The 57,671-nt window shown below is 73.8% G+C and carries 44 protein-coding genes and 2 pseudogenes (2 of these 46 cut by a window edge); 14 read left to right on the forward strand and 32 right to left on the reverse strand.

The annotated features are described in order from the left end of the window. Nucleotides 1-1,026: the 3' portion of an alpha/beta fold hydrolase gene (locus IF30_RS0118460; RefSeq protein ID WP_030239311.1), read on the forward strand. 288 nt of this gene lie to the left of the window's left edge; 1,026 of the gene's 1,314 nt are visible here — the last part of the coding sequence; its start codon lies beyond the left edge, outside the window; it ends in the stop codon at nucleotides 1,024-1,026. A 28-nt stretch (nucleotides 1,027-1,054) separates the two neighbouring features. Here IF30_RS0118460 and IF30_RS41650 read toward each other — a convergent pair whose 3' ends face one another. Next, nucleotides 1,055-2,608 (reverse strand): DUF4192 domain-containing protein, encoded by a 1,554-nt coding sequence (locus tag IF30_RS41650; RefSeq protein ID WP_051710557.1) that lies wholly within the window; start codon nucleotides 2,606-2,608, stop codon nucleotides 1,055-1,057. 229 nt (nucleotides 2,609-2,837) lie between these two features. Here IF30_RS41650 and IF30_RS0118470 point away from each other — a divergent pair, with 229 nt between their 5' ends. Next, complete coding sequence (locus IF30_RS0118470) at nucleotides 2,838-5,033, forward strand: RecQ family ATP-dependent DNA helicase (RefSeq protein WP_030239318.1); 2,196 nt, start codon at nucleotides 2,838-2,840, stop codon at nucleotides 5,031-5,033. Nucleotides 5,034-5,397: 364 nt separating this feature from the next. Next, on the forward strand, nucleotides 5,398-6,159 hold the full coding sequence (locus IF30_RS0118475; RefSeq protein WP_420791147.1) for a hypothetical protein: 762 nt from the start codon (nucleotides 5,398-5,400) through the stop codon (nucleotides 6,157-6,159). A gap of 157 nt (nucleotides 6,160-6,316) precedes the next feature. Here the strand turns inward: IF30_RS0118475 and IF30_RS0118480 are convergent, their stop codons facing one another. The 3 genes from IF30_RS0118480 to IF30_RS48690 all read right to left on the reverse strand — a co-directional run bounded on the left by IF30_RS0118480 (nucleotide 6,317) and on the right by IF30_RS48690 (nucleotide 8,689). After that, a complete protein-coding gene (locus IF30_RS0118480; RefSeq protein ID WP_051710561.1) occupies nucleotides 6,317-7,027 on the reverse strand; it encodes a hypothetical protein in 711 nt (236 codons plus the stop codon). 111 nt (nucleotides 7,028-7,138) lie between these two features. Next, nucleotides 7,139-7,837 (reverse strand): ribonuclease HII, encoded by a 699-nt coding sequence (locus IF30_RS0118485; protein ID WP_030239327.1) that lies wholly within the window; start codon nucleotides 7,835-7,837, stop codon nucleotides 7,139-7,141. A gap of 246 nt (nucleotides 7,838-8,083) precedes the next feature. Next, nucleotides 8,084-8,689, reverse strand: a complete 606-nt coding sequence (locus tag IF30_RS48690; RefSeq protein ID WP_051710562.1) for a TetR/AcrR family transcriptional regulator — start codon at nucleotides 8,687-8,689, stop codon at nucleotides 8,084-8,086. Between the two features lie 508 nt (nucleotides 8,690-9,197). Here IF30_RS48690 and IF30_RS0118495 point away from each other — a divergent pair. Continuing rightward, nucleotides 9,198-10,748 (forward strand): DHA2 family efflux MFS transporter permease subunit, encoded by a 1,551-nt coding sequence (locus IF30_RS0118495; protein WP_051710563.1) that lies wholly within the window; start codon nucleotides 9,198-9,200, stop codon nucleotides 10,746-10,748. Nucleotides 10,749-10,826: 78 nt separating this feature from the next. Here IF30_RS0118495 and IF30_RS0118500 read toward each other — a convergent pair whose 3' ends face one another. The 12 genes from IF30_RS0118500 to nrdR form a co-directional block, all read right to left on the reverse strand. Next, nucleotides 10,827-11,843: a carbohydrate ABC transporter permease gene (locus IF30_RS0118500; protein WP_234322746.1), complete on the reverse strand. Its 1,017-nt coding sequence runs from the start codon at nucleotides 11,841-11,843 to the stop codon at nucleotides 10,827-10,829. Nucleotides 11,844-11,953: 110 nt separating this feature from the next. Continuing rightward, nucleotides 11,954-12,991, reverse strand: coding sequence for a carbohydrate ABC transporter permease (locus IF30_RS0118505; RefSeq protein ID WP_078891490.1), 1,038 nt, complete (start codon nucleotides 12,989-12,991; stop codon nucleotides 11,954-11,956). Between the two features lie 175 nt (nucleotides 12,992-13,166). After that, the gene (locus tag IF30_RS0118510) at nucleotides 13,167-14,555 is read right to left on the reverse strand and encodes an ABC transporter substrate-binding protein (RefSeq protein ID WP_078891491.1); all 1,389 of its coding nucleotides are present in this window, start codon (nucleotides 14,553-14,555) and stop codon (nucleotides 13,167-13,169) included. Between the two features lie 431 nt (nucleotides 14,556-14,986). Next, the gene (locus IF30_RS0118515) at nucleotides 14,987-16,201 is read right to left on the reverse strand and encodes a cytochrome P450 family protein (protein WP_030239339.1); all 1,215 of its coding nucleotides are present in this window, start codon (nucleotides 16,199-16,201) and stop codon (nucleotides 14,987-14,989) included. Between the two features lie 35 nt (nucleotides 16,202-16,236). After that, a complete protein-coding gene (locus tag IF30_RS0118520) occupies nucleotides 16,237-17,481 on the reverse strand; it encodes a cytochrome P450 (RefSeq protein ID WP_030239342.1) in 1,245 nt (414 codons plus the stop codon). Next, nucleotides 17,478-18,176, reverse strand: coding sequence for a GTP-binding protein (locus IF30_RS0118525; protein WP_234322750.1), 699 nt, complete (start codon nucleotides 18,174-18,176; stop codon nucleotides 17,478-17,480). Before IF30_RS0118525 ends, IF30_RS0118520 begins: the two co-directional genes overlap by 4 nt. Nucleotides 18,177-18,267: 91 nt before the next feature. After that, nucleotides 18,268-18,636, reverse strand: coding sequence for a DUF742 domain-containing protein (locus tag IF30_RS0118530; protein ID WP_030239348.1), 369 nt, complete (start codon nucleotides 18,634-18,636; stop codon nucleotides 18,268-18,270). After that, the gene (locus IF30_RS0118535) at nucleotides 18,633-19,085 is read right to left on the reverse strand and encodes a roadblock/LC7 domain-containing protein (RefSeq protein WP_051710565.1); all 453 of its coding nucleotides are present in this window, start codon (nucleotides 19,083-19,085) and stop codon (nucleotides 18,633-18,635) included. The genes IF30_RS0118530 and IF30_RS0118535 overlap by 4 nt, the downstream gene beginning before the upstream one ends. Next, a complete protein-coding gene (locus IF30_RS41655) occupies nucleotides 19,082-20,986 on the reverse strand; it encodes a sensor histidine kinase (protein ID WP_063752688.1) in 1,905 nt (634 codons plus the stop codon). The genes IF30_RS0118535 and IF30_RS41655 overlap by 4 nt, the downstream gene beginning before the upstream one ends. 316 nt (nucleotides 20,987-21,302) lie before the next feature. After that, a complete protein-coding gene (locus IF30_RS0118545; RefSeq protein ID WP_030239357.1) occupies nucleotides 21,303-22,067 on the reverse strand; it encodes an SDR family oxidoreductase in 765 nt (254 codons plus the stop codon). A gap of 155 nt (nucleotides 22,068-22,222) precedes the next feature. Beyond that, nucleotides 22,223-25,108 (reverse strand): vitamin B12-dependent ribonucleotide reductase, encoded by a 2,886-nt coding sequence (locus IF30_RS0118550; RefSeq protein ID WP_030239360.1) that lies wholly within the window; start codon nucleotides 25,106-25,108, stop codon nucleotides 22,223-22,225. Nucleotides 25,109-25,317: 209 nt separating this feature from the next. Next, on the reverse strand, nucleotides 25,318-25,818 hold the full coding sequence (gene nrdR / locus IF30_RS0118555) for a transcriptional regulator NrdR (protein ID WP_030239362.1): 501 nt from the start codon (nucleotides 25,816-25,818) through the stop codon (nucleotides 25,318-25,320). Between the two features lie 344 nt (nucleotides 25,819-26,162). On the opposite strand from nrdR, the gene lexA reads away from it, so the two are divergent. Further along, nucleotides 26,163-27,044: a transcriptional repressor LexA gene (gene lexA / locus IF30_RS0118560; RefSeq protein ID WP_324605640.1), complete on the forward strand. Its 882-nt coding sequence runs from the start codon at nucleotides 26,163-26,165 to the stop codon at nucleotides 27,042-27,044. Nucleotides 27,045-27,224: 180 nt separating this feature from the next. Here lexA and IF30_RS0118565 read toward each other — a convergent pair whose 3' ends face one another. The 5 genes and pseudogenes from IF30_RS0118565 to IF30_RS49390 all read right to left on the reverse strand — a co-directional run bounded on the left by IF30_RS0118565 (nucleotide 27,225) and on the right by IF30_RS49390 (nucleotide 35,112). After that, the gene (locus IF30_RS0118565) at nucleotides 27,225-29,348 is read right to left on the reverse strand and encodes an ATP-dependent DNA helicase (RefSeq protein WP_078891493.1); all 2,124 of its coding nucleotides are present in this window, start codon (nucleotides 29,346-29,348) and stop codon (nucleotides 27,225-27,227) included. A 12-nt stretch (nucleotides 29,349-29,360) separates the two neighbouring features. Then, on the reverse strand, nucleotides 29,361-31,184 hold the full coding sequence (locus tag IF30_RS0118570) for an IucA/IucC family protein (protein WP_030239371.1): 1,824 nt from the start codon (nucleotides 31,182-31,184) through the stop codon (nucleotides 29,361-29,363). Further along, nucleotides 31,162-32,577 (reverse strand): lysine N(6)-hydroxylase/L-ornithine N(5)-oxygenase family protein, encoded by a 1,416-nt coding sequence (locus IF30_RS0118575; protein ID WP_030239374.1) that lies wholly within the window; start codon nucleotides 32,575-32,577, stop codon nucleotides 31,162-31,164. Before IF30_RS0118575 ends, IF30_RS0118570 begins: the two co-directional genes overlap by 23 nt. 163 nt (nucleotides 32,578-32,740) lie before the next feature. Next, nucleotides 32,741-33,409: pseudogene (locus IF30_RS49385) on the reverse strand (GNAT family N-acetyltransferase); the annotation flags it as partial. Continuing rightward, complete coding sequence (locus IF30_RS49390) at nucleotides 33,301-35,112, reverse strand: IucA/IucC family protein (protein WP_030239377.1); 1,812 nt, start codon at nucleotides 35,110-35,112, stop codon at nucleotides 33,301-33,303. The gene IF30_RS49390 and the pseudogene IF30_RS49385, both read right to left, overlap by 109 nt. Before the next feature lie 410 nt (nucleotides 35,113-35,522). On the opposite strand from IF30_RS49390, the gene IF30_RS0118590 reads away from it, so the two are divergent. Beyond that, complete coding sequence (locus IF30_RS0118590; RefSeq protein ID WP_030239379.1) at nucleotides 35,523-36,734, forward strand: trypsin-like serine peptidase; 1,212 nt, start codon at nucleotides 35,523-35,525, stop codon at nucleotides 36,732-36,734. A 105-nt stretch (nucleotides 36,735-36,839) separates the two neighbouring features. Then, nucleotides 36,840-37,958, forward strand: coding sequence for a trypsin-like serine peptidase (locus IF30_RS0118595; protein ID WP_030239382.1), 1,119 nt, complete (start codon nucleotides 36,840-36,842; stop codon nucleotides 37,956-37,958). An 88-nt stretch (nucleotides 37,959-38,046) separates the two neighbouring features. Here IF30_RS0118595 and hflX read toward each other — a convergent pair whose 3' ends face one another. The 5 genes from hflX to miaA form a co-directional block, all read right to left on the reverse strand. Continuing rightward, a complete protein-coding gene (gene hflX, locus IF30_RS0118600; RefSeq protein ID WP_030239385.1) occupies nucleotides 38,047-39,549 on the reverse strand; it encodes a GTPase HflX in 1,503 nt (500 codons plus the stop codon). 316 nt (nucleotides 39,550-39,865) lie between these two features. Continuing rightward, entirely contained in the window at nucleotides 39,866-42,049 is a 2,184-nt protein-coding gene (locus IF30_RS0118605; protein WP_037900422.1) for a RelA/SpoT family protein, read from the reverse strand. A 165-nt stretch (nucleotides 42,050-42,214) separates the two neighbouring features. Continuing rightward, complete coding sequence (gene dapF / locus IF30_RS0118610; RefSeq protein WP_051710566.1) at nucleotides 42,215-43,135, reverse strand: diaminopimelate epimerase; 921 nt, start codon at nucleotides 43,133-43,135, stop codon at nucleotides 42,215-42,217. 21 nt (nucleotides 43,136-43,156) lie between these two features. Continuing rightward, complete coding sequence (locus tag IF30_RS0118615; RefSeq protein ID WP_030239393.1) at nucleotides 43,157-43,669, reverse strand: hypothetical protein; 513 nt, start codon at nucleotides 43,667-43,669, stop codon at nucleotides 43,157-43,159. A 227-nt stretch (nucleotides 43,670-43,896) separates the two neighbouring features. Beyond that, nucleotides 43,897-44,856 (reverse strand): tRNA (adenosine(37)-N6)-dimethylallyltransferase MiaA, encoded by a 960-nt coding sequence (gene miaA / locus IF30_RS0118620; protein WP_030239395.1) that lies wholly within the window; start codon nucleotides 44,854-44,856, stop codon nucleotides 43,897-43,899. 195 nt (nucleotides 44,857-45,051) lie between these two features. Between miaA and IF30_RS0118625 the strand changes: the two genes are divergently transcribed. Continuing rightward, nucleotides 45,052-45,315 carry an antitoxin gene (locus IF30_RS0118625; RefSeq protein WP_030239398.1) on the forward strand — a complete coding sequence of 88 codons (264 nt, stop codon included), beginning with the start codon at nucleotides 45,052-45,054 and terminating at the stop codon, nucleotides 45,313-45,315. Between the two features lie 63 nt (nucleotides 45,316-45,378). On the opposite strand, the gene IF30_RS0118630 is transcribed toward IF30_RS0118625, so the two are convergent. Both IF30_RS0118630 and miaB read right to left on the reverse strand, forming a co-directional pair. Further along, complete coding sequence (locus tag IF30_RS0118630) at nucleotides 45,379-46,077, reverse strand: hypothetical protein (RefSeq protein ID WP_030239401.1); 699 nt, start codon at nucleotides 46,075-46,077, stop codon at nucleotides 45,379-45,381. Between the two features lie 76 nt (nucleotides 46,078-46,153). After that, nucleotides 46,154-47,656, reverse strand: a complete 1,503-nt coding sequence (gene miaB, locus IF30_RS0118635) for a tRNA (N6-isopentenyl adenosine(37)-C2)-methylthiotransferase MiaB (RefSeq protein ID WP_030239404.1) — start codon at nucleotides 47,654-47,656, stop codon at nucleotides 46,154-46,156. 95 nt (nucleotides 47,657-47,751) lie between these two features. On the opposite strand from miaB, the gene IF30_RS0118640 reads away from it, so the two are divergent. Then, complete coding sequence (locus tag IF30_RS0118640; protein WP_078891495.1) at nucleotides 47,752-48,771, forward strand: TAXI family TRAP transporter solute-binding subunit; 1,020 nt, start codon at nucleotides 47,752-47,754, stop codon at nucleotides 48,769-48,771. Between the two features lie 139 nt (nucleotides 48,772-48,910). Here the strand turns inward: IF30_RS0118640 and IF30_RS0118645 are convergent, their stop codons facing one another. Beyond that, nucleotides 48,911-50,335 carry a sensor histidine kinase gene (locus IF30_RS0118645; protein ID WP_030239409.1) on the reverse strand — a complete coding sequence of 475 codons (1,425 nt, stop codon included), beginning with the start codon at nucleotides 50,333-50,335 and terminating at the stop codon, nucleotides 48,911-48,913. 6 nt (nucleotides 50,336-50,341) lie between these two features. Beyond that, complete coding sequence (locus IF30_RS0118650) at nucleotides 50,342-51,100, reverse strand: response regulator transcription factor (RefSeq protein ID WP_030239411.1); 759 nt, start codon at nucleotides 51,098-51,100, stop codon at nucleotides 50,342-50,344. Nucleotides 51,101-51,545: 445 nt separating this feature from the next. Between IF30_RS0118650 and IF30_RS0118655 the strand changes: the two genes are divergently transcribed. The 5 genes from IF30_RS0118655 to IF30_RS0118675 all read left to right on the forward strand — a co-directional run bounded on the left by IF30_RS0118655 (nucleotide 51,546) and on the right by IF30_RS0118675 (nucleotide 56,728). Continuing rightward, nucleotides 51,546-52,274, forward strand: coding sequence for an amino acid ABC transporter ATP-binding protein (locus IF30_RS0118655; RefSeq protein WP_234322751.1), 729 nt, complete (start codon nucleotides 51,546-51,548; stop codon nucleotides 52,272-52,274). A 118-nt stretch (nucleotides 52,275-52,392) separates the two neighbouring features. Beyond that, nucleotides 52,393-53,292: a glutamate ABC transporter substrate-binding protein gene (locus tag IF30_RS0118660; RefSeq protein WP_030239418.1), complete on the forward strand. Its 900-nt coding sequence runs from the start codon at nucleotides 52,393-52,395 to the stop codon at nucleotides 53,290-53,292. 48 nt (nucleotides 53,293-53,340) lie between these two features. Next, entirely contained in the window at nucleotides 53,341-53,991 is a 651-nt protein-coding gene (locus tag IF30_RS0118665) for an amino acid ABC transporter permease (protein ID WP_030239420.1), read from the forward strand. Nucleotides 53,992-54,014: 23 nt separating this feature from the next. Then, complete coding sequence (locus tag IF30_RS0118670) at nucleotides 54,015-54,875, forward strand: amino acid ABC transporter permease (RefSeq protein WP_051710568.1); 861 nt, start codon at nucleotides 54,015-54,017, stop codon at nucleotides 54,873-54,875. A 122-nt stretch (nucleotides 54,876-54,997) separates the two neighbouring features. Then, on the forward strand, nucleotides 54,998-56,728 hold the full coding sequence (locus IF30_RS0118675) for an FAD-dependent monooxygenase (RefSeq protein WP_051710570.1): 1,731 nt from the start codon (nucleotides 54,998-55,000) through the stop codon (nucleotides 56,726-56,728). A gap of 132 nt (nucleotides 56,729-56,860) precedes the next feature. Here IF30_RS0118675 and IF30_RS50800 read toward each other — a convergent pair. Both IF30_RS50800 and IF30_RS50805 read right to left on the reverse strand, forming a co-directional pair. After that, nucleotides 56,861-57,331 (reverse strand): annotated as a pseudogene (locus IF30_RS50800) (hypothetical protein); the annotation flags it as partial. Then, nucleotides 57,282-57,671, reverse strand: partial view of a RecX family transcriptional regulator gene (locus tag IF30_RS50805; RefSeq protein WP_420791148.1) — the end only. 741 nt of this gene lie beyond the right edge of the window; only the last 390 of its 1,131 coding nucleotides appear in the window; its start codon lies off the right edge, out of view; the stop codon is at nucleotides 57,282-57,284. The gene IF30_RS50805 and the pseudogene IF30_RS50800, both read right to left, overlap by 50 nt.

Here is a 57,671-nt window from a genome sequence, read left to right on the forward strand (position 1 = left end):
CGGCAGACCCTCGCCCGGCGCGGCGGCCCGCAGGAGCAGGCGGACTACCTGGCCCACTTCCGCGCGGACTCGATCGTCCGCGATGCCGAGCTGATCCGCACCCGGCTGCTCGGCGCCGACCGCCGCTGGAGCGTGCTCGGCCAGAGCTTCGGCGGCTTCTGCACCCTCACCTACCTCTCCATCGCCCCCGAAGGCCTGACCGAGGCCTTCATCACCGGTGGGCTGGCCGGCCTCGGCAGCTCGGCCGACGACGTCTACCGCGCCGCCTACCCGCGCGTGATCGGCAAGAACGAGGGCCACTACGCCCGGTTCCCGCAGGACGTCGAGGCAGTCCGGCGGATCGCCGCCCACCTCGCGGACTCCCCCGCGACCCTGCCCGACGGCGGCCTGCTCACCGTCGAGGCGTTCCAGGCCCTCGGGCTGCTGCTCGGTGGCGGCAGCGGCTCCGGCGTCCTGCACTACCTGCTGGAGGAGGCCTGGGTGGAGGGCGCCGCCGGGCCCGAGCTCTCCGACACCTTCCTTGCCGGCGCCCAGGCGCAGCTCTCCTTCGCGGGCGGCCCGCTGTACGCGGTGCTGCACGAGTCGATCTACGGCCAGCGGTCGGTGGACCAGGGTGGCACCGCCTGGTCGGCCCAGCGGATCCGCAAGGAGTTCCCGCAGTTCGACGCCCGGGCTGCGCTGGAGTCCGACGCGCCGGTGCTGTTCACCGGGGAGATGATCTACCCCTGGATGTTCGACACCGACCCGGCGCTGCGCCCGCTGAAGGAGACCGCGGAACTGCTCGCCGCCCGCACCGACTGGCCCGACCTGTACGACCGGGCACGGCTGGCCGCCAACAGCGTGCCGGTGGTGGCGGCGGTGTACCACGACGACATGTACGTGGACACCGCCGACTCGCTGGAGACCGCCCGCGCGGTGCGCGGCCTGCGGGCCTGGATCACCAACGAGTGGGAGCACGACGGGCTGCGGTCGAGCGGCGGCAAGGTGCTGGACCGCCTGATCAGGATGGCGCACGGCGAGGCGTAGCGGTCGGCGGGCCGGCGCGGCGGGCGGGTCAGCGCGCACGGCGGCCTCCTCTCTCCGCCCGCCGGGCGCCCCGGCAGCGGTGGAGGCCGCCTCCGGCGCGGGCGGCTGCGGGCACACACGCCGCCGTGCGGCCGAGTCGCAGGCCCCGGGCGGACCGCTCCCCGGCCACCCTGGCACCACCCTGCGCCCGGGACCGGCCCGGCGCCCGCAGCAGGGTGACCGCTGCGGGGCCGCTCGCGTCCGGCGCCGCGCCGCCCGGGCGCTCCGAGCCGCCCTCGGGGAGGGGGCCGGTCGGCGCCGAGGTGGGCGCCGGAGCAGGCGCCGGTGCCGACGCCGCGGGCGCCCCCTTCCGGCGGCCGCCGCGTCGACGCCGTCGTCCTCGGGAGCCCTGGACCGGCGGGTCGTCCGTCACCTCCGCCGCCGGGGCGGCGGGCGCCGGATCCGCCCCGCCGGCGGGCGGCGGCGGTTCGTCGGCCGGGGCCGGCGCGGGCACGCGCTCCTCGCGCCGCCGCCGCTGGGCTTCGACGGCAGCGAGCAGTGCCCCTGGCGTCATGCCGTCGTTCAGCGATTCGTAGAGCAGCTCGGCCAGCAGGTAGTCCGGGGCGAGTCGCAGCGCATGGCCCAGGACGACGCGGGCCGTGGCGGTGTCCCCGGCGACCCAGGAGGCCCAGGCGAGCAGGGTGAGGGGAGCCACCGAGCAGCCCTCGTAGGGCGGCACGGCGTGCCGGGCCAGGAAGCGCCAGAGCCGCTCGGCGGGAGCCAGCTCCGCGGGGCGGACGTACTCGACGCCGCGATCCCGGACGATCCGGTCCCGCAGGGCGAACAGCAGCCGGGCCGACCGGTCCGCGTCGAGCTCCCGGGCGCCGGCCGCGAACTCGGCGACGGCCTCGTCGAGCAGGGCGATGCCCTGCTCCCTGGAGACGGCGGCCGCACCCGCCTCGGCCCGGGCCAGCGCCTCGCGCCGCTCGGCGTCCTGCGGCGGACCGACCGGGACCAGGCCGCCGATGATCGCCTTCCGGCTGCCGCGCGGCACCAGGCCGGCGACCGTCGCCGCGGCGGCCGCCGGGCCCGGAGCGGGACCGCGACGGACCGGGTTGCCCGCAGGATCGCAGCAGCCGTCGCCGCGGCAGAGGAAGGACCACCAGCGGCCGTCCGAGACGCACAGCGACTCCTTGACCGCGACGCCCCGGCGCCCGAAGGCCGCCCGGAGGGCGTCCGCGAGTGGCCGCAGCCCGTCGACCACCGGCGGGACGTGTGCCGTGGCGGGATCCTGGCAGAGGTAGAGCAGCACCTGGAGCGGCCGGGGGCCGTGCCGTTCGGAGAGGGCCACCAGCAGGGCGGCCGCCTCCTCGGCAGCGGACGGCCACTGCTCGGGCGAGGCGGGGAGGTCCGCCCGGACCACCCCGCCCTGGTGCAGTTCGGGGCCCTGGAGACCGACCGCGACGATGCTGTCGTCGGGGTAGAACCCCAGGAGATAGGGCAGCAGCTCGGCCATGTCGGCCGGACCGCGCATGACGACCGGCCGGTGCTCGGAGGCCGGGCCGAGGGACAGGATGACGTGTTCGTTGTTCATCGCGTTCATGGCCGCAAGAGTGGGCGCAATCCGCGAGCGGCGCTGCAACGGCCTCTTTTTCTGTGGATAACTCGGCCCCTGAATTTCCCTTCACTCATTCGGCGGATGCGACACTCCCTCCGCCGAGTGGATTTTGACCGCCGTTCAGCGGACCAACGGATGAAATGCACCCCGCCTTCCCCTGGCCCCGCCCTCCGGAATTCGTCGCTTGTCGGCGGCACGGGGTTACATGGACGCCATGCAGCAGCCCGACACCCACACCACCGCCACCACCGACCGCGCCGAGGTCCGGGCGCGGGCCGAGGCCGTCCTGCGCGAGCTCGCCGGCCCCGGCGCCGCCCTGCGCGAGGACCAGTGGACCGCCATCGAGGCCCTCGTGGTCGACCACCGCCGCGCCCTGGTCGTCCAGCGCACCGGCTGGGGGAAGTCCGCGGTCTACTTCATCGCCACCGCCCTGCTCCGGGCCCGCGGCGCCGGGCCGACGGTGATCGTCTCGCCGCTGCTCGCCCTCATGCGCAACCAGGTGGAGTCGGCGGCCCGGGCCGGCATCCACGCCCGCACCATCAACTCGGCCAACACCGACGAGTGGGACGGGATCCAGGCCGAGGTCGCCGCGGGGAAGGTCGACGTCCTGCTGGTCAGCCCCGAGCGGCTGAACAACCCGGACTTCCGTGACCAGGTGCTGCCCAAGCTGGCCGCCTCCACCGGCCTGCTGGTGGTCGACGAGGCGCACTGCATCTCGGACTGGGGGCACGACTTCCGCCCCGACTACCGCCGGCTGCGCACCATGCTCGCGGAGCTGTCGCCCGGGGTCCCGGTGCTGGCCACCACCGCCACCGCCAACGCCCGGGTCACCGCGGACGTCGCCGAGCAGCTCGGCACCGGCGCCGGCGACGAGCACGCCCTGGTCCTGCGCGGGCCGCTCGACCGGGAGAGCCTCACCCTGGGCGTGCTCGCCCTGCCCGACCCGGCGCACCGGCTCGCCTGGCTGGCCGACCACCTCGACCGGCTCCCCGGCTCGGGCATCGTCTACACCCTGACGGTGGCCGCGGCCGAGGAGGTGACGGCCTTCCTGCGCGAGCGCGGCTTCCCGGTGGCCTCCTACTCCGGCCGCACCGAGGACGCCGAGCGCCGCACCGCCGAGGCCGACCTGCTGGCCAACCGGGTCAAGGCGCTGGTGGCCACCTCCGCACTCGGCATGGGCTTCGACAAGCCGGACCTCGGCTTCGTGGTGCACCTGGGCTCGCCCAGCTCGCCGATCGCCTACTACCAGCAGGTCGGCCGGGCCGGGCGCGGTGTGGACCGGGCCGAGGTGCTGCTGCTGCCCGGGCGCGAGGACGAGGCGATCTGGCGCTACTTCGCCTCGCTCGCCTTCCCGCCGGAGGAGCAGGTGCGCCGCACCGTCGACGCCCTGACCGAGGCCGGCCGCCCGCTCTCCACCGCTGCCCTGGAGCCCCGGGTCGACCTGCGCCGGGCCAGGCTGGAGACGATGCTCAAGGTGCTCGACGTGGACGGCGCCGTCCGCCGGGTCAAGGGCGGCTGGACGGCCACCGGGCAGAGCTGGGAGTACGACACCGCCCGCTACGCCAACGTCGCCGCCTCCCGGGAGGCGGAGCAGCGCGCGATGCGCGAGTATGCGGCGACCACCGGCTGCCGGATGGAGTTCCTGCGCCGGCAGCTGGACGACGAGCAGGCCGCGCCGTGCGGGCGGTGCGACAACTGTGCGGGCCCGCTGCACACCCCGGACGTCACGGAGGAGACGCTGGCGGCCGCCCGGGCCGCACTCGGCCGACCGGGCGTGAGCTTCGAGCCGCGCCGGCTCTGGCCGACCGGGATGGACGCGCTCGGGGTGCCGCTCAAGGGTCGAATCCCGGCGGGCGAGCAGGCCGAGACCGGCCGGGCGCTCGGCCGGCTGTCCGACATCGGCTGGGGGAACCGGCTGCGCACCCTGCTCGCCGAGCAGGCACCGGACGTACCGGTGCCCGGCGAGGCGGTGGACGCGCTCGTGGCGGTGCTCGCCGACTGGGCCCGCGGGCCGGGCGGCTGGGCCGGGCCCGCGACGGCGGAGGGCGCCCGGCTGGAGCGGCCGGTCGGCGTGGTGGCCATGGCCTCCTCGGCGCGCCCGCAGCTGGTCGGCAGCCTCGGCGCCCGGATCGCCGAGATCGGGCGGCTGCCGCTGCTCGGCCGGATCGAGTACGCCGGCGGGCTGCCGCCGCACGGGGCCCGGAGCAACAGCGCACAGCGGCTCCACTCGCTGGCTGGGGCACTGGTCCTGCCGCCGGAGGTGGAGCAGGCGGTGGCGGCCGCCGGAGGGCCGGTGCTGCTGGTGGACGACCTCGTCGACTCGGGCTGGACGGTCACCGTGGCCGCCCGGCTGCTGCGCCGGGCCGGAGCGAGCGCGGTGCTGCCGCTGGTGCTGGCCGTGCAGGGCTGACGGGGCGGTGAAGAGCGGTCGAGGGCACGACGGCCTTCACTCGAATGGCCTAACAGAAAGGATCCGACGAAGCGGTATCGATCACACCGGCCAGCCGGCCTGACACGGGGCGGCCACCAGGCCGGCCACACTCCACCTCGCCCTTCGGGGTTGTGGATCAAGGCCTGGCGGCACTCTGGCGGCGATCACGGGAGGGAGGCACATATCCGGCAGAACATGGACTTTCGGATGGCGTTCATCGTTTCATCATTGCCGCTCCGGCCCCCATGCCCCGAGAATTGGGAGGTACCCGAAACTCGGTCCACCGGACTCGCCCTTCGGCGTACCCAGGCACCCGCCTGCTCGCGGGCCAGGAAGGAGGATCGTGATCAACGGTATCGACCGAGGTCAACATCCCCTCTCCGGAGGTTCTGGGCTCAGACGGGTGCTGGACCTGGAGACCTGGACTGCCTCGGGGATCCCGTTGCTGCGCGACCCCCGCGAATTCGTCCTGGAACTGCACCAACGCCACCTGCCCCAGCCCGGCACGGTCGTGATCGCCGTCCTCGACGCCCTCCACCACCTGGCCGCCTCGGCCTCCTTCACCCCCTGGCCGCACGACACTGACGGCTGGCAGCACCGGAACGCCCTGCTGTCGCACCTGCGCCGGATCATCCCGCACGACCTGCGACTACCCGAGCCCACCCGCACGGCCGTTCTGCTGCGCTGCCGCGACGGCGCACCCGGCTGGACCGAACAGGACGGCGCCTGGATGTGGGCGCTACGGGACGCGGCCGCCCTGCACGGCCTGCGCTGCGGCGCGTACATCGGGCTCACCCCTGCGGGGTGGCAGATCCTCGGGGACGGACGCAACGGACGCAATCCACACGCGGGTTCGTGGGCGGACGGACCGGTGCACACCGTGACGGAGCTGCCGCCACGCTCGGCGCTCGACGGCCCGCGCGGCCAGCGCACCCGCCGGCAGGCAGCCGGTCCGGCTCAACAGGGCCAGCAGATCCAAGAGGCCCAACAGGTCCGGCAAGCCCAGCAGGAGGAGGACAACCCGCGCTCCACACAGTCCGGGCCGCCGTGGATCCCGGCGAGGACCGCGCCGGCCGAGCGGAGCCGCCGCACCGGCACGCGCTGACACCGCCGGGCGCACACCGCCGGGTGCACACCGCCGGCCGGACGGTGCCGACCGACTCGGGTTCGACCGGCCCCGTCGAAGGACGGACACGGACGCCGGACTCGGACGCCGGGCCCGGCACCGTACGGCACCGGGCCCGGGACGGGACGGCAGTGGGTCAGGCCCTGACCGGGCGTCCGGGTGCGGCACCGGCCGCCCTGGCACCGGTCGCACCCGCGCCGGACGGGTTTGCGCCAGCCGGGCCTGCGTCGCCGCAGACCACGAGCAGCGCGGTCGCGTGGCCGAGCGCCTTGGTGTAGGCCTCGGCGGCCCGGGCGGCCGAGCCGCCGTTGACCACCAGGACGACCGCCTCTCGGCGGACCGGGCGGGTCAGCGCGGCGTCGGCGTAGAACACGTCCCCGCCCTCGGCGAGTTGCGCCCAGTAGCGCTGCTCGCCGAAGGACAGCTCGTGCTGCTGCCAGGGGTGTGCCCCGCCGACCGTCAGCACCAGGATCTCGCCCGGGTCGCGGCCGGAGTCGAGCAGCTGGTCGACCACGTCGTCGGCACGCTCGACCGCCTCGGCGGGAGTGACGGCGATCCGCCGGACCTCCACCCGCGACGCGGCAGCGGCCGGGCGGCGCGGCGCCGGACCGGGCTTGGGGATCTGCGGCGGCGGACCGGGACGGGCGGCGCGCGGCGGTGCCGGGCGCGGGGGCGCCGGCCGGGGGCCGGGCACCGGAGCCGGGGCGGCGACGGTGGTGGGTACGGTGGCGGGCGCGCCGTTGCCGGCAGGCGCGCGGAGGGCTTGTGCGTCCGACTCGCGGGGGAAGGGAACGCCGGGGCCCGGGAGGCTCTCGTGAATCTCCGGCTCCTCGGGGAAGACAGGCATACCCGGATATCTATCAAATGCCGATCGGACGCGCACGGGCACCCCACCCCTTGGGCGTCGGACACCTGCCGCTTCCGCCCGGGGCAATTTCAGACGTTTCCAGACGGACCGTCAGAAACCGAGTGCGAGTTGTTCGTCGGCGGAGCCCCGGGCCTCGACCGCGTCCTCTCGGACGCGCTTGAGGTGGCGCCACTTCGGCAGGGCGTCCATGTACGCCCAGGAGACCCGGTGGTGCTCGGTGGGCCCGCGCTCCTCCAGCGCGGCGCGGTGCACCGGGGACGGGTAGCCGGCGTTCTCGGCGAAGCCGTACTCCGGGCACGCCTCGCCCAGTTCGGCCATCAGGCCGTCGCGGTGGACCTTGGCGAGCACCGAGGCGGCGGAGACGCAGATGCAGGACTGGTCGCCCTTGATCACCGTGCGCACCCGCCAGGGGCCGCCGAGGTAGTCGTGCTTGCCGTCCAGGATCACGGCGTCGGGTTCGACGGGCAGCGCCTCCAGGGCGCGGACGGCGGCCAGCCGCAGCGCCGCCGTCATGCCGAGTTCGTCGCACTCCTGCGGCGAGGCCTGACCGACGGCGTACGCGGTGACCCAGTCGGCGAGGACCGGGGCGAGCGTGCGGCGGCGCAGCCCGGTCAGCAGCTTGGAGTCCGTCAGCCCCTCCGGCGCCTTGCGCAGGCCGGTGACGGCCGCGCCCACGGCGACCGGCCCGGCCCAGGCGCCGCGCCCGACCTCGTCCAGCCCGACGACGATCCTGGCGCCGGCCCGGCGGAGCGAGCGTTCGACGGAGTGCGTCGGCGGGACGATGGGCATGGCGGTTTCCGTTCGATCGGGGCAGCCTCCAGCCTAAGCCCGCCCCGCCATGGCCCGGCCCGCGCGCCCGCACGCACGCACGCCGACGCGCACGCGCAACCCGGCCCCCGCCCCCGCCCCCGGACACCCGAACGCCGGGACACCCGAACCCACGCCGAGACCGAGCCGGAGCCCACCCCCGCCTGCGCCTGCGCCCGCGCCCGCGCGCCCGCCCCCCGCCGGGCAGCGCCGTCCCTGCCGCGGGCCTCAGGGGCGGATCATCGGCTGCAGGACCTCGTCCACCAGCCTGGTGGCGAAGTCCGGCCCCACGCCCTGGAATCCGCGGATCTTGGCCTGGTAGAGCAGCATCGCCGGGATGACGTCGGCGACGAGCGCGGTGGCCGCCCCGGGCCGGACGTCGCCGCGCTCGGTGCCACGGCGCAGGATCTCCAGGATGGTCGCCGTGGTGGGCTCGACGACCCGGTCGTTGATGAAGCCCTTGAAGACCTCGGCCCGCTCCTGGTCGATCTCGGCCATCAGCGCGTGGAGGGCGGCGCCGACCCGGGAGGTCACCGCCGTAGTGAACGCCTCGATGAGCTGGTGGAGTTCGTCGCGGGCGGACCCGAGGTCGGGGGTGTCGTAAGGGCGTGGAAGAGTGGCGTCCAGGGCGTCGATGACGAGTTCGTCCTTGGACGCCCAGCGCCGGTAGAGCGCGGCCTTCCCGGTCCGCGCCGCTCCGGCGACCCCTTCCATGGTCAGCCGTGCGTATCCGCCGGAGGTGAGCTGGTCGAGCGCGGCCTCGAAGATCGCGTTCTCCAGTTCCTTGCCCCGCCGCCGGCCGGGCCGCGTCAGGGCCTGGTGGGCGGCCCGCACCGGGCAGTGGGCCGGCTCCGGCCGCGGTTCCCCTCCCGGCGCTCCCGCGGCACGTGCGGCACGTGCGGCACCTGCGGCACCCGCAACCCCCGGGGCGCCGAAGGCCCTCGGGGCACCGGAGGCGCCAGAGGGGCCCGGCGGCCCCGCAGGCGGCGCGGCCACTTCGGCCCCTCCGGCCCCGCCCTCCTCTCCTGCCTCTCCCGACGCCCGCTCCGATGACCGCTCCGACCCCCGCTCCGACGACCGCTCCGACGACCGTCCCGCTGACCTGCCGGCCGACTTGCCCGACGGCCGACCGGACCGGTCCGCCACCAGGCGCCGCACCAACCGCTCCATCGCCACCACCCTTAAGGAACGCTTGCGTTCACAATCAAGCCCGGATATCGTCCAGATTAGTGAACGATCCCGTTCCTTCCCAGCCTGCGCAAGCCCGCGCAGCACCGCACCAGGGCACCGACGCTCCGCCGGGTCCACCGCACCGAGCACATAGCCAGCAGGGGGCACATTCGTGGCTATCTCCGACACGCTCAACAAGAACTCACCGCCGAAGGCCGGAAAGGGCCGGGGCAAGGGCATCACCCTGACCGTCATCGCGGCCACCCAGCTCATGGTGGTGCTCGACGCGACGATCGTGAACATCGCGTTGCCGCACATCAAGGACGCGCTGAACTTCTCGACCACCGACCTGTCGTGGGTCATCAACGCCTACACACTGACCTTCGGCGGCCTGCTGCTGCTCGGCGGTCGCGCGGGCGACATCCTCGGCCGCCGACGGGTGTTCATCTTCGGCACCCTGCTGTTCGGCCTGGCCTCGCTGCTCGGTGGCTTCGCCCAGGACAGCGGCCTGCTGCTGGCCTCCCGCGCGCTCCAGGGCATCGGTGGCGCGATCTGCTCCCCGACGGCCTTCGCCCTGATCGCCACCAACTTCGAGGAGGGGCCGGAACGCAACAAGGCGTTCGGCGTCTTCTCGGCGGTGGCCGGCTCGGGCGCCGCGATCGGCCTGCTGGCCGGCGGCCTGCTCACCGAGTACCTGAACTGGCGCTGGGTGTTCTTCGTCAACGTGCCGATCGCGATCCTGATCGCGATCGCCGCGCCGCGTCACATCGCCGAGTCCGAGCGCCACCCGGGCCGTTTCGACCTGCCCGGCGCCCTCACCTCGACGCTCGGTCTGGTGGGCCTGGTGTACGGGTTCATCCGGGCCGCCTCGGACGGCTGGTCCGACAGCGTCACGCTCGGCTCCTTCGCGGCAGGCGTGATCCTGCTCGCGGCGTTCCTCGTGATCGAGAACCGCACCGACCAGCCGATCACCCCGCTGCACCTGTTCGCCGACCGCAACCGCACCGGCGGACTGGTGATGATGCTCTGCCTGGCCGCGGCCATGTTCGGCATCTTCTTCTACGTGGTGCTGTTCGTGCAGGGCCCGCTCGGCTACAGCCCGTTGAAGGCCGGCGTGTCCTTCCTGCCGATCAGCGTCTCGATCATCATCGCCGCGCAGATCGCCTCCACCCTCCAGGCCAAGTACGGGCCGAAGCCCTTCATGGCGGGCGGCGCCCTGCTGGTCACCGTCGGCCTCACCTGGCTGACCCAGATGAGCAAGGACAGCGGCTACCTGGACGGGGTGCTCGGCCCCACGGTGGTGTTCGGCTTCGGCATGGGTCTGATCTTCGTCCCGGTGATGCTGCTCGCCGTCGCGGGCGTCCCGGGCGAGGAGACCGGTGCCGCCTCCGGCCTGCTCAACTCGATGCAGCAGATCGGCGGTTCGCTCGGCCTCTCGATCCTCACCACCGTCTTCGCGCACTACGCCACGGCCGAGGCCACCGCGCAGACGCCGGGATTCCTGAAGAGCGCGACGCCGGAGCAGTTGGCCTACCTCCAGCAGCACCACGAGTTCCCGGCGGGGACGGACGCCGCCAACACCGTCCTCACCCAGGGCATTTCGCACGGCTTCATCGTGGGCGCCGCACTCGCGGCCGTCGCCCTGCTGGTCTCGGTCTTCGTGATCAAGGCCAAGGCCGGCGATCTGCCGAGCGGCGACTCCGCCGCCGTCGCGATGCACTGACGCCGGAAGGAAGCGGAAGGGCCGGCCGGGAGCACCACGCTCCCGGCCGGCCCTTCCGCGTCCGGGCAACCGCCCGGGTCAGCCCTTCACCGACCCTGCCAGCAGCCCCCGGACGAAGTACCGCTGCAGGCTGAAGAAGACGATCAACGGCACGATGATCGACAGGAACGCGCCCGCCGTCAGCAGCTCCCAACGCCCGCCGAGCGAGCCGGACAGCTGGGCCAGCCGCACCGTCATCGGCGCCACCTCCGGGGTGCCGCCGGCGAAGGTCAGCGCGACCAGCAGGTCGTTCCAGACCCACAGGAACTGGAAGATCGCGAACGAGGCCAGCGCCGGGGCGCTCAGCGGCAGGACGATCGAGCGGAAGATCTTGAAGTGCGAGGCGCCGTCCACCACCGCCGCCTCCATCAGGTCGCGCGGCAGCTGGGCGATGAAGTTGTGCAGCAGGAACACCGCGAGCGGCATCGCGAACATGGTGTGCGCCAGCCACACCGGCGCGTAGCTGCCCTTCAGGTCCACCGCCGGGACCAGCGTCAGCGAACCCAGGTGCGCGCCGGAGGCGAACAGCCGCAGCAGCGGGATCAGCGCCATCTGGAGCGGCACCACCTGCAGGGCGAACACCGTGAAGAACACCGTGTCGCTCCCCCGGAACCGGACCCAGGCCAGCGCGTAGGCCGCCATGGCGGCGAGCACCAGCGGGAAGACGGTCGCCGGGATGCTGATCGCCAGCGAGTTCACCAGGAACGGCATCAGGCCGGTGGAGGCGCCGGAGCCGCCCTCGAACAGCACCGAGTGGTAGTTGCCGAGGCCGAAGTCCGGGTGGAGGAGGGCGTTCCACCAGCCGCTGGACGTCACGTCCTGCTTGGGCCGCAGCGAGGTGACCAGCAGGCCCAGCGTCGGGACCGTCCAGAGCACCGTCACCGCGATCACGAACACCGAGGCGAGCGGGCTGCTGAAGACCTTGCGGACCGGACTGCTGGAGGCGCCGACGCCACCGGGGCCGCCGGAGCCATCAGGACCGCCGGCCGGCCGGGCGGACCCCTGCGGGCCGGACGCCCTCGGGGCGGGCACCCCCGGCGCTGACGCCGCCGGCACGGGCCCCTTCGGCCCGGACCCCGCCGGGTCGGACCCCTCTGGCACGGCCCCCTCCGGGTCGGAACCCTTGGGGCCGGACGCCTCCGGGTCGGAGGACTTCCGCTGCGAGGTCACCGCACCTCACGCTCCTTCCGCAGCTGCAGGATGTTGTACGCCACCAGTGGCAGCACCGCGATGAACAGGATCACCGCGAGGGCGCTGCCACGTCCGGAGTTGAACTGCACGAAGGACTGCGAGTACATCTCGTTGGCCAGCACCTGGGTGCCGAAGTTGCCGCCCGTCATGGTGCGGACGATGTCGAAGGCCTTGAGCGTGATGATCATGACGGTGGTCAGCACCACCATCACCGTGGTGCGGATCATCGGCACGGTGACGTACCAGAACAGCCGCAGCCCGTTCGCGCCGTCCAGTCGGGCCGCCTCGACGACCTCGTCCGGGATCGCCTTGATCGCCGCCGACAGCACGACCATGGCGAAGCCGGTCTGCACCCAGACCATCACCGCCATCAGCAGGAAGGTGTTCAGCGGCTGCGAGAGCAACCAGTTCGGCGGGTCGTCCCAGCCCACCGCGACGGCGAGTTGGCTGAGCAGGCCGATCTGCGGCTGCCCCGGCCCGCGCGACTCGTAGACGAACTTGAAGATGATCGAGGCGCCGACGAGCGAGATCGCCATCGGCATGAAGATCAGCGACTTGTACACCGACTGGCCGCGCATCCGGTCCACCAGCAGGGCGAGCGCCAGGCCCAGGCCGGTCGCGACCAGCGGTGCGACCACCAGCCACAGCAGCGTGTTGAGCAGCACCTTCTGGACCGAGTCGGTGCTGAGGGCCCAGCCGAAGTTCTCGCCGCCGACGAACCGGCTGCCGTCGTCGTTCTGCAGGCTCAGGTAGACCGTGCGGACCAGCGGCACCACCAGGCCGACGGCCAGCAGCACCACCGCCGGGCCGAGGAAGACGGCGACCGCCAGCGGCCTGGCCAGGCGGCCCCGGGCCCGGCCGGCGATCAGGAAGACCACCAGCAGGATGCCGAGGAAGCCCGCGACGGCGCCGAAGGTGTTGCCGAACTTGACCGCCGCGTCGCCCCAGGAGCCGACCGCCAGTCTCTCGGTGGCCGTCGCGGCGGCGGATGACGGGAATCCGGTTACGGACATGACCGTGCGTCCCTTCGGGTGCGGTGGGAAGGGGGCGGGCGGTGCGGGTGGGTGGCCCCGCACCGCCCTCGACAGGTGGTCCTCTGACGGGCCGGAGCAGCCGCAGCGCCGGACCGGCCGGGCCAATGGAAACAGCCCGGATCCACGGGCGCCGCCGGAGCAGCCGGAGCGCCCGCTACTGCGGCCAGGCGGCGTCGATGTCGGCGGCGGTCTTCTGGATCGACTGCCCCTCGGCGAACCAGGCCGTCAGCGACTTCCACTCCTGCCCGGCACCGATCGCGGCCGGCATCAGGTCGGAGCCGTCGAAGCGGAAGGTGGCCGCCGGGTCGGTCAGCGCCTCGGCCGAGAGCTTGTCGATCGGGTCGGTGTACAGGCTCTTGTCCACGCCCTGGTTGGCGGAGACCCAGCCGCTCGCGGCCTTCACCCGGCTGCTCGCCCAGTCGGAGCTGGACAGGTAGTTCTGCACCGCCTGCACCTCGGGCCGGTCGGAGAAGGCGGCCAGGAACTCGCCGCCGCCCTCGACGGGGTTGGCGACCGACGGGTTGACCGCCGGCAGGTGGAAGGCGAAGACGTCCCCGTCCGGGCCGACCTTGGTGCCCTTGGGCCACTGCGCCTCGTAGAACGAGGCCTGCTGCAGCATCAGGCACTTGCCGCTCAGGACCGGTGTGCCCGCGTCCTGGAAGGTGGTGGTGGCGATCGACTTCACGTCACCGAAGCCCGCGTTGACCCAGGCCGGGTTCTGCATCCAGTCGGCGACCGTCTTCATGGCCGTGGTGATCTTCTGGTCGGAGAACTTCACCTGGTGGCCGACCCACTGGTCGTACACCTCGCCGCCGTAGGTGCCCAGCACCACCTCCTCCAGCCAGTCGGTGGCCGGCCAGCCGGTGGCCGTCCCGGAGGCGATGCCGCCGCACCACGGCTTGGGGCCGCCGGACTTGGCGATCCGGTCGCTGAGCGCCATCAGGTCGGCCCAGGTCTTCGGCGCCTCGTAACCGGCCGCCTTGAAGGCCTTCGGCGAGTACCAGACCAGCGACTTCATGTTGGCGCTCATCGGCGCGGCGTAGAAGGTGCCGTTGACCGAGCCGTAGGTCTTCCAGATCGGGCTCCACTTGTCCTGGTTGGCGACGGTCTGGGCGGGCGGCTTCACCACCTTGCCGCTCTTGACCATCTGCGCCAGCAGGCCCGGCTGCGGGATGATCGCGAAGTCCGGGGCGTTGCCGCCCGCCACCCGGACCGGCAGCTGGGACTCGAAGTCGTTCGACCCCTCGTAGCTGATCTTGATCCCGGTGCACTTGGAGAAGTCGGCCCAGGACTTCTCCAGGTTGTCCGATTCCGGGCTCAGGATGGAGGCGAACATCGTCACGGTCGTGCCCGAATGTCCGGCGTACGGCTGGTACTTGGCGCAGTCGCCGGACAGCGACTGGGTCGCGCCGCCTCCGCCGCCGCCCGAACCGCCGGAGCTGTTGGAGCAGGCCGCCGTCAACGCCAGTGCCGCCAACAGGGCGGGGACGGCGACCAGGCGGCGGCGGGAACGCGGTTGCGGCGCGGTCGGGTTGGGGGTCAATGCGGTCTCCTCGCCAGGGCGTGCTGTCGACGGTGGCTGAACGAGATTGCGCTGTACCGGAGATGGGCTTACGGGAATCCACGGACGGGGCCGGGCTGATCGAAGACGTTAACGCAGCAGCCGGTCCCCGCCAAGGTCCACGTTCGACCTTCACAACCCGGTGTCCGGACCGTGACCCGCCACCAGCCGATTTCCGGACCGCCGCCACCACAAGTCGAAGGCCCCGCCCGGAAACCGGACGGGACCGACAGGGCCGGGCCGACGAGGCCGGACCGACGGGACCGGGCCGGACGGGACCAGGCCGACGGGGCCGGGGCTCCGACACGGGATCGACGGTGCGGGGCGAAGACCCCGACCGCCGGCAACCGGGCCGGAGCCGGGCCGGGGCCAGGCCGGGGTCAGGCCGGAGCCGGGCCGGAGCCGGGCCGGGGTCAGAACAGCCGGACCGGCAGCTCCAGCAGGCTGTTCACCACCAGCGACGGGCTCGGCCGCAGCTCGGCGTCCGACACCGCGAGCGACAGCTCCGGGAACCGCTCGAACAGCGCCGGCAGGGCGACGCCCGCCTCCAGCCGGGCCAGCGGCGAGCCCGGGCAGACGTGCGGGCCGTGGCCGAAGGACAGGTGGCGGGTCGGGTCCCGGGTGATGTCGAACAGCTCCGCCGTCACGCCGTGCTGCAGCGGATCCCGTCCGATGGCGTTGTACGAGACCAGCACCGGCTCGCCCGCCGGGATCACCACGTCGCCGACCGGGACGTCCGCGGCGGTGAAGCGGAACAGGAAGTTGCTGGTCGGCGGTGTCCAGCGGAGCGACTCCTCCACCACCGCGTCCCAGGGCACCTGCCCCGAGCGCGCCAGCTCCAGTTGGTCCGGGTGCGCCAGCAGCGCCCGCACCGCGTTGCCGATCAGGTTCACCGTGGTCTCGTGGCCGGCCGCGATGATCACCCGCAGGGTCGCCGCCGCCTCCGCGTCCGTCAGCGCCCCGCCCTCGGTGTCGGCCGCCAGCAGTGCGCTCGCCAGGTCCTCCCCGGGTGCCGAACGGCGCTGCGCCACCAGGTCGTTGACGAACGCGTTCAGCCCGGCGACGGTCGCCTGGATGCCCGCCGGGTCCGGCTTGATGCCGAAGAACCGCTCGTACAGGTCCCGCAGGACGCCGTGGTCCGACTCCGGTACGCCCAGCAGCGAGCAGATCACCGTCATCGGCAGCGGGAAGGCGAAGGCGGCCTTCAGGTCCACCACCGGCTCCCCCGCCGCCAGGCCGTCCAGCAGCGTGCGGGTGATCTCCTCGATCCGCGGCCGCATCAGCCCCACCCGCCGGGGGGTGAAGGCCTGCGCGACCAGCGCCCGCAGTCGGCGGTGCTCGGCGCCGTCCGTGGTCACCATGCTCGGGCCGGGCACGGCCAGGCCGATCAGCGGCCAGGTCTTCGGCACCTCGCCGCGCTGGTAGGCCGCCCAGTGCGCGGCGTCCTTCACCAGCCGGCCGTCCGTCAACAGTTCGCGCGCGGCGGTGTGCCGGGTCACCGCCCAGGCGGCGACGCCGCCGGGCAACTCGACCGGCACCGCCGGGCCGGCGGCCCGCAGCAGGGCCCCCTCGGCCGCGCTGTCGCGGGCCAGCGGGTCGAGGACGATCGGGGCCGGGGCGGCAGTCATCGGCAACTCTCTTTCGGACGGCGGCTGTTGACGGATCAGGCCGATTGGCCCGGGGTGAACGAGACCGGCAGCGCCACCAGCCCGCGGACCCAGGCCGACGGCCGCCACACCAGCGCGTGCTCGGCCACCGCCAGCCGCAGGTCGGGCAGCCGGTCCAGCAGCACCTCGATCGCGGTGGTGGCGATCACCTCGGCCGCCTCCTGCGCCGGGAACGGGCAGCCGTGCTCGCCGTGGGAGTAGCTCAGGTGCGCCCGGTTGCCCTCGGCCGGCCTGCCGTCGGGCTGCCGGACCGACGGGTCCGCGTTGGCCCCGGCGAAGCCCAGCAGCAGCATGTCGCCCGCGCCGATCCGCTGGCCGCCCAGCTGGGTGTCCCGCACCGCCCAGCGTCCGGCGAAGATCTGTGTCGGGGTGTCCTCCCACAGCGCCTCGTTCAGCGCCTGGCTGATGCTGCGACGGCCCCCCGCCAGCGAGGCGGCGAACCGCTCGTCGGTGAGCATCAGCCGCAGCGCGTTGGAGATCCAGTACGAGCACGGCTGGTGGCCCGCGATCAGCAGTACCCGCAGGTCGCGCATCACCTCGTCATGGGTCAGCCCGGCCGGGTGCGCCAGCATCCGGGAGGCCACGTCGGCACCCGGGTGCTCGGCCTTCTCCTCGACCAGGGCGAGCATCAGCTCCAGCAGCCGCTGCGCCCCGGCCGGCGCGTCCGGGCCGCCGTCCAGCATGGCCAGCAGCGCCGCGATCAGCTGCGGCGCCTGCTCCTCGTCCAGCCCGAGGACCCGGCACAGCACCAGCAGCGGCATCCGGTTCGCGAACTCGGCGACCAGGTCGGCCTCGCCGCGGCCGGCGAACTCGTCGATCAGCCGGTCGGCGATCTCCTCCGCGTGCTTGCGCAGCTCGTACGGGTCGATCCCGGCCAGGGCGTCGGTGACCGCGCGCGAGCGCCGGACGTGCTCCTCGCCCTCGGCGTACAGGACCGACGGGACGGGCGCCATCATCGGCCTCAGCGGCCAGTCGTCGGGCAGCGACTCCCAGGCGTGCCAGCGGCTGGAGTCGCGGCCGAACAGCTGCGGCTGACCGGTCACCAGCTGCAGCTCGCGGTAGCCGATGACCAGCCAGGCGGGTACGCCGCCGGCCAGTTCGACCGGGGCGACGGGGCCGTGCGCGGCCCGCAGCTCGCGGTAGAGCTGGGCCGGGTCGGTCTGGAAGCGCGGCCCGTACAGCGGCGTGGCGGCGGCGTGCGCCGGGCAGCCCGGGGGCGGGGTGGCGGCGGGCTCGGTCACGGGGTGCTCTCCTCGTACATCGCGGTGACGGGGGCTTCGGGGGCGCCGAGAGGGTGGGGAGCCCCGGGAGCGTGGGGAGCCCTGGGAGCGTGGGGAGCCCCGGGAGCTGCCGCGGCCGCCGGGAGGTCCGCGTCGGCCCGGGCCTGGGCCTGTGCCAGGGCGGTCAGGTGGCGCACCAGCTCGATCAGCACCCGCTTGCCGGACTCCCGGTCCCGGGCGTCGCAGTCCACCAGCGGCACCTCGGCCGACAGGTCCAGCGCCTCGCGGACCTGCGCCAGGGAGTGGGTCGGCTCGCCGAAGTTGTTGCGGGCCACGATGAACGGGGTGCCGTGGTGCTCCAGCCGGTCGATCGCGTACCAGGACTCCTCCAGCCGCCTGGTGTCCACCAGGACGACCGCACCGAGCGCACCGCTGAACAGGCGGTCCCAGAGGAACCAGAAACGTTCCTGCCCGGGCGCGCCGAACAGGTACAGCACCTGGCTCTCCGACAGGGTGATCCGGCCGAAGTCGAACGCCACTGTGGTGGACCGCTTGCCCCAGGCACCGGCGGGGTCGACGCCCTCACCGGCCTTGGTCATGACCTCCTCGGTGTTCAGCGGACGGATCTCGCTGACCGAGCCCACCAGCGTGGTCTTGCCGACGCCGAAGCCGCCGACCACGACGATCTTCAGCGCGTTGTCGGCCGTCGCCCGCAGCGGGGTGCGGCCGGTGGCGGGCCGGGCGCCGGAGCCGCCCGCGGCCGGGGAAGAGCCGTGGGCAAGCGGATCGGAGCCGCTCGCGGCCGGGTCAGAGCCGTTGAAGGCCATGCAGCACCTGCTTCAGCGTGTCGAGGTCGGGCAGCCGGGCCTTGTTCGGCGCGAACCGGGGGTGGCGGGCGGTGACCGCCCCGGACTCCAGCAGGTCGCCGAGCAGGATCTTCACCACCGAGACGGGCAGCGCCAGCTCCGCCGCGACCTCCACCACGGCGGTCGGGGCCTCGCACATCCGCAGGATCCGGGCGTGCTCCGACTGCATCCCCGCCGTCGGCCGCCGCTCGGCGACGATCAGGGTGACCAGGTCGAAAGCGTTCTCCGGGGCGCGGCTACGGCCCCGGGTGATGGTGTAGAGGCGGTCCGGATCGTCGTCGCGGCCCGGCAGCACCGGCCCGGCGTTCATGCCCGGGCGCCCTCTCGCGGCGCCGGGTCCACCTCGTCCGGATCGGCCTCGGCAGTGCGGGCCGGCGCGCTGAGGTGGATCCCGATCTGCTCGATCAGGCCGTGCATGTTGTGGCCGACCACGCCGACGTCCGCCTCCTCGTCAGTGACCACCGCCAGGTGCGCCCCCTCGCCGGCCGCCACGATGCACAGGATGCCGCCGTGGAACTCGGTCATCGACTGCCGGACGCCGCCGCTGCCGTCGCCGAACTCGATCGAGGCGCCGTGCGCCAGGCTCTGCAGGCCGGAGGCGATCGCCGCCAGCTGGTCGGCCTGGTCGGTGCTCAGTCCGGCGGTGTGGCAGAGCTTGAGGCCGTCGGCGGAGAGCACCAGGGCGTGCCGGGAGCCGGGGGTGGCCGCCAGCAGGTTTTCCAACAGCCAGTCGAGATCACGGTCGGTGGCGCTGCTCATCGGGAGTCCTTCTCGGTGACGGGGGAAGCGTCGGGCGTGGTGTCCGGGTCTGTGCCTACGGCCGTTCCTGGGCCGACGGCCGTGCCGGTGCCTGGGTCTACGGCCGTGCCTGGGCCGGTGCCTGGGCCGGTGCCTGTGGCCGTGTCCGGGCCGGTGCCTGGGTCTACGGCCGTGCCCGGGCCGGTGCCCGCGGTCGGCGCCCCGGCGGAGCGCTGCTCGACCGCCAGGGGGCGGGCGGCGGCCCGGCGGAACGCGCCGAACCGGGCGGCCGCTACCGCCGCGTCGGCGCGTACGGGCTTCGCCGCGGGGGCCGTCGACGGGGTGGTGGTGGCCAAGGTCTGGCCGCGACGGCGCTGCGGCAGGCCGCTGTCGGTCATCCGGGCCGGCGCGGGCGGCAGCTGGGCGGGAGTTGGGCCCGCGGCCGAGGCGGTGGCCGCGCCGGGGGCGGCAGGCGCCGGCGGCAGGGGGGCGGGCGCGGGTCGGGCGGGGGCCGGACGCGCGGGAGCCGGGCGCGCAGGGGTGAGCGCGGGGCGTACGGACTCCGGGCCCGGCGCCTGTGTCAGGGCGGGCACCGGTGCGGGCTCCGGAGCCGGGTGCGAGAGCAGCTGCTGCGGGATCAGCATCACCACCCCCGTACCGCCGCGCGCCGACGGCCGGAAGGAGATCTGCAGCCCGTGCTTGCGCGCCAGTGCGCCGACCACCGCGAGCCCCAGCCGGGTGCCGGCGGAGAGCGTGGTGAGGTCCAGCGGCTCGGCGGAGACGGCCCGTTCGGCACGGCGCAGCCAGCTGTCGCTCAGGCCCAGTCCGCTGTCCTCGACGGTGACCGCCAGTCCGGCGGACACCTCCTCGACGTAGACGTGCACCTCGGCCGGCGGGGCGGAGAAGTTGGTGGCGTTGTCCAGCAGTTCGGCCAGCGCGTGCATGACGCCCTCGGCGGCGTACCCGGCGACGGCGGCGGTGCTGGCGTTGTGCAGCCGCACCCGCTGGTAGGCGCCGATCCGGCCGAGCGCGCCGCGCAGGACCGACTCCACCGCGATCGGCTTGGCCCAGCGGCGGCCCGAGCGGGCGCCGGTGAGCACCGCGATGCTGTCGGCCATCCGGCCCGCCTGGGCGGTCGAGTGGTCCAGGTGCAGCAGGTCGCCGAGGACCTCCTCGTCGTGCCGGTGCTGCATCTCGCGCAGTTCGGCGTGCATGCTCGTGGCCAGTGCCTGCACGCGCCCGGCGGCGGTCGCGCAGACCGCGAGGGCGGCGGCCCGCAGCCGCTCGCCGCGGCCGATCTCCTCGCCGACGGCGCGCAGCAGCGCGTACTGGGGGTGCTTGCGGTGTGCGGCCAGCGCGCTGTCCACGGCCGCGCCGGCGCGCAGCTTCTTCACCACCTCGGGGAGGACGCCGTCGGCGATCCGGTCCAGTTCGGCGCGCTCGGCCTCGGCCCGCGCCCGTTCCGCCTCCGTCCCGGCCCGCTCGGCGTCCAGTTCGGCCCGCACCCGGGCCAGTTCGGCGTGCCCGGCGGTGACGTCCGCCTCGGCCCGGGCCTGCTGCTCGCGGGCGGTGTCCCGCTCGGTCAGTGCGGCGGCGGCCCGGGCCTCGGCCGCCCTCGCGGCCTGCCGCGCGGAGTCGACGGCGGCCAGTGCCGTCGTGGTCTCCCGGTGCTGCGAGGCCAGTTCCTCGGCCAGGGCGCGGGAGCGCTCGGCGCCGACCGCCGCGAGGCCGACGGCGATCAGCCAGAGCACCGCGACGGCGGCCACCGCGAGCGCGGTGAGCGGCTGGTGCGCGTCCAGCGCCCGGGTGACGCCGACCGGCGCGGCGGCCAGCGCCAGCAGGACGGCGGCGGCCGTCAGGGCGACGGTGCGCGGCGCGGGCCGTCGGCGTGGCCGCCCGTCGGGGCTGGTGGCTTCTCTCATCGGTGCGGTCCTCGGCAACGTCGGCGGGCGGCGGCGGCACGGCGGCGGTTCGGCGACGGTCGGGACCGTCGACAACCGGTCGGGGCGCATACGAGACCGCCCGGCGACGTCCAGGAACGTCTCCGGGCAGCTGATCGGTTCACCCTTTCGGCCGATCATATCGATTCAGACATTGGCCTCAAGCGGACAACTGACGGCCAATCTCCTTGATTCACGCCGCAGACACCGATTGGCGACGCAACCGCCGCACGAGCGAGTGGCCCGCCTCACAGCCCGGCTGTTCCACCCGCCCCCGGCCCACCTCCCAGCCCCACCCTCAGCGGCTGCCGAACCGCCGCTCCAGCGCCTCCTCGAAGGTCCTCCGGCCCACCGCCCGCTCCGGCGCCAGCTGCCCGCCGCGGCGCAGACCCCGACCCACCGCCCCCGGGATCCACAACGGCAGCAGCACCCGCCGCTTGCCCGCCGCCCCCAGGTACGCCCGGGCCAGCTCCCGGTACGACCGCACCTGCGGCCCGCCCACCTCCGGCGCGAACCCGACGGGCTCCTCCCCCACCAGCCCGACCACCGCCGCGGCCACCTCCCGGACGTCGACCGGCTGGAACCGCACGCCGCTCACCACCGGGAACACCGGCAGCTTCACCGAGGTGTCGAACACCTTCAGCACCAGGTCGTGGAACTGCGTCGCCCGCAGCACCGTCCACCCCAGCCCCGACTCCCGCACCACCCGCTCGCAGGCGAGCTTCGTCCGGTAGTACGCGATCGGCACCCGGTCGATCCCCACGATCGACACGTACACCAGGTGCCGCACCCCCGCGTCGCGCGCCCGCGCCACCAGCGTGCGGACCGCCGCCAGGTCCGCCTTCTTCTGGGTGGTCGCGCAGTCCACCACGACGTCGACCCCGGCCATCGCCGCCGCGATCCCGGCCCCGTCCACCAGGTCGCCGACCACCCACTCGACCCCGTCGCCCCCGCCCCGCGCCCGCCGGCTCAATCCCCGCACCGCCACGCCTCGCGCCAGCAGCCGCACCACCTCCCACCCCAACGTCCCGGTCGCCCCGGTCACCAGCACCGTCCCGTTCATCAGGCCGTTCCTTCCGTCGAGTCGCCTTTCCCCTACGGACCGGCCACCGCCCGGATCCGTGACATCGGCTCCCGGAGAACGCGAAAAGCGGGGCGAGGACCGTGGTCCTCGCCCCGCTTCGTGGGTTCACCTCAGGAGGCGAACACCGGAGTGGTTCAGCTGCAGCCGCTGGTGGAGCCGCAGCCCTCGCAGAGGTAGCAGCTGCCGGCGCGGCGCATCTTGGTGCCGCAGGAGAAGCAGAGCGGGGCGTCGGCGTTGAGGCCGAGCTGGATCTCCATCAGCTCCGTGGAGTTGTGGGCCTGCTTCGGGGCCGGCTTGGGCGCCTCGACCGCCGGGGCGGGCTTGGCGACCACCGGGGCCGACTGGGCGAGGGCCTCGGTGTCGACCTCCTCGGCCTCCAGCGGCTCGTACGAGCCGGTCTCCAGGTGGCGCTGGCGCTCCTCGACGGAGTGGATGCCGAGCGCCGAGCGGGTCTCGAACGGCAGGAAGTCCAGCGCCAGGCGGCGGAAGATGTAGTCGACGATCGACTGCGCCATCCGCACGTCCGGGTCGTCGGTCAGGCCGGCCGGCTCGAAGCGCATGTTGGTGAACTTGGAGACGTAGGTCTCCAGCGGGACGCCGTACTGCAGGCCGACGGAGACGGCGATCGAGAAGGCGTCCATCATCCCGGCGAGGGTCGAGCCCTGCTTGGACATCTTCAGGAAGACCTCGCCGAGGCCGTCGTCCGGGTAGGAGTTGGCGGTCATGTAGCCCTCGGCGCCGCCGACGGTGAAGGAGGTGGTGATGCCGGGACGGCCCTTGGGCAGGCGCTTGCGGACCGGCCGGTACTCGACGACCTTCTCGACCGCGGCGACCGGCGCCTCCGCGGCCTTGGCCTCGGAGTCCTTCTTCTTGGCCGAGAGCGGCTGGCCGACCTTGCAGTTGTCGCGGTAGATGGCGAGCGCCTTGACGCCCATCTTCCACGCCTCGAAGTAGATCTCCTCGATCTCCTCGACGGTGGCGGACTCGGGCATGTTCACGGTCTTGGAGATGGCGCCGGAGATCCACGGCTGGATCGCGGCCATCATCCGCACGTGGCCCATGGCCGAGATGACGCGCTCGCCCATCGCGCAGTCGAACACCTCATAGTGCTCGGGCTTCAGGCCCGGCGCGTCCACGACGTTGCCGTGCTCGGCGATGTGGGCGACGATCGCCTCGATCTGCTCGTCCTGGTAGCCGAGGCGCTTGAGGGCGCGCGGGACGGTGCCGTTGACGATCTGCATCGAGCCGCCGCCGACGAGCTTCTTGAACTTGACCAGGGCCAGGTCGGGCTCGACGCCGGTGGTGTCGCAGTCCATCATCAGGCCGATGGTGCCGGTCGGGGCGAGGACCGAGGCCTGGGCGTTGCGGAAGCCGTTCTGGGCGCCGATCCGCAGGACGTCCTGCCAGGTCTTGTTGGCCGCCAGCCAGACCGGGGCGTCCAGTTCGTCCATCGAGACGGCGTCGAGCGAGGCGTCCGCGTGCTGCTTCATGACCCGCTGGTGGGCGGCCGCGTTGCGGGCGTAGCCCTCGTACGGGCCGACGACGCCGGCGAGTTCGGCGCCGCGGCGGTAGGCGGTGCCGGTCATCAGCGAGGTGACGGCGCCGGCCAGGGCGCGGCCGCCCTCGCTGTCGTAGGCGTGGCCGGTGGCCATCAGCAGGGCGCCGAGGTTGGCGTAGCCGATGCCGAGCTGGCGGTAGGCGCGGGTGGTCTCGCCGATCTTCTCGGTGGGGAAGTCGGCGAAGCAGATGGAGATGTCCATCGCGGTGATGACCAGCTCGACGACCTTGGCGAAGCGCTCGGCGTCGAACACGTCGTTGCCGTCGACGGTGTCGTCGCGCAGGAACTTCATCAGGTTGAGCGAGGCGAGGTTGCAGCTGGAGTTGTCCAGGTGCATGTACTCGGAGCAGGGGTTGGACGCGTTGATGCGGCCGGACTCCGGGCAGGTGTGCCAGTGGTTGATGGTGGAGTCGTACTGGATGCCGGGGTCGGCGCAGGCCCAGGCGGCCTCGGCCATCTTGCGGAACAGCTTCTTGGCGTCGACGGTCTCGATGACCTCGCCGGTCATCCGGGCGTGCAGGCCGAATTCGGTGCCGTTCTCGACGGCGGTCATGAATTCGTCGTTGACGCGGACGGAGTTGTTGGCGTTCTGGTACTGGACGGAGGCGATGTCGTCGCCGCCGAGGTCCATGTCGAAGCCCGCGTCGCGCAGGGCGCGGATCTTCTCCTCCTCCTTCACCTTGGTCTCGATGAAGGCCTCGACGTCGGGGTGGTCGACGTCGAGGACGACCATCTTCGCCGCGCGGCGCGTGGCGCCGCCGGACTTGATGGTGCCGGCCGAGGCGTCGGCGCCGCGCATGAAGGAGACCGGGCCGGAGGCGTTGCCGCCGGAGGAGAGCAGTTCCTTGGAGGAGCGGATCCGGGAGAGGTTGAGGCCGGCGCCGGAGCCGCCCTTGAAGATCATGCCCTCTTCCTTGTACCAGTCGAGGATCGACTCCATGGAGTCGTCGACGGACAGGATGAAGCAGGCGCTGACCTGCTGGGGCTGCTTGGTGCCGACGTTGAACCAGACCGGCGAGTTGAAGCTGAACACCTGGTGGAGGAGGGCGTAGGTCAGCTCGTGCTCGAAGACGTCGGCGTCGTCGGTGGTCGCGAAGTAGCCGTGCTTCTCACCGGCGGCGCGGTAGGTGAGGACCACGCGGTCGATGATCTGCTTGAGGCTCCACTCGCGCTGCGGGGTGCCGACGGCGCCGCGGAAGTACTTGGACGTGACGATGTTGACGGCGTTGACCGACCAGAAGTCGGGGAACTCGACGCCGCGCTGCTCGAAGTTGACCGACCCGTCACGCCAGTTGGTCATGACGACGTCACGGCGTTCCCAGCGGACCTCGTCGTACGGGTGCACGCCAGGAGTGGTGTGGATGCGCTCCATCCGGAGGCCGCCCTTCGGGGCCTTGGCGCCCTTGGCCGCGGCCTTGTCGGACTTCGACCCGCGTGCGGAACCGCTCGTGGTGTCTGTCACTTCTCGCTCCTCCTCCTGGGCAAACGCCCGAAGTGCCCCGAAAAGTCCGGGCACCGCTGGTTCGTTCTTCCGGTGTGCGGGCAGGCGGGCACGCTGCCTGCTTGCGCACGGTTTGTAGTGTTCTGCGCCCCGTTTCCGGGCACGCCGGGGCCCCGCAGGGCCGATGTGGTGCGGCTGGGCCCGCTCGGGGGCCGGTGTGCCGACGCCTCCTAGGGCGCGGCGGCGGAGACGGACACGCAGGCGTCGTCCGTCTCCGGGGTGCGGGGCCGTTCCGCGCGGAGTTCCGCGATGGCGGCCTCGAAGTCTTCCAGTCCGTCGTACGCCTGGTACACGCTGGCGAACCGCAGGTAGGCGACCACGTCGAGTTCCTTGAGCGGGCCGAGTATGGCCAGCCCGACGTCGTGGGTGGTCAGCTCGGCGTTACCGCTGGCGCGCACGCACTCCTCGACCCGCTGGCCGAGCTGGGCCAGCGCGTCCTCGGTGACCGGGCGGCCCTGGCAGGCCTTGCGGACGCCGGTGATGACCTTCTGCCGGGAGAACGGCTCGGTGACGCCGCTGCGCTTGACGACCATCAGCGCCGCCGTCTCCACCGTGGTGAAGCGGCGGCCGCAGTCCGGGCACTGCCGACGACGGCGGATGCAGCTGCCGTCCTCGGTGGTCCGGCTGTCGACAACGCGGCTGTCGGAGTGCCGGCAGAAGGGGCAGTGCACCTCGGGGATCCCTCCCTGGCAGAACGTGCGGACCCACTGAGTCTATGCGATGCGCCCCCGGCCTCGGCAAGCTGATCATGTGGCGCGACCACTAGTACTGGGCACGCAGAGGACTGTAGCCACTACATGTAGGCCTCGGGGGGAAGTGACACCCCTGGCGTGTCGGCGCCGATTAGACTGCCGGAGGCAAGTTCGAATCGAACGTTTAATCGATGTACAACAAAGCCTTGATCGAGTCAGCCAACTCCCGAATAATTCACTCGAACGTGTGTTTGGCGCAACCTTTCGATAGGAGGGGCGTTGGGCTGGAAAAGGGGAGAGGACAGCCGTCGAGAGGGGCCGCCGTGAACACGATCGAAAGCAACACCATCCCGGTGCAGGAGCACTCCCAGTTCAAGGTGGGGCAGCGCACCAACAATCAGCAGGGTGTGGACATCAGCATGGACCGCAGCGAAGACCACCGGCTCGCCGGCACGGCCCTTTCCGGCTCGAACCGCGTGCCCGACCAGCCGGTCGAACACCCCCCCGCCCTGGACGACGCCCACGCCTCACCCGCCCGTGCGATGCCCGGCCGCCCCCCCGGCATCCGCACCGACGAGGCCGGCCTCACCGAGCGCCAGCGCCGGGTGATCGAGGTCATCCGGGATTCCGTCCAGCGCCGGGGCTACCCGCCGTCCATGCGGGAGATCGGCCAGGCCGTCGGCCTCTCCAGCACCTCCTCCGTCGCCCACCAGCTGATGGCCCTGGAGCGCAAGGGCTTCCTGCGCCGGGATCCGCACCGCCCGCGCGCCTACGAGGTCCGCGGCGTCGAGGTGGCCCGCCCCAACACCGCCGAGACGGCCGGCCGCCCGTCCACCTCCTACGTCCCGCTGGTGGGCCGGATCGCCGCCGGCGGGCCGATCCTGGCCGAGCAGACGGTCGAGGACGTCTTCCCGCTGCCCCGCCAACTGGTCGGTGAGGGCGAGCTGTTCGCGCTCACCGTGCGCGGCGACTCGATGATCGAGGCGGCCATCTGCGACGGCGACTGGGTCACCGTGCGCCGCCAGCCGGTCGCCGAGAACGGCGACATCGTGGCCGCGATGATCGACGGCGAGGCCACCGTCAAGCGCCTCAAGCGCGAGGACGGCCGGATCTGGCTGATGCCGCACAACCCGGCGTACGAGCCGATCAACGGCGACAACGCGACCATCCTGGGCAAGGTGGTCGCGGTCCTGCGCCGCCTCTGAGCCTCCGGGGCCCGGAGCACACCCGGGGCGGGCCCACGACACCGGGAAGGGGCTCCACCGCGCACGCGGGGAGCCCCTCCGGCGTCCTCCCGGCCGGGCGGAGGCCGGGGGCCCGGGCGGCTTCAACAGCACCCGTCAGCCCAGCCCAGCGGCCCCGCCCCCGCCCCGCGCGGTCGCGTCTCAGCCCCGCTTCACCACCGGCCGCACCGGCGCCGCCGAGGCGTCGATCGCCGCCAGCGAGCGCCGCACCTGGTTGCGGTCCGTGGTGTACCAGAACTCGGGCATCGACGAGCGGAAGAAGCTTCCGTACCGCTTGGTCGCCACCCGCGGGTCCAGCACCGCCACCACGCCCCGGTCGTCCGCCGCGCGCACCAGCCGGCCCGCGCCCTGCGCCATCAGCAGCGCCGCGTGCGTCGCCGCGACGGCCATGAAGCCGTTGCCGCCGCGCTGCTCGACGTCCTTCTGGCGGGCGCTCATCAGCGGGTCGTCCGGCCGCGGGAAGGGGATCCGGTCCATGACGACCAGCTGGCAGGCCGAACCGGGCACATCCACGCCCTGCCAGAGCGAGAGCGTGCCGAACAGGCAGGTGGTCGCGTCCGAGGCGAACTCGCGGATCAACTCGCCCAGGGTGTCCTCGCCCTGGAGCAGGATCCGGTGGTCGAGCCGCCCGCGCATGGCCTCGGCGGCCGTCTGGGCGCCGCGCATCGAGGAGAACAGGCCCAGCGTCCGCCCGCCGGCCGCGCCGATGAGCTCGGCCAACTCGTCCAGCATGTCCGGCCGTTCGGGATCGCGCCCGGGGTCGGCCAGGTGCTTGGCGACGTACAGGATGCCCTGCTTGGGGTACTTGAACGGCGAGCCGACGTCGATCCCGCGCCAGTGCGGCACGGCGTCCTCGCCGAAGCCGGCCCCCGGGTTGTCCCCCGGCGTGCGGACGTCCGGCAGGCGCGTCTCGGAGGGCAGGCCGACGGAGGCGGCGACGCCGTTGAAGTCCCCGCCGAGCTTGAGGGTGGCCGAGGTGAGGACGACCGAGCGCTCCTTGTACAGCCCTTCGCGCAGCAGCCCGGACACGCTCAACGGGGCGACCCGCAGCGAGGCGGTGCCCAGCCCGAAGCGGTCGCTGCGCTCGATCCAGACGACGTCGTACTCGGAGTCCTCCAGCAGCCGGTCGGCGGTCTCGTGCAGCGTCTCCGCCGAGGCCATCGCCTGCTTGCGGACGGCGTCCTCGTCGCTGAGCGCCTTGTCCCTGGTCTCGCCCAGCGAGGTGATCACCTGGCGGGCCGCGTCCCGGATCGCGGTGACGGCGTACGCCAGGTACTCCGGCAGCTCCTCGACCCGGCCGGGCTGGGCGGTCTCCATCAGCCCGTGGAAGTTCTCGGCGGCGGCCTGCAGGGCGTCGACGGCCTTCTCGTTGGCGAGCCGGGCGGCCCGCTTCACCGCCCGGTTGACCGCGCCGACGGTCAGCTCGGCGGTGGCCGCGCCGGTGACCCGGTTGACCAGTTCGTGCGCCTCGTCCACGATCAGCAGCCCGTGCTCGGGCAGCACCGGCGCGCCGTCGATCGCGTCGATGGCGAGCATCGCGTGGTTGGTGACCACGACGTCGGCCAGTTTGGCCCGCTCGCGCGCCTTCTCGGCGAAGCACTCCTGCCCGTACGCGCAGCGGCTGGCGCCGAGGCATTCCTTGGAGGTGACCGCGAGCTGGGCCCAGGCCTTGTCGGAGACGCCGGGGCTCAGGTCGTCGCGGTCGCCGGTGTCGGTCTCGTCGGCCCAGTCGCGCAGCCGCAGCACGTCCTGCCCGAGCTTGCCAGTGGGCCCGCCGAGCGCGTCCACCGGGTCGAACAGGCCCTCGCCCTCGTCGCTCGGGGTGCCCTCGTTGGCCCGGTGCAGGCACAGGTAGTTGGAGCGGCCCTTGAGCATCGCGAACAGCGGGCGGCGGCGCAGCACCGGGTGCAGCGCCTCGACGGTGCGCGGCAAGTCACGCTCCACCAGCTGGCGTTGCAGCGCCAGGGTGGCGGTGGCGACCACCACGCGGTCCCCGTGGGCGAGCGCGGGCACCAGGTAGGCCAGGGACTTCCCGGTGCCGGTGCCGGCCTGGACGAGCAGGTGCTCGCCGTTGTCGACGGCGTCGGCGACGGCTTCGGCCATCCGGGCCTGGCCGGGGCGTTCGACGCCGCCGACGGCCGTCACCGCGGCGTGCAGCAGCTCGGGGATCCGTGAGCGCGGAACGGCGACGGTTTCGTCGGCCTCGTCGCCGAGGTCCGCCGCCCGCTGGGATTCGGAGTCGTGGGGTTCGGAGTCGTTCGTCATGACCCTCCCAGCCTACGGGGCGGGGGTGACAATCCGGTCCCGTTGCGCGGGCAGCCGCACGTCCACGGCCACCAGCGCGTTCGGGACGGTCCCGAACCGGGCGGCGTGCGGGCGGTGCGGGCGGTCCTGGTAGCCGTCGAGGAGCAGCCGGTTGCGGTTGAGGCAGAGCCGGTCGATCCGGGGCCGGAACAGGTCGAACAGCTCGAAGCGTTCCTGCAGCTCGGGGAAGCGGGCCTGGTGGCGGAGGATCTCGGCGCGGAGCAGCGCCCAGAACCGGGCCTCCGGCAGTCCGGTCTGCGCCTCCAGCAGCGGCGCGAGGTAGCGGAAGACGCCGATGAACAGCCCGGAGTGGATGAACTGGCAGAGCCCCTGCGGCGGTTCCCGCAGCAGCACGTCGGCCACCTCGCCCGGCAGGTCGCTCAGCTCGGGGAGGTCCTGCGCGCTGAGATTGACGTCGTCGACGAAGTCCTTGACCGCGAGCCGGGCCGGGGCGTCCCGCTCGTCGAAGACGACGATGGCGTTCTCGCCGTGCGGGGAGAAGACCAGCCCGTACCGGTAGAGGAAGTGCAGCAGCGGCGGCAGCATCGCGGCGAACAGCCGGCCGGTCCACTCGGCCGGGGTGAGGCCGGAGCGGGCGATCAGTTCGGCGGCGAGCGCCCGCCCGTCGGAGCCGGTCTGCAGCAGGGCGGCGAGGGTGCGGGCGCGTTCCCCGGAGTCGAGGGCGGGGCCGAGCGGTTCCCGCCAGATCGCGCCCAGCAGTTCCTTGTACTGGTACGGCGCCTCGGGCATCTCCCCGTACAGGGGGTGGTCGACGGTGACGGAGGCGATCTCGCCGAGCAGGATCACCCGGCACTCGTCGCGCAGGAACGGGTCGGCGTCACGGATCCCGTGCAGCCAGGCGGTGACGGCGGGGGCGGCGAGGGTGCGTTCGGTGGGCAGGCCGCGCCAGACCAGGGTGTTGAGGATCGACAGCGGCAGTTTGACGGTGCAGCGTTCGGGGTGGGCGGTGTTGAAGAAGGTGCGGATGGACTGCTGGGGCAGCCGTGGGTCGCCGTCCGAGGGCAGCGGGACGATCTCTCCGGAGGCGATCCAGGGCGCGAACAGCGGCAGGATCGTCTCGTCCCACTGCCAGGGGTGGACGGGCAGCAGCAGGTAGTCGTCGGCGTCCGGGCCGAGCGCGGCGCGCAGCGCGTCCACGTCGTCCAGCTCGCGGGCGTACAGCTGCTCGGGCCGTTCCAGGCCTGGCACGCCGCGGTACTCGGCGAGCCGGCGGTGGACGGCGATCCAGGGCAGCGGGCGGGGGCTGCGGGCCTCCGGGGCCCAGCGGGCGGCGTCACCGGCGGAGAAGCCGATCCGGCCCTTGTTGGGGACGATCCAGGGGTGGCCGCCCTGCCGGCCCTCCAGTGCGGCGTGGTCGAGGTCGGCGAGTTCGGCGGCGGTGAGCGCGGTGGCGAGCTGGCGGGCGTCGGCGGTCAGGGTGGCGGAGAGCTCGCGGATCAGGTGGGCGGTGGTCTCGCCGCGCATCCCGAGGGTCTGCCGGGCGTACGGGAGGAAGCGCAGCGGGTCCAGGCCGTCCGGTTCGGAGCAGCGGATGGACTCCGGGTCGACCTGCCAGCCGTCGTAGGCGCCGCGCCGGGCGGTGAAGCGGTAGTCGAGGCCGGGCAGCGGGAGCAGGTACTCGCCGGGCACGGCTCCGGGGAGTGGTTTGAGCAGCTCCTCGTAGGCGAACTCGCCGAGCATCTTGGCCAGCAGGGCGCGGCCGGCCCGCTGCCAGTGCCCGGCGGTGAGGTGCGGGGGCAGGTGGAGGGGCGGTTCAGCGGCCGACTGTTGCGGCACGGGTCAGCTCCTGGGGGCGGGGGAGGACGGGGGTCTGCTCGAAGGGGGTGGAGGCGGGGGCGGGTGGCGGTGCGAAGCCGGTCCAGGCGGTGCGGCCGGGCAGCCGGTGGACGGTCCGGCCGGTGACGGCATTGAGGATCACGGCGGCCCGGTGGGCGCCGAGCCCGAGGTCGGGCGTGCCGACGCCGTGGGTGTGCAGTTCGGCGTTCTGGACGTAGAGGCCGCCGGCGAGGCCCGGCCGGGTGGCGACCCGGTGGTCGAGGTCGACGCGGTAGCGCCCGGCCTCGTCCCAGTCGATCAGGGGGGCGAGGGGCTCCAGCGCGGCCGGGCGGGCGGCCCGGTAGCCGGTGGCGAGCACCACGGCCTCGGTCCGCAGCACGTGCTCGGCACCGGAGTCGGTGTGCCGGCAGCGCAGTTCGAGGCCGCCGCACGGTCCGGGCCGGGCGTCGGTGACGGCGGTGCCGGGGGTGATCTCGACCGGGGCGGTGTCGATCGGGCGGCCGATGGTGCGCTCGTAGAGGTGGTCGTGGATCTCGGCGAGGGTCTCGGCGCTGGCGGCCTTGTGCAGTTGCCACTGGGCGTCGACCAGGGTGTCCCGGACGGGCCCGGGCAGGCTGTGGAAGTAGCGGGTGTAGTCGGGGGTGAAGTGCTCCAGGCCGAGCTTGGAGTACTCCATGGGTGCGAGGGCGCGGCTGCGGGTGAGCCAGCGCAGCCGGACGCCGTCGTCACCGTGCCGCCGGAGCAGGTCGAGGAAGACCTCGGCGCCGGACTGCCCGCTGCCGACGACGGTGACGTCCCGGGCGCCGGTCAGGTCGGCGCGGCGGTCGAGGTAGTCGGCGGAGTGGAAGGCGCGCGGGTGGCCCGCGAGGGGGGCGAAGGCCTCGGGCAGCACGGGCCGGGTGCCGACGCCGAGGGCGAGGTTGCGGGCCCGTACGAAGGAGCGGCGCCCGGTCGCGGTGTCGGTCAGCTCGGCGCGGTAGCACGGGCCGTCCTCCGCTGTCGGCGCCCAGTGCAGGGCGGTGACCTCGGTGCCGAAGCGGCAGTTGGCCAGCCGCTCGGCGGCCCAGCGGCAGTAGTGGTCGTACTCGCGGCGCGGCAGTTGGAAGCGCTCGGCGAAGTAGAACGGGAACAGCCGCTCCTGGTCGCGCAGGTAGTTGAGGAAGGACCACGGGTTGGTCGGGTCCACCAGGGAGACCAGGTCGGCGAGGAACGGCACCTGCATCCGGGCCCCGTCCACCAGCATCCCGTGGTGCCAGCGGAACTCCGGGCGCTGGTCGCAGAAGAGGGTGCGCAGGCCGGGGACGGGTTCGGCGAGCGCGGCGAGCGAGAGGTTGAACGGGCCGATGCCGACGCCGAGCAGGTCGTACGGCGGCGGGGAGGCTGGGGTATCCACGGGTGTCCTAGGCGGGGTCGGGGCCAGGCGGGGCCGGAGCCGGGCGGGGCCGGGCAGCGGGGCCGGAGTCGGGCGGAGCCGGGGCTGGGCAGCGCCGGTGCTGGGCTGGGCCTGGCGGTGTCGGGACCGGCCGGGGTCGGGAGCGGGCCGGCAGCGGGGACGAGGCCGGCGGCCGGGCCCGGGTGCGCACCATCAGGGCGGCGCGCTTGCCGGGCAGGTCGAGTTCGCCGGCCGTCCGGAACCCGGCCCGTTCGAAGGCCCGGACCGAGCGGCGGTTGCGGACGTCCGGTTCGGCCACCACCCGTTCGCAGTGCGGGCGGCGGCGCAGGATCCGCTCCGCGAGGGCGGCCAGCAGGACGGCGCCCAGTCCCCGGCCCCGGCTGGCGGCGGGGCCGAGCAGCAGGTGGACGCCGGTGTCGTGCGGGCGGGCGGGGTAGTGGGCGGCCAGCGGGTCGAGGTCGGCGCGGTACACCTCCCAGTAGCTCATCGGCTCGCCGTCGAGCAGGCCGAGGCACGGGACGCTGCGGCCGTCGCCGTCCAGTTGGGCCCGCAGGTGCCCCTCGGTGCGCTCCGGCGGGCCGGCGAGCTCCCAGAAGGCGGCGACCTCGGGGTCGTTCATCCACCGGGCGAGCAGGCCCAGGTCGGCGGGCAGCCGGACCGGGCTGAGCTCGAACTCGCCGGCCGGGGTGGGGATCGCGCCCCACCCGGGCACGTCGTCCTGCATCAGGCACCCGCCACCGGGTTGGGGATGTCCACGTACACGGACTGGGTGGCGACCGGGCCGACCAGCTCGTCCAGGCCGTTGATCCGGGTGAGCAGGTTGGCCTTGCAGGGCAGGGTGGGCGCGTCCAGCAGCAGCGCGGGCAGCGCCGAGCCGGTGGCGGCGGCGGCCGGTCCGGCCAGGAACCGCCGCAGCGCGGCCAACAGCACGGTCTCGTCGGCAAGTTGCTGCGAGCCGAGGGCGCCGATCAGGCCGAGGACGTGGTTGATGCCGAGGTAGTAGGCGAAGTGGTGGTCGATCACCGGGTCGGGCAGGAAGGTGTCGCTGTCGGCGCCGAGCCCGGGCAGCCGGGCGGTGAGCCGGCCGGCGGCGCTCTCCCGGTAGTAGTAGCCCTGGTTGTCGCGGTAGCGGCCGCCGTTGGGCCAGCCTTCGGCGTCCAGCAGGACCAGGCTGTTCTGCTGGTGCGCCTCCAGTGCGATGCCGGCCCGGCCGTCCAGCCAGAGGATGGGCAGCACGACCGCGTCGAGGTAGCGCAGGAACCATTCGGCGGCCACGGTCGACAGCGGGCGGCCGCAGCGCGCGGCGAGCGCCCGCAGGAGGTCGCCGAGCCGGGAGGGCACGGTGTCGCCGGTGCCGAGGGGCTGTTCGGCGACCAGCCCGGCGACGCACAGCACGCGCTCGGCGGGGGCGAAGGGCTGTGCGCGCAGCACGGTGTCGAATCCGCCCGGGTCGCCGAGCGCGGGGTGGTCGACGCCGATCCAGGCCGGGTCGCGGACGATGTCGAAGCCCGGGTGGGCGGCCCGCCACTCGGCGGCCAGTCCGCCCTCCAGCAGCCGGTGCATCTCCAGGCCTCGGTGCAGTTCCTTGCGGAGGTTCTCCCGGCGGGAGTTGGTGATCCGCAGGCCGAGCGAGAGCTTGAGCATCCACGGGGTGCCGGGCCGGTAGACGGTGCGCACCGAGGAGGTGGGGTGCCAGGGTTCGCCGGCCGGGCCGAGGTCGTGCAGCAGTCCGTCGGCGAGCAGGGAGGCGACGGCCGGGCGGTGGGCGAGTTCGCGGGCCTGCCAGGGGTGCAGCGGCAGGGCGGCGGTGCCGGGGGGCAGCGCGAGGTCGCCGCCGAGCAGTCCGGCGGTGAGCTGCTCGGCGCCCCGGGCGGCGGCGGAGCCCGCGGCGAGCAGTGCGCGGTCCACGGCGTACCAGTGGAGCTGGAAGGAGCCGTGCAGTTCGGGCGAGTAGGCGGCGCTCTGGGCCGGCCCGAGGCCGTCGCGGCTCTTCGGGGTGGGGTGCAGCGGGTGGCCGAGCAGCAGGGACTGCTCGGCGGCGAGGAACCGGGAGCGCTCCGGCCCGCCGGGCTCGGGGGCGGTGCGGCGGTGCGCGAGGATCTCGGCGGTGCGGACGACCGAGTCGGCGACCCGGGCGGCGAGGTCGGCGACCTGTCCGGGGTCGGGCCGGTCGGCGGCCGCGGCGGCGAGCAGCGCGGCGGCGGTGACGGCGTCCACGGGGGCGGCGCAGCCCTCGTCCGCGGCGGTTCCGCCGGCCGCGAGGGTGGCGGGGCCGAAGCGGTGCCAGCCGCCGGGCGACCAGTAGCGGACGGGGGCGGTGAGCCGGGCGGCGCCGCCGAGGACGGCGATCCGCAGCCGCCCGTCCGGGCCGGGGCGGGCGCCGGTCTCCCGGGTCCAGCAGCGCAACAGGGCTTCCAGCGCGGCCTGTTCGGCGGCGATGGCCGGGTCGGGGTGCAGCAGCGGGTCGGGCTCGGCGGCGGTCCGCGGCACGGACAGCGGCGGCGCGGGCGGGGCTCCGGTGAGGGCGGTGCTCAAGGCTGCTCCTTGGGACGCGTGGGGGTGCCGACGCGCACGGGTCGGAGGGGGGAACCGGCGGGCGCTCGTGCCGTCGCGTCAGGTAAGGGTTACCTATCCCTGACGGGTGATCACAAGGACGGCTCACTCGTCCGGGTGAAGATCGGTGATTGTCCACCGCCACCGCGGGAGGCCCTGCTGTGCCAACGAGCCGAACGCGTCCGCGTCACGGATCGGTGACCTCCGGCCGGCTGCGGAACCCGGGGGGCGGGCACGGCCGTCCTCGTCGGCGATGGGAGACTCCGGGGCGGCGAGCGGCCGTGCCGCGCACCGCCCGAGCACCGGTCGAAGCACCGACCGGGCGGACACGGACCGCCCGAACCACAGACCGCCCGAGCACAGACCGCCCGAGCACAGGGGGAAGCGCACAGATGCCAACGATCCACCGGTCAGCCCTGGCCGCCGCCGTGGTCGCCGGAACCCTGGTCGCCGTGAGCGCCTGCGGGCCCGACGGCCCGGCGGGCGACGGGGGAGGCGCCGCCGCGCCGCCGCCCTCCTCGGCCGCGGCGGCCGGCGGCGGGCCGATCGGCGGCATCACCCTGCCGTCGGGCCTGCCGACCAGCCTGCTGGAGGGCCTGCCGAGGAGCTGGGACGACCTGAAGAAGTGGAAGTTCGAGGACTGGGACACGTGGGCGTCCAAGCACGTCTTCAACAACCCGGTGGTGAAGGACTTCTGGGATCCGGACAAGATGGGCGACTCCAAGCCCGCCGAACCGGCGCCGCCCGCCGCCAAGCCCTCCCCGACCGCGGCCAGGCCCTCCCCCGCCGCCTCCGGTCCCGCCTCCGACGACGGCGTGACGGATCCTGACCCGCCGGCGGTCAAGGCCGTGGCGGTGCCCCGCCCGTACACGGGCCAGCCCTCCGGCAAGGTGTTCTTCTCCGCCCAGGGCGGCCGCGGCAACTGTTCGGCGACGGTGATCACCGACCCGCAGCACCCGGGCCGGAGCAACCTGGTCTGGACGGCCGGCCACTGCGTGCACGAGGGCAAGGGCGGCAGCTTCTACAAGGACCTGGTCTTCGTGCCCGCCTACAACAACTCGGGCGCCTCCAGCGGCGGCCGGAAGGCCCCGCTCTCCGAGCTGGCCCCGCTCGGCACCTGGTGGGCCGACCAGGTCACCACCTCGCCGCAGTGGATGGTCGAGGGCGGCGGCACCGGCGGCGCCGCCAACCAGTACGACTTCGCCGTCATGCGCGTGCGCAACCAGAACGACACCGGCAAGTCCCTGGAGGAGACGGTCGGTTCGGCCGTCCCGGTGTGGTTCGACGCCCCGCGCGACAAGCTCGCCGTGTCGGCCGTCGGCTACCCGCTCCTCAAGCCGTTCGACGGCCAGGAGCTGTACAAGTGCGACGGCGGCAAACCGGCCCGGCTCTCGTTCGACGCCAAGCGCCCCTCGATGCTCACCATCGGCTGCACCATGACCCAGGGCTCCAGCGGCGGCGGCTGGTTCGCCACCATGCCGGACGGGAGGACCGCCCTGGTCAGCAACACCTCGATCGGCACCCAGGAGCACACCTCGCTGAGCGGCCCGTACCTGGAGACGGTCGCCAGGCAGGCCCTGGACTGGATCTCCAGGAAGCCGTAGCCGCCGCGGGGAGCGGGCCGGGCACGGGCCACACGCGCACCGGCACGACCGGCACGGGGCGCACGCGGTACGGGAAGACGGGCACAGCACGGGGGACGATGCAGCATGCCGAGAACCACCAGCCGGGGGCACCGGGCGGCGACGGCCGTCGCCGCGCTGCTCGCCGTCCTCACCCTCGCCGCGGCCGCCTGCGGCCCGGACGGCCCCGCCCGGCCCGCCGCCCCGCCCCCGGCCCTGCCCAGGTCCGCGCCCACCAGCCTGGGCGACCTGACGGGCTGGAAGCTGGAGGACTGGGCGAAGTACGTCGCCGACAGCGGGTTCGCCAACGACGCGGCGCCCGGCGCCTGGACGGCCGCCCGGATGGACGCCGCCAGGCCCCGGCCGACCCCGGAGTACTCCCTCGCCTCCCCCGCCGCCCCCGGCGTCGAGCGGGGCGCCGCGCCCGCCGCCGTCCCGGCCGTGCCGCAGCCGCACCCGTACGGCCCGGCCGCCGCCCTGGTGGGCCGGCTCTTCATGACCACGCCGCAGGGCGACGCGGCCTGCTCCGCCACCGTGGTCTCCGACCCGGTCAACCCCGGCCGCAGCAACCTCGTCTACACCGCCGCGCACTGCCTGCACGACGGCAGGGGCGGCGGCTGGCTGAAGGACCTGGTCTTCGTGCCCGGCTACAACCGGGACGGCCAGGCCGCCCACGGCAAGCCGTACGCCGACCGGCAGGCCGCCCCGTACGGCCGGTGGACGGCGGTGCGGGCGCTGGTGTCGCCGACCTGGCTGCAGGAGAGCGGCGTCGGCGCCCACAACCAGTTCGACTACGGGATCGTCCGGGTGCGCGGCGAGGGCGGCTCCGGCCCGTCGTTGGAGGAGGCGGTCGGCGGCTCCGTCCCGGTCTGGTTCAACGCCCCGCGCGAGCAGATCACCTCGGCCGCCGCCTACGGCTACCCGGCCGAGCGGCCGTTCGACGGCACGCAGCTCACCCACTGCGACTCGCCGGTCGCCCCCGGCCGGCTCTCCTTCGACCGGTCCCGCCCGGCGATGTACGTGATCGGCTGCACCATGACCGCCGGCTCAGGCGGGGGCGGCTGGTTCATCACCAAGGACGGCAAGCCGAACCTGGTCAGCGTCGGTGCGCTCGGCAACCGCAACCCGGCCGGCTACCAGGCCGGACCCTCGCTGCAGGACCAGGCGAAGCAGGCCTTCGACTACTTCGTGAAGAACGTCCGGTAGCCGGCGGACCGCACCGGCGGGGGTTCCGGAGCAGGCGAAAGGCCCCCGGGGCGGTGGGTACCGTCCCGGGGGCCTGCGTGCGCCCGCGTCAGCCCTGCAGGGCCACCGCGAAGTACTCCAGCTCGGCGGCCAGCTCGGCCGGCACCTTGGCGTGCAGCAGGGTGCCCTCGCCGTTGTGCTCGGCGGAGAGCAGTTCGCCCTCGGCGTGCACCCGGGAGACCAGCGCGCCCTGGGTGTAGGGCACCAGCGCCCGCACCTCGACGGCCGGGCGCGGCAGCTCGTCGTCGATGAGCTGCAGCAGCTCGTCCATGCCCGCGCCGGTGCGGGCCGACACCACGATGGCGTGCGGCTCGCGGCGCAGCAGGCGCTGCAGCACGTGCGGCTCGGCGGCGTCCGCCTTGTTGATCACCACGATCTCCGGCACGTTCTGCGCGTCGACCGAGACGATGACCTCGCGGACGGCGGCCAGCTGCGTCTCCGGCTCGGGGTGCGAGCCGTCGACCACGTGCAGGATGAGGTCCGCGTCGGCGACCTCCTCCATGGTCGAGCGGAAGGCCTCGACCAGGTGGTGCGGCAGGTGCCGGACGAAGCCGACCGTGTCGGCCAGGGTGTAGACCCGCCCGCTCGGCGTCTGGGCCCGGCGCACGGTCGGGTCCAGGGTGGCGAACAGCGCGTTCTCCACCAGCACGCCGGCGCCGGTGAGCCGGTTGAGCAGGGAGGACTTGCCGGCGTTGGTGTACCCGGCGATGGCGACCGACGGCACCTGGTGGCGCTTGCGCTCCTGGCGCTTGGTGTCGCGGCCCTTCTTCATGTCGGCGATCTCCCTGCGGAGCTTCGCCATCTTCTCGCGGATCCGACGCCGGTCGGTCTCGATCTTGGTCTCACCGGGACCGCGGGTGGCCATGCCGCCGCCGGACGAGCCGGAGCCGCCACCGCCCATCTGCCGGGACAGCGACTGACCCCAGCCGCGCAGCCGCGGCAACATGTACTGCATCTGCGCGAGCGAGACCTGCGCCTTGCCCTCCCGGGACTTGGCGTGCTGGGCGAAGATGTCCAGGATCAGGGCCGTCCGGTCGACGACCTTGACCTTGACCACGTCCTCCAGGTGGATCAGCTGGCCGGGGGTGAGCTCACCGTCGCAGACCACGGTGTCGGCGCCCGTGGAGGCGACGATGTCGCGCAGCTCCTTCGCCTTGCCGGAGCCGATGTAGGTGGCCGCGTCGGGCTTGTCGCGGCGCTGGATGACGCCTTCCAGCACCTCGGAGCCGGCCGTCTCGGCGAGCGCGGCGAGCTCCGCCATCGAGTTCTCCGCCTCCTCCAGCGTGCCGTCCGTCCAGACGCCGACGAGCACCACGCGCTCCAGGCGGAGCTGGCGGTACTCGACCTCGGTGACGTCTTCGAGTTCGGTGGAGAGGCCGGCGACCCGGCGCAGGGCGGCTCGCTCGCTGCGGTCGTACTGGTCGCCGTCGTAGTGGTGGCCGCGGTCCTCGTCGATGGCCGCGAGGTCCTCGTCCATGAGGGCTTCCGCCCGCAGACCGTCGATGCGGCGCGGAGCGTCGGTCTGGTCGCGGGTGTCGAACGTGGAGGTCATTCTGTCCTTTGGCTGCTGGTACGGGTGGCCTTCGGGGGCCTTTCGTGCGGTCCCCTGGGGAGTGTGCCCAGCTGCCGCCCCGGCTACCGTCCGGGCGGGGGTGAGCTGTCCCTCGGATCCCCGGGTGCCACCGGAGCTCCTGCCCTGTGAACGCCGCGGACCGGCCGTGAATTCCCCATGATGGTCGCACGCCGGGCGCGGGCCGGTCATCCCCATTTTCCCCGGGGCCACCGCGCCGGGGGCCGCCGGCCCCGCCCCCGGACCGGCCGCACGGAGGCTCGCCGGCACCGCCCCGGGCCGGCCGTACGGAGGCCGGCTAGCGCCCGTCCCCGGGGGCGTGCGGCCGGCTCACGTCGTACACCCCGGAGACCCGGAGCATCGCCCGCATCAGCCCGCGCAGCGCGCCCGGCTCGGGCAGTTCCACGGTGTAGGTGTGCCGGACCCTGGACTCCTGCGGCGGCTCCACCTCGGCCGCGACGATGCCGACGCCCTGGGCGGAGATCGCCGCGGTGAGGTCGGCGAGCAGCCGGGGCCGGTTGAGCGCCTCGGCGCGCAGGGTGGCCCGGTGCCCGGTGGCCGGCGCGTCCTGCGGCTGCCAGCGGACCTCCAGCGCGTCCCGCCCGTCCGCCCGCATCCGCTCCCCCGCCGGGCAGCCGGTGCGGTGGACGGCCACGGCGCCGCCGCGGATGGGGTAGCCGGCCACCTCGTCCGGCGGTACCGGCGTGCAGCAGCGCGCCAGCCGTACGGTCGCCCCGGGGCGTCCGGCGACGGCGACCGGGGCGGCCCGCTTCCCGGCGGGGCGGCGGCCGGGCGGGGCGGGCTGGGCGCCCGCCGGGCCGGTGCGGACGGCCGGCAGCCGGGCCGGCGGGTCGGCCAGCCAGCGTTCGATGGCGAGTCGGGCGGCGGGGGTGCGGGCGTGGGCCAGCCATTCGGGGGCGGGGCCGGAGGGCTGTCCGCCGGGGGGGAGGGTCTCGGTGAGCACCTCGATCAGGTCGCCGTCCTCCAGGACGGTGGACAGCGCGCTGAGCCGGCCGTTGACCCGGACGCCGACGCATCGGTGGCCGGTCTCCTCGCCGAGCAGGTAGGCCGCGTCCACGCAGGTGGCGCCGGCCCTCAGCTGAAGCGTTTCGCCGTTCTCGGTCACCACGGTGATCTCGCGGTCGCCGGCCAGGTCGGCGGTGAGCGCGGACCAGAAGGCGTCCGGGTCGGGCGTCTCCTGCTGCCATTCCAGCAGTCGGCTCAGCCAGCCGGGCCGGGCCGGGTCGGTGCGGTCCAGGTCGTCGGTGTCCGGCGCGGCGGCGGCCGGGGACGGGTCGCCGAGCGCGACGACGCCGGTCTCGGCGACCTCGTGCATCCGCCGGGTGCGGACCAGCACCTCGACCACCGCGCCGTCGTCCAGCGCCACCGCGGTGTGCAGCGACTGGTAGAGGTTGAACTTGGGCGCGGCGACGAAGTCCTTGAACTCGCCGGGCAGCGGCGTCCAGCAGGTGTGCAGTTCGCCGAGCACGGCGTAGCAGTCGGCGTTCTCCTCGACCACCACGAGCAGCCGCCCGAAGTCGGCCGGCTGCGGCGCCCGGGGTCCGCCGTCCGGCCCGGGCCCGCCGCCGGCCCGTTTGAGCAGCACCCGGTGCAGCGACACGCAGTGCCGGGGCCGTACGGTCACCTCGGCGGTCACCCCGGCCTCGGCCAGCTGCCGGGCGAGCCGCCGGGCGAAGGGCTCCAGCAGGGTGTCCGGCTCGGCCTCGTGGCAGGCCGTCAGGGCGCGGGTGCGGGCGTACTCCTCGGGGTGCAGGGTGGCGAAGACGATGTCCTCCAGCTCCGCCTTGAGCACCTGGATGCCGAGCCGTTCGGCGAGCGGGATCAGCACGTCGCGGGTGACCTTGGCGATCCGCACCTGGCTGGCCGGCTTCATGTGCCGGATGGTGCGCATGTTGTGCAGCCGGTCCGCCAGCTTGATCACCATCACCCGGACGTCGTCCCCGGTGGCGACCAGCATCTTGCGGAAGGTCTCGGCCTCGGCTGCGGCGCCGAAGTCGACCTTCTCCAATTTCGTCACCCCGTCGACCAGGTAGGCGACTTCGGGCCCGAATCCGGCGCCCACCTGCTCCAGGGTCAACTCGGTGTCCTCGACGGTGTCGTGGAGCAGTGAGGCGACCAAGGTGGTAGTCCCGGCGCCGAGTTGGGCCAGGATCATGGTGACGGCCAGCGGGTGGGTGATGTACGGCTCGCCGCTCTTGCGCTTCTGGCCGCGGTGGCTGGCCTCGGCGAGCCGGTAGGCGCGGGCGAGCAGGCCGAGGTCGGCCTGCGGATGGTGCAGGCGGTGGACCCGGACGAGCGGTTCCAGGGCGTCCGGCACGAGCGGTCGGCCGGTGGCCAGTAACGCCGCCCGCCCGGCCCGGCCGAGGGCGGCCCGGCCGAGCTCTCCGAGGGGCCTCCTGGCCCCTCCCTGCCGTACGGTCGTCGGCTGCCCCGTCAGGGACTGCCCGGCTTCGATGGTCATCGGCACCTCCGGCAACGGTCGCCGGGTGCTGCCCCTCCCCGTGGGGTGACCCGGTGGTCCATGCTACCGAGCAGAGCACGTTCCGCGACGCCATGGATCCCGTCCGCGACCGTTATCACCCGATCGGGGGGATTCGTCGCCGTACGAAATGGGCAAACGGCGCCGTCAGCTCCGGCTCAGCGAGGCCCACCAGCGCTCGTCGAGCCGCCCTTCGGCCACGATCACCGCGGGCCCGGCCATCTCCACCCGGCCGTCCGGGTGCTCGGTGATGACCAGTCGGCCGCCCAGCAGGTCCACGGTGTAGGCGGCGGGCTCGCCGGTGACCGCCGGGTCGGCGCCGTCCCGGCGGATCGCGGCCACCGCGACGGCGCAGGCACCGGTGCCGCAGGAGCGGGTCTCGCCCGAGCCGCGCTCGTGCACCCGCATCGCGACGTGCCGCGGCCCGCGGTCCACCACGAACTCGACGTTGACGCCCTCGGGGTAGACGCCCTCGGGGCTGGTGAGCGGCGCGGTCCGCAGCTCGCCCGCGTGGTCCAGGCTCTCCACGAAGGCCACCGCGTGCGGATTGCCCATGTTGACGTTCAGCGCCGGCCAGCGGCGCTCGCCGACCGCGACCTCGATGCCGTCCGGGCCGGGCAGCCGGGCGCGGCCCATGTCGATGGTGATGTCGCCGGGCGTGCCGTCCTCGGCGGCCGGCGCGACGTGGGCGGTGAGCACCCCGGACCGGGTGGCGACCGCCAGCCCCCCGGGCGCGGCCAGGCCGGTCTCGACCAGGAAGCGGGCGAACACCCGCAGGCCGTTCCCGCACATCTCGGCGATGCTGCCGTCGGAGTTGCGGTAGTCCATGAACCACTCGGCGCGGTCGGCCATCCCCGCGGCGGCCGGATCGGCGGCCGCGCGCACCACGCGCAGCAGTCCGTCCCCGCCGATGCCGGCCCGCCGGTCGCACAGCGCGGCGACGGCCTCGGGGCCGATCTCCAGCGTTCCGTCCGGGTCGGGGACGATGACGAAGTCGTTCTGGGTGCCGTGCCCCTTGAAGAAGGGGATGCCGCCCTGCGGGGAGGCGAAGGAAGAGGATGCGCTCACCCTCCCGATGGTACTGAGGGCCTACCGCAGGTAGGCGACCCGCCAGACCGCGAGCGCGCAGGCGGCCAGCGCGACCAGGGTGTAGACCGCGATCGCCTTCCAGCCGGCCCGCTGCCCGGAGCCCCGGCGCGGCAGTCCCGGCCACTTGTAGCCGGCGTGCCGGGCGGCCATCGCGCCCCAGCCCATGGAGGCGGCGGTGAGCAGCAGGCCGAGCATGCCGACCATGGTGGCGCGGGCCCCGGCCGAGCCGAAGGCGAGCGGGAAGGCGAACATCAGCGAGCCGACGGTGCCCAGCAGGGCGATCGGCAGGGTCTGCCACCAGCGCAGCCGGCGCAGCGGACGGATCTCCCGCTCGTGCACGGCGCCCCCGGGCGGGGTGCGGGTGTCCAGGGCGGGCATGGCGAGCGCGTAGGAGGTCGGCGCCTCCAGCCCGGTCAGCACCGGGAGGTCGCCCATCGTCGACTCGTCGAACTCCTCGGCCGGGGCGGTGACGCTCCCGCTCTGACCGGATTCGGGGCCGGTACCCGTCGACACGCGGCCTCCCCTGACAGTTCGACACGAGCGCACTCGCGGCCGGGCACGGCCGACCCGTTCGGCCGACCGCTCTGCCTTCGATGATGGCATGTCCAGACGGGCGTTCAGGGCCTGACCCGGGTCGACGGGTGATCCGTGGCCATCACGTGATCCGGCCGTGACCGCCGGTTCGTCCTGCACGGTCACCTGCGCGCGCAGGTGCACCGCCGAAATGGCCGGAACCCGTTCTACGCGGCCGGAACCCCCTGACGTCCGATCAGTTCGAGGGACCGTTCCAGCAGCTCGACGGGGTCGGTGCCGGCCGGCCGGGACAGCCAGTGGATCCGGTCGTCCCGGCGGAACCAGGACTCCTGACGGCGGGCGAAGCGCTTGGTGGCCCGGACGGTCTCGGCCCGCGCCTCGTCCTCCGTGCACTCGCCGGCGAAGTGGTCGAGCACCTGCTGGTAGCCGAGCGCCCGCGAGGCGGTCCGCCCCTCGCGCAGTCCGGCCTTCTCCAGCTCCCGGACCTCCTCCGGCAGCCCGGCCTCCCACATCCGGTCGACCCGCAGCGTGATCCGCTCGTCCAGCTCGGGGCGCGGCACGGCGACGCCGATCTGCACCGCCTCGTACACGGCGGTGTTCGTCGGCAGGTTGGCGGTGAACGGCTGCCCGGTGATCTCGATGACCTCCAGCGCGCGGACGATCCGCCGCCCGTTGCCCACCAGGATCGCCTCGGCGGCCGCCGGGTCCAGTCCGGCCAGCCGCCGGTGCAGCACGGACGGCCCGACCTCCTCCAGCTCGGCCTCCAGCCGGGCCCGCACCGCCGGGTCGGTGCCGGGGAACTCCATCTCGTCGATCGCCGCCCGGACGTACAGCCCGGAGCCGCCGACCAGGACGGGCGTGCGGCCGGCGGCCAGCAGCCGGTCGATCTCGGCCCGGGCCAGCCGCTGGTACTCGGCCACGCTGGCGGCCTCGGTGACGTCCCAGACGTCCAGCAGGTGGTGCGGCACTCCGCCGCGTTCGGCCACGGTGAGCTTGGCGGTGCCGATGTCCATGCCCCGGTACAGCTGCATCGAGTCGGTGTTGATCACCTCGCCGTCGAGGCTGCGGGCGAGGGCGACGGCCAGGTCGGACTTGCCGGCGGCGGTCGCGCCGACGACGCAGACCACCCGGGGAGGGGCGACGGGCGGGGTAAGGGAGCTGCTCACCGCTCCAGTCTCGCAAAACCGCCGCCGCAACGGAGAACGGGCTGCCGCCGGCCCGTCCCTGCGGGACGATATGACTGTCTCCGCAGCCGCGTCCGGCCGCTTCCCCGGTCGGCGCCCGGCCTGCGAACGCTTCGCCGGGCCCGGACGTTGTCCGGGAGACGGGGACGGACGGACGACAGGGAAGGGTGGGCCGCCATGGGTCTGATGGACAACCTCAAGGGCAAGGCCGAGGAGCTCAAGGAGAAGGCCGGCGAACTGGCCGGCAAGCACAGCGACCAGATCGACACCATCGTCGACAAGGCCGGGGGCGCGATCGACAAGGCGACCAAGGGCAAGTACAGCGACCGGATCGAGCACGGCGCCGCCAAGGCCAAGGACGCGGTCGGCGACTTCGCCCACAAGCCGAAGCCGGACCACGAGGGCCCGGCCGGCGGCAACGGCCCCACCCCGCGGCCCTAGCCGCCCCGGCTCCCGACCCCGCGGCCCCAGCCGCCCGGGCTCCCGACCCGGCCGTCCCCCGGGTCAGGACCAGGACGCCACGAAGTACCCGACCCCGTACGGCGCGTCCTGGTAGGCCAGCCGCCCGGCGAGGCCGGCGCCCTCCGCGGCACCGGCCAGCACCTGCCAGGGCGCGCGGCCCTCGGCCTTGAGTTCGGCGGCCAGGCCCGCGTCCAGCGCGGCGAGGGCGGGCAGGTCGGCCGCGCCCAGCGCGGCGGCGACCTCGGCGTCGAAGCCCTCGGCCCGCTCGTCCAGGTAGCCGGGCGCCTTCACCGTGCGGCAGGCGCTGCCGTCGCCGAGCACCAGCAGGGCGACCCGGTCGGCGAGGCCGGCCAGGCCCTGGCCGAGGCCGCGCATCCGGTCGGCGGGGGCGTCGGCGGGCACCGCGCAGGCGTGCGTCGGCAGGGTCACCCCGGCGCGTTCCAGCAGCCAGGCGCCGACGGTCAGCGAGGGCGCCAGTTCCGGCCCCTCGACCCGGCCGCCGGGCAGCTTGACGACGAGCGGCACGCCGTAGCGCCCGAAGGAGCCGGCCCCGCCCTCGGTCCACACCTCGGCCTGCGGGCCGGTGCCGACCACCACCACCAGCTGCGGCCCGGCCGCGACCAGCGCCGCCAGCGCCTCGTCGCAGGCGGCGCGCAGCGCGTCCAGTTCGGCGGCCGCGCCGGCGGCGACCTCGGGGACGAGCAGCGGCGGACAGGGGCACACGGCGGCGGCTACCAGCATGTGGATCACTCTAGCCGGGAAGACGGGCGGCCCGGCCGGAGCCGAAGCTCCCGCCGGGCCGCCCGGAACGCGTGCGTCAGTCCCCGCAGCAGGCACCGCCGGCCGGGGCGGCCGCCGGCAGCACGGCCGGGGCGCCGACGGACGGCAGGCCGAGCATCACGCCGGCCGGCTTGGCGGCGGGCTTGGCCTGGCGCCTCTCCCAGGCGTCGCCGGCCCGGGTGCGGCGCACCGAGAGCGCCGGGCCCTCGGCGAGCAGGTGGTGCGGGGCGGCGTAGGTGATCTCGACGGTCACCATGTCGCCCGGGCGCACCGGCTCGTCCGGCTTGCCGAAGTGCACCAGGCGGTTGTCGGGCGCCCGCCCGGAGAGCCGCCGGGTCTTGTCGTCCTTCTTGCCCTCACCCTCGGCGACCAGGATCTCCAGGGTGCGGCCGACCTGCTTCTTGTTCTCCTCCCAGGAGATCTCCTCCTGGAGCGCGATCAGCCGGTCGTACCGCGCCTGGACGACCTCCTTCGGCACCTGGTCGGCCATCTCCGCCGCCGGGGTGCCGGGGCGCTTGGAGTACTGGAAGGTGAAGGCGTTGGTGAAGCGGGCCTCGCGGACGACGTGCATCGTCTCCTCGAAGTCCTCCTCAGTCTCGCCGGGGAAGCCGACGATGATGTCGGTGGAGATCGCCGCGTCCGGCATCGCCTCGCGGACCTTCCTGATGATCCCGAGGAAGCGGTCCTGCCGGTAGGAGCGGCGCATCGCCTTGAGCACCCGGTCGGAGCCGGACTGCAGCGGCATGTGCAGCTGGTGCATCACGGCCGGGGTCTCGGCCATCGCGGCGATCACGTCGTCGGTGAAGTCGCGCGGGTGCGGCGAGGTGAAGCGGATACGCTCCAGGCCGTCGACCTGGCCGGCGGCGCGCAGCAGCTTGGAGAAGGCCTCGCGGTCGCCGAGGTCGGAGCCGTAGGCGTTGACGTTCTGGCCGAGCAGGGTCACCTCGATGACGCCCTCGTCCACCAGCGCCTCGATCTCGGCGAGGACGTCGCCGGGGCGCCGGTCCTCCTCCTTGCCGCGCAGCGCGGGGACGATGCAGAACGTGCAGGTGTTGTTGCAGCCGACCGAGATCGAGACCCAGGCGGCGTACGCGGAGTCGCGGCGGGTCGGCAGGGTGGAGGGGAAGGTCTCCAGCGACTCCAGGATCTCGACCTGGGCCTTCCGCTCGATCGCGGCCCGCTCCAGCAGGGCCGGCAGGTGCCCGATGTTGTGGGTGCCGAACACCACGTCGACCCAGGGGGCGCGCTTGACGATGCTGTCGCGGTCCTTCTGGGCCAGGCAGCCGCCGACGGCGATCTGCATGCCCTGGTGGCGGCTCTTGACCGGCGCCAGCTGGCCGAGGTTGCCGTACAGCTTGTTGTCGGCGTTCTCGCGCACCGCGCAGGTGTTGAACACCACCAGGTCCGGGTCGCCCTCGGGGCCGGCCTTGACGTAGCCCGCCTCCTCCAGCAGCCCGGACAGCCGCTCGGAGTCGTGGACGTTCATCTGACAGCCGTGCGTGACGACCTTGTAGCTCTTCAATCCGCTCTCACCGCTCACCAGACCAGGGTACGGGCAGCCGCGAAGCCCTTTTCCCGTGGCTTCCACGCCCCGTTCCCCTCCCGTTCCGCCGGAGCGCCTGGCAGTATCCCTGCATGGCCCCCACCACCGCGTCCCGTCTCGGCGCCGCCGTCCGCACCGCGGCCCGCAGCCCACTGTGGCGGGCGGTGCTGGTGGCGGTGCTGCTGGTCGCCGGCCTGGGCGGCTGGTGGCTGTCGGCGGGCCGCTCGCCCGGGTACCCGCGCGGGGAGGTCCGCTTCGCCACCGGCGTGCAGCGCGGCGTCTACGACCGGTACGGGCAGCTGCTGCAGGCGCACGTCTCGGGGGCGATGCCGGGGGTGCGGCTGGCCCTGGACAACTCCGAGGGCTCGATAGACAACCTCACCCGGGTGATCACCGGCCAGGACACCTTCGCGATCGCCACCGCCGACGCGGTCGCCGATTACCAGAGCCCCGGCAAGGACCGGCTGCGGGCGATCGCCCGGCTGTACGACGACTACCTGCAGCTCGTCGTCCCGGCCTCCTCCCCGGTGCGCCGCACCGCGGACCTCAAGGGCCTGCGGGTCGGCGTCGGCCTGCCGCAGTCCGGGGTGAACCTGGTGACCAAGCGGCTGCTGGCGGCGGCCGGGCTGGATCCGGACCGCGACATCGTGCCGGTCTCGGCGGGTGTGGGCGATGCCGCCGACCAGCTGCGCGAGGGCAGACTGGACGCGTTCTTCTGGTCCGGCGGCCTGCCCACCAGCGCGCTCACCGACCTCTCCGAGCACATGAAGATCCGGGTCGTGCCGCTGGGCGACCTCTCCGAAGCCCTGCATAAGGCCGAGGGCGGCGGCACCGACGCGTACCGGGCGGCGACCATGCCCAAGGGCACCTACCCGAACGCCGAGCCCAAGGACGCCGTCGCCACGGTGGCCGTGCCCAACCTGCTGATCACCCGGGACGACGTGGACCCGGCCCTGGTCGAGGGCATGACCCGCGCGGTGATCGACAGCCGGGACCAGATCGGCGCCCAGGTGCACGCCGCCCAGCTGGTCGACCTGCGCACCGCCGTCTACACCGACCCGCTCCCGCTGCACACCGGCGCGGCGCGCTACTACCGCTCGGTGAAGCCGTAGGGCCCGTCCTCGCCGCCGCTCCGGACGCGGCACGCGACACCCGGCACCCGGCACACGACGCCGGCTCCCGGTACGCGGCACCCGGCCCCGGCACGCGACGCCGCCGGCTCCCGGTACGCGGCTCCCGAGCGCGCCGGCGTCAGCTCTCCGCCCTCGGCACCGCCAGCGTCACCGCGAGGCCGGTCGGCTTCACCGGCGCGAAGCCGAGCGAGCCGCCGCCGGCCGCGAGCAGGGTGCGGGCGATGGACAGGCCGAGCCCGGAGCCGTCCACGTTCTGGTGCCTCGGGCTGCGCCAGAACCGGTCGCCGGCCCGGGACAGCTCGTCCTCGGCGAGCCCGGGCCCGGCGTCGGTGACGGTCACCATGACCTCGTCGTGGCGCACCGCGACCCGCAGCCGTACCTCGCTGCCGGCCGGGCTGAACTTGAGCGCGTTGTCCACCACGGCGTCCAGGGCCGAGCCGAAGCCGATCGGGTCGGCCATGCCGACCGCCATCGCCGGGCCGTCCCAGCGCAGCCGGATCCCGCGCTGCTCGGCGACCGGCCGCCAGGCGTCCACCCGGGCCAGGGTGAGCTGGGCGAGGTCGGTGCGCTCCGGCTCGGGGCGGGCGTGCTCGGCGGTGGCGAGCCCGAGCAGGTCGTCCAGCACCCGGGCCAGCCGGGTGCCCTCCTCCCGGACGCCGCTGAGCTCCTCCTCGTGTCCCTCGGGCAGCTCCAGGCCGAGCACCTCGACCCGCAGCAGCAGCGCCGAGAGCGGGTTGCGCAGTTGGTGCGAGGCGTCCGCGACGAAGGCCTTCTGCTGGTCCATCGCGAGCACCACGTGGTCCGCCATCTCGTTGAACGAGCGTGCCAGCCGCTGCAGTTCGGGCGGTCCGCCGCCGGGGGCGACCCGGGCGGCCATCCGGCCGGTGGCTATGTCGTGGGTGGCGCGGTCCAGGGTGCGCACCGGGCGCAGCACCCACTCGGTGAGCCGGACGGCCAGCAGCACGGCGACGATCATCGCGGCGGCCTCGCCCGCGACGAGCACCAGCCACTTGTGCAGCACCCGGGTGCGCAGCGCCCCGGTCGGGGACTCGCTGAGCACCACGGCGACCACGTCGCCGTCGCGCACCACGGGGGCGGCGACGGTGATCGTCCGGTCCGGTGTCCACGGCCAGACCTGCGGCGGGTTGTGGCTGCGCCGCCCGTCCAGCGCCTCCTGGAAGGCCTGGGCGCCCCAGCCGCCGGTGGGCACCCGCCAGTCGGCGGGCGCGGCCGCGATCGGCAGGCCGTCGCGCTGGAAGATGCCCAGGCGCACGCCGTACAGGTCGTAGTAGCGGCGGACCTCGGCGTCGATGGCGTGCTGCCGGCTGAGGTCACCGGGGGCGGGCTCCGGTTCGCCCTTGCGGGCGGAGTCGGCGGCGCCGGAGGTGGGCAGGTCCTGGGCGAAGCGGGCGGCGTCGTCGAGCCGGTCGACGACCACCCGGCTCTGCTCGGCGGCCGCGACCGCCGCCGCGAGCGGCAGCCCCAGGGCGGCCAGGACGCAGAGCATGAGGGCGATCAGGATGCCGAGCAGGCGGGTGCGCACGTGCGGTCAGTGCTCCGCGGGGGCGTTCGGGGCCGGGTCCGCCGCGGCGGGCGCCGGGCACTCGGGGATCAGGCGGTAGCCGACGCCGCGGACGGCCTCGACCAGGCCGGGCAGGGCGAGCTTGTTGCGCAGCGAGCCGATGTGCACCTCGAGGGTGCGCCCGTTGCCCTCCCAGCCGCTGCGCCAGACCTCGCTGAAGATCTGCTCGCGCCGGTAGACCACGCCGGGGCTCTGGGCGAGCAGGGCGAGCAGGTCGAACTCCTTGCGGGTGAGCGGCACGTCGCGGCCGTCCACGCTGACCCGGCGGCGCTCCCGGTCGATCCGGATGCCGCGGGACTCCAGCGGGCCGCGCTGCTGCGGTACGGCGTCGGGCTCGGGCACGGACGCCGAGGAGGGGGCGGCGCCGCGGCGGGCCACGGCGTGGATGCGGGCGAGCAGCTCGCCCATGTCGTACGGCTTGGTGACGTAGTCGTCGGCGCCCAGGTTGAGGCCGTGGATCCGGGAGCGGACGTCGGCGCGGGCGGTGACCATGATCACCGGCACGCCGCTGCCGGCCCTGATCCGGCTGCACACCTCGAAGCCGTCTCGGTCGGGCAGCCCGAGGTCGAGCAGCACCACCCGGTACGGCTCGTTGCCGTCCGGCACCAGGGCGTCCAGCGCCTCGTGCCCGCTGCGGGCGTGCCGGACCTGGAAGCCGTGCCGGCCCAGGACCGCGACCAGCGCGGCGGCCACGCGTTCGTCGTCCTCGACGAGCAGAAGTCGCATCCTGTTCTCCTCCTTCCCCCACGTGATCACTGGTGATCACTGGCGATCACCGGTCTGAACGGTCGGGCCCCGTTCCTGCGCAGTATGGGCCAGTGCGCGGCCGGACGCCAGGCTGGACCGCGCACCGGGCTCGTGGGGGAGGTTCGGCACCGGCGCGGATTCCCGCTGTGACATGCCCCGTCGGCGCCCTTGCGAACAGCACGCGCCCGTCGTGTGGCCGTTTCGTGATCCTCAAGTTCCGCTCAGATCGGCTGACGGCGCCCGGTCACGGCTCCTATGGTCGGCCCACCGGGGGCTGCGGCTCCGCCGGTCGCGGCTCCCGGATTCGTACCACCATTGCCTGCCAAGGGAGTTGGGAATTCTCCGGTAGGCGCGATCCAACACAGAGGGAGCAGGCGCGATGACCGAGAGCCCCATCGAGGACTCCACCCCCGCAGCCGCCCCGCTGGTCGTGCTGGGCAACGTCAACAAGCACTACGGCGCGCTGCACGTACTGCAGGACATCGACCTCCGGATCGCCCAGGGCGAGGTGGTCGTGGTGATCGGCCCCTCCGGCTCGGGCAAGTCCACGCTCTGCCGGACGATCAACCGGCTGGAGAGCATCGACTCCGGCACGATCACCATCGACGGCCGGCCGCTGCCCGCCGAGGGCAAGGAACTGGCCCGGCTGCGCGCCGAGGTCGGCATGGTGTTCCAGAGCTTCAACCTGTTCGCGCACAAGACCGTGCTGGAGAACGTGGTCATCGGCCAGGTGAAGGTGCGCAAGTTGCCCCGCCCGCAGGCCGAGAAGACCGCCCGCGAGCTGCTGGAGCGCGTCGGCGTCGGCGCCCAGGCGGACAAGTACCCGGCCCAGCTCTCCGGCGGCCAGCAGCAGCGCGTGGCGATCGCCCGGGCGCTGGCGATGAAGCCCAAGGTGATGCTCTTCGACGAGCCCACCTCGGCGCTCGACCCGGAGATGGTCAACGAGGTGCTGGAGGTCATGCGCCAACTCGCCGCGGACGGCATGACGATGGTCGTGGTCACCCACGAGATGGGCTTCGCCCGCTCCGCCGCCAACCGCGTGCTGTTCATGGCCGACGGCAGGATCGTCGAGCAGAACACCCCGGACGCCTTCTTCACCGCGCCGCGTTCGGACCGGGCCAAGGACTTCCTCTCGAAGATCCTGCACCACTGACGCTTCGATACCACGCGGGCCGCCTCCGGCAACGGTGCCGAGCGGCCCTGCCCCCGCACGACTTCCAGAAGCCAGAGCCCGGTTGACGCCGCGGCCCAGCCCCAGGAGAACAGCCCTCATGAGGACTTCCCGCACCCTCGCCGTCGCGCTCTGTGCCGTCGCGCTCACCGCCACCGCCGCCTGCGGCAAGGACGGCACCCCCGGCGCCGCCCCCACCTCCGGCAACGCCCCCAAGCTGCCGACCTACACGGTCAAGACCGACGCCAAGATCGACTCCTCGATCATCGCCGAGGCCAAGAAGCGCGGTCAGCTGATCATCGGCGCCAAGGCCGACCAGCCGAACCTCGGCTGGGAGGACGTCGCCACCGGCGACCGCAGCGGCTTCGACATCGAGATCGCCAAGATGATCGCCGCCGACCTCGGCTTCACCCCGCAGCAGATCAAGTGGCAGACCCTGGTCTCCTCGCAGCGCGAGCCGGCCATCGCCAAGGGCCAGATCGACTTCTACGTCGGCACCTACAGCATCAACGACGAGCGCAAGAAGACCGTCTCCTTCGCGGGCCCGTACTACATCGCCGGCCAGGACCTGCTGGTGAAGCAGGACAACACCTCGATCACCGGCCCGGAGAGCGTGGGCGGCAAGAACGTCTGCACCGCCACCGGCTCCACCTCGATCAAGAACATCCAGCAGTACAACCCGAAGATCACGCAGTTCGACACCTACTCGGCCTGCGTCGAGAAGCTCATCTCCGGCGAGGTCGACGCCGTCACCACCGACGACGCCATCCTCAAGGGCTACGCCTCCAAGTACGCCGGCAAGCTCAAGGTCGTCGGCAAGCCCTTCACCAAGGAGAACTACGGCGTCGGCCTCAACAAGGACGACTCCGTCCTGCGCAACGCCATCAGCGACGCCCTCAAGGCCCACGAGGACAACGGCGACTGGAAGAAGGCCTACGACGCCACGCTCGGCGCCTCCGGCTCCCCCGCGCCCGACGTCCCGGCCCTCGACCGCTACTGATCCGCCCACCGCACCATTCCTGACCGTTATTGAGAGGAGGGCCGCCTGATGGGGTTCCTGTTCGAGGACGACAACTTCGCGTTGTTCCGCGACGGCTTCCTGCAGACGATCGAGCTGAGCGCGCTCAGCGCTCTGCTCGCCCTGCTGCTGGGCACCCTGCTGGCGGCCTTCCGGGTCTCCCCGGTGCCGGTCCTGCGCGCCTTCGGCACCACCTGGGTGACGCTCTTCCGCAACACCCCCCTGACCCTGCTGTTCTTCGCCGTCACCTTCGGCCTGCCGCCGCTCGGCGTGCACTTCAGCCACCTGGTCTTCGCGGTGCTGGCACTCGGCGGGTACACCGCCTCGTTCGTCTGCGAGGTGATCCGCTCCGGCATCAACACCGTGCCGCTCGGCCAGGCGGAGGCCGCCCGGAGCCTCGGCATGACCTTCGGCCAGACCCTCACCCTGGTCATCCTGCCGCAGGCCGCCCGCACCGTCCTGGCCCCGATGAGCAGCGTGTTCATCGCCCTGCCGAGGAACTCGGCGATCGCCGGCGCGTTCAGCGTCGCCGAGCTGTACAGCTCCCAGCAGACCTTCTCCGAGCGCGGCTACTCGATCTTCGCGATCTTCTTCTGGGTGGCCTGCGCCTACCTGCTGATCAGCGCGACGATCGCCACGTTCTTCCGCTTCCTCGAATCCCGACTGGCGGTGGCCCGATGAGCGAGCGCAGCGGAGGTGGGCGCATGAGCGGCCGCACGAGTCTCTTCAACCGCCCGGCGACGGCCGGCGTCCTCTACGACACCCCCGGCCCGAAGGCCCGCGCCCGGTACCGGCTGTTCGGCGCCCTCTCGCTGCTCGGCGTCGTCGGACTGCTCTGGTACGTCTTCACCGCGCTCGCCGACAACGGCCAGTTCGACGCGCAGATGTGGGACGCGTTCCAGTACACCGCCGTCCAGCAGATGATCGTGGACGGCCTGGTCTCCACCCTCAAGGCCTTCGGCCTGGCGGCGGTGTTCTCGCTCACGCTGGGCGCACTGCTCGCCGCCGGCCAGCTCTCCGACCACCGGCCGGTCCGCTGGCTCTGCGCCGCCGTCGTCCAGTTCTTCCGGGCGATGCCGCTGCTGATCCTGATCGTCGCGCTCTACTACTCGTTCTTCGCCAAGGACCCGATGTGGGCCCTGGTGCTCGGCCTCACCCTCTACAACGGCTCGGTCCAGGCCGAGATCATCCGCAGCGGCGTCAACGCCGTCCCGCGCGGCCAGGGCGAGGCGGCGTACGCCCTCGGGATGCGCAAGACCCAGGTCATGGCCGGCATCCTGGTGCCGCAGGCCGTCCGCTCGATGCTCCCCTCGATGATCGGCCAGCTGGTCGTCACCCTCAAGGACACTTCGCTCGGCTACATCATCACCTACAACGAGCTGCTGTTCATGGGCAAGAAGATCGCCAGCCAGCCGATCAACGACGCCGGTTTTCCCTACATCCCCGTGGTGATCGTGATCGGCCCGATCTACATCGCCATGTGCCTGCTGCTGACCGCGCTCGCGCGCTGGATCGAAGCACGCGGCCGTCGCGGCGCGAACCGGCGCACTTCAGCTGCTGCTTGACGGACACGCAGGCGAACTGTTGCATTGCTCTTCGTGACACCTCCCGGGAGCATCCACGCGGCATATGCGGCAGCGGTAACCGACGCCGGCCGATCGGCCGGTTCGTGCCCGGAGGTCCCGTCATGGACCCGGTGATCGTGGTCGGGGCCGGACCGGTCGGTCTGGCCCTGGCCCTCGCCCTCGCCCGGCACGAGGTGCCGACCATCGTCCTGGACGAGGGCTCCGGGCTCTGCCCCGAAGGCCCCCGCAGCCTCGTCCTCGGCGCCGACGCCACCGCCTTCCTGACCCGGATCGGCTACCCGCGGGCCGTCTCCGACTCCGCCCTGTGGGAGTCCTTCGCCATCTGGCGGCGCCGCCAGGAGGTGCTGCGGATCGACCTCGCCGACTCGCCCACCTTCCACCTCCCCCAGCACCGCCTCCAGCGCGGCCTGCGCGACGCCCTGACGGGCACCCCGCTGATCAGACTGGTCCCGCTCCACCGGGTCGTCGAACTCGAACAGGACCGGGACGGCGTCAGCGTCCGCACCACGGGCACCCAGGACGGCTCCACCACCTGGTGGCGCGGCAGCCACCTGGTCGGCTGCGACGGCGCCAGATCCGCCGTCCGCAAGCTCCTGCGGATCCGCTTCCCCGGCCGCCCCGCGGTCGACCGCAACGCCATCGCGACCGTCCGGGTCGACCTGCCCTTCGACGGCGCCCGACTGCACCGCGAACCCCCGTGGCGCGGCGACCGCGAAGCCACCGCCCGCCCGCTGCCGGACGGCGTCTGGCGGCTCGACTGGCGACTGCCCCCCGGCCGCCCCGCCCCCACCGAGCCGGTCGACCCGCACGCCACCTGGCCCGGCATCGTCACCGGCGACACCCTGCTCACCCGGGTCACCTCCACCCTCACCGGCTGGTGCGGCGAACTCCCCCGCTTCGAACTGCTCGCCGCCGCCGACCACACCGCCCAGCAGCGCCTCGCCGCCCGGTTCCGGGTCGGCCGCTGCTTCCTGGCCGGCGACGCCGCCCACCTGCACGGCGCGCTCGGCATGCAGAACCTCGCCGACGGGCTGCGCGACGCCGACAACCTCGCCTGGCGGCTCGCCCTCGCCTGGCACCTCCACTCCGGCGGCCCCCAGCCCGGCGGCTCGCTGCTCGACGGCTACGAGGTCGAACGGCGCGGCGCGGTCGGCGCCCGGCTGCGCGCGGTCGACCAGTCCATGCCGCTGCTGCGCCCACTGCGCGGCTGGCAGCAGACCCGGCGTTCGCTGCTCGTCGGCGGCTTCCGCAAGCACGCCCCGCTGCTCGCCGACGGCCAACTCGGCACCGGCCGCTTCGGCGGCGCCCCGGCCTACCCGGCGGCGCCCTCCGGCGTCCCCGGGCGCGTCCCGGTGCAACGCGGCTCGCGCGGCGTCACCTCGCTCAGCGAACAACTGCCCGCCACCGCGCCCGGCGTGCTCGTCCCGGACCTACCCGTGCTCGCCACCGACGGCACCCCCGACCACCTGCACGCCCGCCTCGGTGCCACCTTCCTCCTGCTGCTGGTCGCGCCCGGCACCGCCGTCTGGTCATCCGAGCACTGGCTCGGCGCGGGCCTGATGCCCCGGCTCGCCGAGGTCGCGGCCGCCCTGCCGGTGCCCGCCGAGGTCCTGGTCACCGAGGACTACCCGGGCGCCGGCCCGCACACCGTCCTGCTGATCCGCCCCGACGGCCACCTGGTCGGCGTCACCCAGGGCGCCGTCGCCGAAGACCTCCTCGCCCTCGCCGACCGCGCCCGCGGCGGCCCGGCCACGCTCGACCCGGCCCCCGACCCGGCCTCCGAAGGCGCACCCGACGGCGCACCCGTGCGCGCCGACCAGCACGCGCCGTAAAGGTCCGCACTCCGAGCCGGCGCCGGGCGCCGCGCCACCCCGGCGGACGGTGCCGGCGGTGTCCGCGGTCTGCTCCGTCGCCAGCCACTGGATCGCCCCGGCGAGGACGGACCGGGCCCGGCGCTCGCCCTCCTCCTTGGCCTCCCGCTCGACCTCCCGGACGGTGACCACGGCCTCCCGCCGCGCCAAGCCCTGGATCTCGCCCAGGAGTTCGGCGCGCGCCTGTTCGGCGGGGAGCCCGGCGGCTCGTTCCAGCGCCACCACCCGGCGGGCCACCAGTGCCGCGGCCTCGCCCCGAGCACGCTCCAACTCTGCGGAGTGTTCGGCCGGTTCGTCCTCCCGGCGGCGGCGCCGACGCAGTTCCTCGGCCGGGTCCTCCGCGCGGCGGGGCGGTTCGGCCCGCTGCCGGGCGGTCTGCTCCTCGGCCTGCCGACGGGCCTGCTCGGTCTCGGCCGGCGCGCGCCGTCGGGCCGCCCGGAGCCGTCCGACGGCCGGCCAGGCTAGCGCCGCGAGCGCCGTGGACGCCGGGAGGAGGGCAACAACGGAACCGCCCCTACTCCTCCTCGGCTCCCCACAGCCCGCTCGTCTCTTCCTCCAGCACAGCGCGCACCACCCGGAACGCCAGCCCCTCGGAGTACCCGCGCCGGGCCAGCATCCCGACCAGCCGCCGCATGCGGACCTGCGGATCCAGCCCCCGGGTGGACCTCAGCTTGCGCTCGACCAGCGCCCGGGCCGCGTCCGTCTCGTCGTCGTGGTCCAGCTGGGCGACGGCCTGCTCGACCAGGTCGGCGGCCACCCCCTTGGTGCGCAGCTCCTGGGCCAGCGCCCGCCGGGACAGGCCCCGGACGGCGTGCCGGGACTCCACCCAGGCCGCGGCGAAGGCCGCATCGTCGATCAGCCCGACCTCTTCGAGCCGGGTGAGCACCTCCTCGGCGACTTCCTC

The organism is Streptomyces sp. NRRL S-350 (genome assembly GCF_000719705.1).
Lineage (GTDB): Bacteria > Actinomycetota > Actinomycetes > Streptomycetales > Streptomycetaceae > Kitasatospora.

Excerpts from the sequence above, each read along its gene's own strand:
- IF30_RS41655 (WP_063752688.1), bottom strand. The coding sequence starts at position 20,986 with ATGAGAGAAGCCACCAGCCCCGACGGGCGGCCACGCCGACGGCCCGCG.
- IF30_RS0118530 (WP_030239348.1), bottom strand. The coding sequence starts at position 18,636 with ATGAACGCCGGGCCGGTGCTGCCGGGCCGCGACGACGATCCGGACCGC.
- IF30_RS0118545 (WP_030239357.1), bottom strand. The coding sequence starts at position 22,067 with ATGAACGGGACGGTGCTGGTGACCGGGGCGACCGGGACGTTGGGGTGG.
- IF30_RS0118505 (WP_078891490.1), bottom strand. The coding sequence starts at position 12,991 with ATGTCCGTAACCGGATTCCCGTCATCCGCCGCCGCGACGGCCACCGAG.
- IF30_RS0118675 (WP_051710570.1), top strand. The coding sequence starts at position 54,998 with ATGGACCCGGTGATCGTGGTCGGGGCCGGACCGGTCGGTCTGGCCCTG.
- IF30_RS0118535 (WP_051710565.1), bottom strand. The coding sequence starts at position 19,085 with ATGAGCAGCGCCACCGACCGTGATCTCGACTGGCTGTTGGAAAACCTG.
- IF30_RS0118485 (WP_030239327.1), bottom strand. The coding sequence starts at position 7,837 with ATGCCCATCGTCCCGCCGACGCACTCCGTCGAACGCTCGCTCCGCCGG.
- IF30_RS0118470 (WP_030239318.1), top strand. The coding sequence starts at position 2,838 with ATGCAGCAGCCCGACACCCACACCACCGCCACCACCGACCGCGCCGAG.
- IF30_RS0118625 (WP_030239398.1), top strand. The coding sequence starts at position 45,052 with ATGGGTCTGATGGACAACCTCAAGGGCAAGGCCGAGGAGCTCAAGGAG.
- IF30_RS0118565 (WP_078891493.1), bottom strand. The coding sequence starts at position 29,348 with ATGACGAACGACTCCGAACCCCACGACTCCGAATCCCAGCGGGCGGCG.
- IF30_RS0118630 (WP_030239401.1), bottom strand. The coding sequence starts at position 46,077 with ATGCTGGTAGCCGCCGCCGTGTGCCCCTGTCCGCCGCTGCTCGTCCCC.
- IF30_RS0118595 (WP_030239382.1), top strand. The coding sequence starts at position 36,840 with ATGCCGAGAACCACCAGCCGGGGGCACCGGGCGGCGACGGCCGTCGCC.
- IF30_RS0118590 (WP_030239379.1), top strand. The coding sequence starts at position 35,523 with ATGCCAACGATCCACCGGTCAGCCCTGGCCGCCGCCGTGGTCGCCGGA.
- IF30_RS0118640 (WP_078891495.1), top strand. The coding sequence starts at position 47,752 with ATGGCCCCCACCACCGCGTCCCGTCTCGGCGCCGCCGTCCGCACCGCG.
- IF30_RS0118665 (WP_030239420.1), top strand. The coding sequence starts at position 53,341 with ATGGGGTTCCTGTTCGAGGACGACAACTTCGCGTTGTTCCGCGACGGC.
- IF30_RS0118660 (WP_030239418.1), top strand. The coding sequence starts at position 52,393 with ATGAGGACTTCCCGCACCCTCGCCGTCGCGCTCTGTGCCGTCGCGCTC.
- IF30_RS0118515 (WP_030239339.1), bottom strand. The coding sequence starts at position 16,201 with ATGACTGCCGCCCCGGCCCCGATCGTCCTCGACCCGCTGGCCCGCGAC.
- IF30_RS0118670 (WP_051710568.1), top strand. The coding sequence starts at position 54,015 with ATGAGCGGCCGCACGAGTCTCTTCAACCGCCCGGCGACGGCCGGCGTC.
- IF30_RS0118605 (WP_037900422.1), bottom strand. The coding sequence starts at position 42,049 with ATGACCATCGAAGCCGGGCAGTCCCTGACGGGGCAGCCGACGACCGTA.
- hflX (WP_030239385.1), bottom strand. The coding sequence starts at position 39,549 with ATGACCTCCACGTTCGACACCCGCGACCAGACCGACGCTCCGCGCCGC.
- IF30_RS41650 (WP_051710557.1), bottom strand. The coding sequence starts at position 2,608 with ATGAACGCGATGAACAACGAACACGTCATCCTGTCCCTCGGCCCGGCC.
- IF30_RS0118480 (WP_051710561.1), bottom strand. The coding sequence starts at position 7,027 with ATGCCTGTCTTCCCCGAGGAGCCGGAGATTCACGAGAGCCTCCCGGGC.
- IF30_RS0118650 (WP_030239411.1), bottom strand. The coding sequence starts at position 51,100 with ATGCGACTTCTGCTCGTCGAGGACGACGAACGCGTGGCCGCCGCGCTG.